The organism is Neotabrizicola sp. VNH66 (assembly GCF_049445895.1).
Taxonomy (GTDB): domain Bacteria; phylum Pseudomonadota; class Alphaproteobacteria; order Rhodobacterales; family Rhodobacteraceae; genus Pseudogemmobacter.
Map to the genome: position 1 here is coordinate 221,298 of NZ_JBMSDW010000001.1, position 55,765 is coordinate 277,062.

Here is a 55,765-nt window from a genome sequence, read left to right on the forward strand (position 1 = left end):
CGCGGCTGCCGCTAGGCTGCGGCCAAGCATATCCGGAGGACCCCATGGCCCGCACCATCCTGATCGGCGCCCCCATCGACAGCGGCCAGCGCCGCCCCGGCTGCCTGATGGGCCCGGCCGCCTATCGCGTGGCGGGTATCGCGCGCGAGATCGCCTCGGAACTGCATCAGGTCGAGGATTGGGGCGATCTGGCGCTGCAGGACCTGCCGCAGGTCACCTGCGCCAATCTCGCGGTGGACCAGCTGGCGGAGACGGTAGGCTGGACCCGCGTGCTGATGGGCCGGGTCGATGACGCTCTGTCCCAGGGCGGCTTTCCCATCGTGATGGGGGGCGATCATTCGCTGGCCCTCGGCTCTGCCGCCGGGGCCGCGGCCTATGCCGAACGGCAGGGGCGGCCGCTGTTCCTGTTGTGGCTGGACGCGCATTCCGATTTCCACACGCCCCTGACCACCACCAGCGGCAACCTGCACGGTACGCCCTTGGCCTATATCAACGGGCGCGACGGATTCGATGCCTTCCCGCCCTTCCCCGCCCCCGTCCCGGCCGAGCGGATCTGCATGTTCGGCATCCGCTCCGTCGATCCCGCGGAACAGGCGGCCATGCAGGAGCGCGATATCCAGATCAATGATATGCGGGTGATCGACGAACGCGGCATCGTGGCGCCCTTGCGCGAATTCCTGACCGCGGTCCGCGCGGCGGGCGGCATGCTGCATGTCTCGCTGGATGTGGATTTCCTCGACCCCTCGATCGCGCCCGCCGTGGGCACCACCGTCCCCGGCGGCACCACCTTCCGCGAGGCGCATCTGGTGATGGAGCTGCTTCACGAATCGGGCCTCGTCACCTCGCTGGATCTGGTGGAGCTGAACCCCTTCCTCGACGACCGCGGCATGACCGCCCGGCTGATGGTCGATCTGGTGGGCAGCCTGATGGGCAAGAAGGTCTTTGACCGTCCCACGCGCGCCAAGTGAACCCCGTCGCCGCGGGGGCGCTTCGCCCCCCGCACCCCCCGAGGATATTTATGAACAGATGAATGGGACAAAGGTCATTCATCTGTTCATAAATATCCCGGGGTCCGGGGCAGCGCCCCGGCGGGCAGGGATCAGAGATCGCGGTAGCTATGCCGGGCACCATTCGGGTCGGTGACGATCCAGCTGCCATCGCTCTGGCGCTCCAGATAGCCCGGGCCGACCGGCACCTTGCCGTGGCCGCCGGGGATGTCCAGCACATAGGTGGGCAGCGCGGTGCCCGAGAGGCGGCCCCGCAGCGCCGCCATGATCGCCTGACCCTCGGCCAACGGCAGGCGGAAATGGCCGGTGCCTTTCGCCAGATCGGGGTGGTGCAGGTAATAGGGCTTCACCCGGTTGCGGATCAGCGCACGGAACAAGGACTCCAGCGTATCCGGATCGGCATTCACGCCGCGCAGAAGCACGGTCTGCGACAGGAGCGGGATGCACGCGCGGGTCAGCCGGGCGAAGGCGGCTTCGGCGGCGGGGGTGATCTCATCGGCGTGGTTGGTGTGCACCACCACCCAGACCGCGGGCCGCTGGTCCAGTGCGGCCACCAGCGCCGGGGTGATCTTCTCCGGCGCGACCACGGGGATACGGGTGTGAAAGCGGATCACCTGCACCGAAGGGATGGCCGACAGCCGGTCCAGCATGTACTTAAGCCGCCGGGCGGAGAGGACCATCGGATCGCCGCCGGTCAGGATCACCTCCCAGATCTCGGGGTGGTCGCGCAGATAGGCCAGCACGCGGGCGAATTCCTCTTCGGCCAGCGTCCCCGCTTCGCCCACGGCTTCGCGGCGAAAGCAGAACCGGCAATAGACCTCGCAGGTCTGGGTCGCATGCAGGATCACCCGGTCGGGGTAACGGTGCGTCAGGCCCGGCACGGCCGCGCCGTCCGTCTCGGGCCGGTGCACGGCATCGCCGATCGGATCGGCCAGCTCTTCGGGCAGGATGGACAGCTCTGCCCCATCGGGCAGGAACTGCGCGCGCACGCCAGGCGCCGCATTCGCCGCCACCTCCGGCGACAGGCGCACCCGGAATTCCGCGGCCACACGGTCCAGCACGGCTCGCCCCTCAGCCGGGACCTGCCCGTCACGGATCAGGTCGTCAACGCCGGTCAGGGCACGGATCGGGGGGCGCAGGGCTTCGGTCATGACCCGCGCGCCCTACCCGTGACGGGCCCGCGCCGCAAGGGTCAGTGCAGACGGAACTCTCCCTTCACATGGCGCCATTCCGCCGGGCCGATCAGCTTCCGGTGGGTGAAACGCACGGAATGCAGCGGACCTTCGATCTTTTCCTGCCAGAATTCGATGAAGCGGAACAGCACCGGATAATCCGGCGCCAGATCGTAGTCCTGCCAGACATAGGTGTTCAGGACATGGCGGTAATCGGGCATCCGATAGGTGAATTCGGCGGTGGTCAGGCCATAGCCTTTCAGCATCAGTTCCGTCTCGGTTCCGGTCATGGGGATTGCCTCCTTTGTCCTCCCATGACGAAAGCATGACAAAGATGAAGATGAGTTCAATGAAAACAATGCGTTATCACTCATCCCCCAATGCTGCTGCCATGGCGGGCCGGGCAGCATTGCACCCCAAGGGCGGTATGGTGTAGTCTGCCGCCAACAAGATATGGCCCCTCTTTGGGCCATCGAAGAACAAAGAAGGCTGGCCGTGGCGGATACCCCAGAAGAGACTGAAAACAAAGGCGAAAACCCGGAACATCCGGTCGCCCCCGGCCCGCAGATCGACATCGCGCAGGAGATGCGCACGGCCTATCTGGATTACGCGATGAGCGTGATCGTCAGCCGCGCGATCCCGGATCTGCGCGACGGCCTGAAACCTGTGCACCGGCGCATTCTTTATGCGATGAGTGAAGTGGGCAACACCCACGACAAGCCCTATCGCAAGTCCAGCCGCCCCGTGGCCGATACGATGGGCAAATATCACCCGCATGGCGACAGCGCGATCTATGACGCGCTGGTGCGGATGACGCAGGATTTCTCCATGTCGCTGCCGCTTCTGGACGGTCAGGGCAACTTTGGCAGCATGGACGGCGACCCGCCCGCCGCCTTCCGCTATACCGAGGTGCGGCTGGAGAAGGCGGCGCTGTCGCTCTTGGATGACATCGACAAGGACACGGTCGATTTTCAGGACAACTACGATGGCAAGGACCGCGAACCGACGGTCCTGCCGGCGAAATACCCGAATATGCTGGTCAACGGGTCCGAAGGCATTGCCGTCGGCATGGCGACCCGCATTCCGCCGCACAATCTGGGCGAGGTGATCGACGCCACGCTGGCGATGATCGCAGAGCCCGACATCAGCATGGAACGGCTGATGGAAATCGTGCCCGCCCCCGATTTCCCGACGGGCGGCATGATCCTTGGCCGCTCCGGCGCGCGGAAGGCCTATCTGGAAGGCCGCGGATCCGTCCTCATCCGGTCGAAAACCCATGTGGAGGAAATCCGCAAGGACCGCTGGGCAATCATCGTCGATGAGATTCCCTATCAGGTGAACAAGGCCGCGATGATCGAAAAGATCGCCGAGGCGGTGCGTGACAAGAGGATCGAAGGCATCGCCTCTGTCGCGGACGAATCCGACCGCGTGGGCGTGCGCGTGGTGATCGAGCTGAAACGCGATGCCACGCCGGATGTGGTGCTGAACCAGCTGTGGCGCTTCTCGCCCATGCAGGTCTCGTTCGGCTGCAACATGCTGGCGCTGAACGGCGGCCGGCCCGAAACGCTGACCCTGCGGGATTTCCTGTATTACTTCCTGCAGTTCCGCGAAGAGGTGGTCGCCCGCCGCACCGCCTATGAACTGCGCAAGGCCCGCGAGCGCAGCCATATCCTGTGCGGTCTGGCCGTGGCCGTGTCCAACGTGGATGAGGTGGTGGCCACCATCCGCTCCTCCAACGATCCGGCCGAGGCGCGGGAACGGCTGATGACGCGGCGTTGGCCCGCCCATGACATTGCCGCCTATATCAGGTTGATCGACGACCCGACGCACAAGATGAACGAGGACGGGACCTATAACCTGTCCGAGACGCAGGCCCGCGCCATCCTTGACCTGCGGCTGCAACGCCTGACCGCCATGGGCGTCAAGGAAATCACCGACGAGCTGGAAGAACTGGCCGCGAAGATCAAGGATTACCTCGACATCCTCGGCTCGCGCGAGCGGATCATGGCGATCATCGCCGATGAGCTGACCGCCGTGAAGACCGCCTTTGCCGTCCCCCGCCGCACCCTGATTGCCGAATGGGAAGGCGACATGGAGGATGAGGACCTGATCGAGCGCGAGGATATGGTCGTCACCATCACCTCGGGCGGCTATATCAAGCGTACGCCTCTGGCCGAATTCCGCAGCCAGAACCGCGGCGGCAAGGGTCTGGCCTCGATGCAGACCAAAGAGGATGATGTGGTCACCACGCTGTTCGTGGCGAACACCCATACCTCGCTGCTGTTCTTTACTACCGACGGCATGGCCTATCAGATGAAATGCTGGCGCCTGCCGCTGGCGGGCCGCACCGCCAAGGGCAAGGCCATGGTCAACATCCTGCCCATCGGGCCGGGCGTGTCGATCGCAGCGCTGATGCCGGTGGATGTGCCGGAACTGGAATGGGACAACCTTCAGGTGTTCTTCGCCACCTCGGACGGCGATGTGCGGCGCAACGCCTTGTCGGATTTCACCAACATCAAGCGCAACGGCAAGATCGCCATGAACCTGCCCGAGGGCACCAGCCTGGTGAACGTGCGGATCTGCGACGAAAACGATGATGTGATGCTGGTCACCATGCAGGGCCGCGCCATCCGCTTCCCCACGACCGAGGTGCGCGTCTTCCGCGGCCGCGATTCCACCGGCGTGCGCGGCATCCGTCTGGCCGAAGGTGACCGCGTGGTGTCGATGTCGGTCATCCGGCATTACGAAGCTAACCCCGAGGAACGCGCCGCCTATCTGAAACAGCGCCGCCTGATGGCCGGCGTGACCGAGGATGAGGCGGCGGATGACGACGAAGAGGTCGTCGCCGCGGGCCAGCTGTCGCCCGAGCGCTATGCCGAATTGTCGGCGGCCGAGGATCTGATCCTGACCGTCACCACCGGCGGATCGGGCAAGCTGTCCTCCAGCCACGATTACCCGGTCCGCGGCCGCGGCGGCATGGGGGTCAAGGCCATCTCTCCGGGGCCGCGCGGCGGGCGCATCGTCGCCTCCTTCCCGGTAGATCTGGCCGATGAGATCATGCTCGCCACCTCGACCGGCCAGTCGATCCGCGTGCCGGTGGACCAGATCAGCTTCCGCTCCCGCTCCGCGGGCGGGGTCCGGGTGTTCAACACCGGCCCGGATGAGGATGTGGTTTCCGTCGCCCGCGTGGCGGAACAGGGCGATGAGGCTTGAAGACCGCCTCGCCGCGCTGGCCGCGGCGGGGGAGACCATCACCTATGGCGCACTGGCCCGCGATCTGGGCCTGCGCATGGCCGAACTGACCGCCGCGCTGGAACAGCTGATGGAAGAAGACGCCGCCGCCGGACGCCCCTTGCGCGCGGCGCTCTGCCGGGGGCGGCTGTCGGATGGCCTGCCCGCCCGCGGCTTCTTCGACAAGGCGGCGGAACTCGGCTACGACACCTCTGATCCCGCGACCTTCGCCCTGTCCCACCGGCGCGCTGTCTGACGCCGCGCGACCGGGCATCAGGACAGCGGTTTTCATGCCGCTCAGCGCGTTAGCCCGGGCTTTGGATGCAATAGGATTGAGGACGGAGGGCCGGGACAGAGCGGCCAATCTTCTCCCCCGTACTCTTTGCCGATCCCTTGTTCTCATTTCACATCAAAAAAGACCACCGCCGGGGCCTGAGATCGGTTCAACGCGGATCGGTGGTGGCATCGACATGCCCTCGGTTGCCGTTTGCACGCTGCCGAGCAAAGCGATGCGCGTCACCGGCCTGCCCAAGGCGGTATGCCTTCCAAGCCATGTCGAACCCGCGCCGCACTGCACCTGTCATCATGGCGTCCGGCGCCAGAAAGGAGCGGCTGGCACCGCTGGCTGCCTCGGTGCAGGTCTGGACGATGCTCCAGCCCGCCCGCGCCGCCACCGGCCTCAGGCGAGCGAGGCCGGATCCGGTGCCGAGCCGCCGGCGGCCACCCGAGCCGCGGCGGAGAGCGCGCCGTCGCCATGGGGAATGGACAGCGCCTTCAGCCCGGCGTCCATCACGGCAAGCGCGCCGAGCGTCATATGGGCATTCACATGGCCCATATGCGCGACCCGCAGGAAGCCGTCGGCATTCGGATCCTCGGCGCTGTTCATGCCAAGACCGATGCCCAGCGTGACGCCGGCCTGCGTCTCGCACCAGTTCCGCAGCCGGGTGCCGTCCTCGCCGCCGATCCGCGCCGCCGTGACCGAGCGGCCGCGCCATTCGGGCCGCGCCGCATTCAGCCGGATCGCCGGATTGCCCGCGCCCCAGGCGTCGAAGGCCGCCCAGACGGTGCGGGCCAGCGTGTCATGCCGGGTCCAGACCTGCGCAAGACCTTCCTCGAAGATCATGTCCAGCGCCTCGCGCAGACCATAAAGCGTGTGGGTCGGCGCTGTGCCGAACCAGTATTGCCAGAATTCCTCGGGGGCGGCGCGCGGTCCCCACCGCCAATAGGGGGTGGACAGGTCGCTTTGCCCGCATTGCACCCGCGCCTTTTCCGAGAACCAGACGAAGGCCATGCCCGGCGGCGTCATCAACCCCTTCTGGCTGGCCGCCACCGTGACATCGACACCCCATTGGTCCATCCGGTATTCATCGCAACCCATCGAGGCGATGCAATCCACCGCGAACAAAGCCGGATGCCCGGCCGCGTCGATGGCAGCGCGGATCGCCGGAACATCGGTCCGGATCGAGCTTGCCGTGTCCACATGCGTGGTCAGCACGGCCTTGATCCGGTGGCCGGTATCGGCGCGCAGGGCGGCCTCGACCCGGGCGGGATCGGCCGGCGACGCGGTGCCGAAATCCAGCAGCTCCACCTCGATGCCCATATCGCGGGCATGCGCGGCCCAGCCGTGGCCGAACCGGCCGCAGGACAGGACCAGCGCCTTGTCGCCGCGGTTGAACATATTGGTGTTCGCCGCCTCCCACGCGCCATGACCATTGCCGATATAGGCCGCCACATGATTCGCCGTGCCCGCCAGCCGCTTCAGATCCGGCCACAGGCTTTCCACCATCTCGACCAGCTGGCCTTCATAGATGTTGGGGCTGGTGCGGTGCATCGCCCGCTGCACCCGGTCCGGCGTGACCGAGGGCCCGGGGATCGCCAGATAGGGGTGGCCATGGGCAAGGCTCATCGCATGTCTCTCCTGATGTGGTCCGCCTTGGCTACGCCTGCCCCGGAGGAAGGTCAACGCCAGGCAGGACAAACCCGCCCGGCCCTACCCCGCCCCGGCCCGGCCCGGCTTGAGCCGACCCCGTTTCCCGGCTAGACCGCAAGGGGACCGCAACCGCAGGAGGCTCCGGCCCGTGACCCCCGCCGACGCCCCTCAGGATATCGCCCCACAGGATGCCGCCCTCTCCCGCCGTCCCGGTCTGATCCGGCGGTTCTGGAGCGATTTCCTGCGCCCGCGCGCCGGGCTCATGGGGGTTGCCCTGCTTCTCTCCGCCGTCGAGGGATCGACGCTTGGCGCGCTGTCCTGGATGCTGGAACCGCTGTTCGACGAGGTGTTCTCCTCTCGCTCCACCGCGGCACTGGTCTGGGTGGGCTTCGGCATCCTCGGGCTGTTCCTGCTGCGCGCCACGACCTCGGTGCTGAACCGCTGGCTGCTGACGCAGGTCAATCAGGGCACCGCCGCCGCGATGCAGAAAGAGCTTCTGGCCCATCTGCTGACGCTGGACGGCGCCTTCTTCCAGAAGAACCCACCCGGCACGCTGATCGAACGGGTGCAGGGCGACACCGCCGCCGCGCAGGGGGCGACCACCTTGGTCATCACCGGCTTTGGCCGGGACGCCGTATCGCTGGTGGGGCTGTTCGTGGTGGCAATGAACATCGACTGGCGCTGGACGCTGGCCGCGCTGGTCGGGGCGCCGCTTCTGCTGGTGCCCGCGGCCGTCCTGCAACGCTACATCCGCAAGAAATCCGTGCTCAGCCGGGTGCAGGCCGGGCTGCGGGCCACCCGTCTGGATGAAATCTTCCACGGCATCCAGCAGGTGAAGCTGACCCGGACCGAAGCCTATCAGCGCGACCATTTCGGCCAGATTGTGGACCGCATCGCCCGGGCCGAGGTAAAATCCGCCGTGGGCCGCGCGACCATGCCCGCACTGGTGGATGTGGTGACCGGCATCGGCTTTTTCGCCGTCCTCATGCTGGGCGGCCGCGAGGTGGTGGAGGGAGAACGCACGACTGGCGAATTCATGGCCTTCTTCACCGCCATGGCCCTGACGTTTCAGCCGATCCGCCGCCTGTCCGACCTCGCCGGATACCGGCAGATCGCGCTGGCCTCGCTTGAACGGATCTATGGCCTTCTGGACGCCGAACCCGCAGCCCAGCTCCGCCCGGCCGCCAGTGCCGCCCGCCCTGACCGCCTGCCCCCGGCCATCGCCTTCAATGATGTGCAATTCGGCTATGGCGACGGGCCGGTGCTGAACGGCCTGACTTTCACGGCTGAGGCGGGCCGCGTCACCGCACTGGTCGGTGCCTCGGGTGCAGGGAAATCCACGGTCTTCCATCTGCTGACCGGGCTGGCCGATCCTTCGGCGGGCGAAATCCTGATCGGGGGGGCGCCGGTCGGCGCCATGACACTGGACGACCAGCGCCGCCTCTTTGCCGCAGTCAGCCAGGACACATTGCTGTTTGACGAGACGCTGCGCGAGAATCTGGTGCTGGGCCGCACCGGCATTGCGCCCGAGGCGCTGGAGGCCGCGCTGCGTGATGCCAATGTGGCCGAGTTCCTCTCGCGCCTGCCACAAGGGCTGGAGACGCCCGCGGGGCCGCGCGGATCGTCCCTGTCGGGCGGGCAGCGGCAGCGGGTGGCCATTGCGCGCGCGCTTCTGGCGGATGCGCCGGTGCTGCTTCTGGACGAGGCAACCTCGGCGCTGGATGCCGCCTCGGAACAGGCGGTGACCGAGGCTTTGGCCCGCGCGCAGGAAGGCCGGACGACACTGGTCATCGCCCACCGGCTGGCCACCGTGCGCGACGCACACCGGATCATCGTGATGGACCAGGGCCGCGCTGTGGAACAGGGCACCCATGAGGCGCTGCTGGCGCAGGGCGGGCTTTATGCGAAACTGCACGCGCTGCAGTTCCGCGACGGCTGATCCCGCATTGCGCCGCCCCGCGCCAGGCCTATATCAAGGGCCGGACGGGAGATGCGCATGGCCGAGACAGCAGATAACCGGGTGATCTGGCGGGTGACGGGCCGCGATGCGGTACCGTTCCTGCAGGGTCTGGTGACGAATGATGTGGCTCCGCTGCAAAAGGCGCCGGGGATGGTCTGGACCGCGCTGCTGTCACCGCAGGGCAAATATCTGGCCGATTTCTTCGTGGCCCGCCGGTCGTCCGATCCCGCCGGCACATTGCTGATCGACATTCCCGCCGATCTGGCCCCCGCCACGCTGCGCCGCCTGACGCTGTACAAGCTGCGGGCCGATGTGCAGATCACCGAAACCGCCCTCTTCGCCTTGCGCGGCACCGGCCCCGCGCCCGCAGGCGCCCTGCTCGACCCGCGCCACCCGGCGCTTGGCTGGCGCCAATGGTCAGACAGCCCCGGTGAAGACGGCACAACGGATTGGGATGCGATCCGGGTCGAACATCTGATCCCCGAATATCCCGCCGACCTGCGGGTCGAGGACAGCTATATCCTCGAATCCGGGTTCGAACGGCTGCATGGCGTCGATTTCCGCAAGGGCTGCTACGTCGGGCAGGAGGTGACGGCCCGGATGAAGCACAAGACAGAGCTGCGCAAGGGCCTTGTCCGGCTGCGGATCGAAGGCGCCGCAGCGCCCGGAACCCCCATCACCCTGCCGGACGGGCGCGAGGCCGGAACACTGGGCACCGTCGCCGGAAACCGTGCGCTGGCGCATCTGCGGTTTGACCGGCTGGCCGGCCCGCTGATCGCGGGAGAGGCCCGGCTTTTCGCCGAAACCGCCTGACGCGGCGTTCACAAACCGCCCGTTCCTTGCGCAGCCCGCCGAGTCACGGAACCGCGAGGAACGCAAGAGCCGGGGCGCATTCTGCCCGACCACATTTGCAAGGATTTCGCGGCTGGTGGTTGAAACCTTAACAGCCAAACCCATATTTCGTCAGCATTCTGACGCTAACACGACTAGATACAGTGGACGCAGCCCCCAGCCATGCGCTACACGCATGACCGACATTCCAAACGGCGCAGCCCGAATCGTGATCAAATCGTTACAAGCGACGGGCGCAACAAAGATCAAAAAACGACCAAGGATTACGAGTGATGCTCGATACCATCGACAGCACGGCCTTCAACTTCGAACAGGGTCAGCGCGCGCGCAAGCTGTTCGCGGCCGTTGTTCTGGCGGCACTGGATGATGCCATCGCCGATGACAAGAAATACGGCAACGGCCCCGAACAGATCGCCCGCTGGGCGCGCTCGCGCGATGGACGCGAGGTTCTGTCCTGTGCCGGGATCGACCCGAACGAACGGGTCGTGAAGGGCCTGATGGAATTCGTCGCCAAGGGCGTGCGGACTTCTGTCGCGCTCAGCCGTGAAGAATCGGAACGCCGCGCGGCGCTGGATTCGGATCACGCCGAAGCGGCCTGATCCGGCCTGCCGGACAAGCGAAAGGCGCGCCTCTTGCCGGAGGCGCGCCTTTCGCTTTGTGCCGGCCCTGTCCGGCGCCGGGAGACGGCCTCAGCCGAATTCCCGTGCGGTCAGCGCGCGGTTGACCTCCATCCGCACCAGCTTGCGCACATTGCGGGTGATCCGTTCGCCCAAGGTCCCGGCCAGTTCCTCACGAATGATCTCGCGCACCAGATCGCGCAGCATCTCCTCATCGAAGACGGGCTCATCCTGATCGAAGATGCCAGATGCCGCGGCCGCTTCGGCCTCCAGCTCCTCCTCGATGGTGATCTCCGCGGTGTCAGAGACGGCATCCGGGCGGATGATCTTCGGGCCGCTTTCGCGCAGCGTGGCATGGACCTCGGCCTCGGCCCGTTCGGCCCATGCCCTGGCCAGCGGCTCTTCGGTCATCGCGGGGGGCACATCGGCCCGACGGGGATGGGCGGTGAAGGGCACCGGCTCCTCGTCGATCCATTCCGGTTCCGCCTGCAGCCAGTCGGTGCCGGGCAGGGTTTCCTCAAGGCTGTCGGCAGGCCAGTCCTGCGCCTCATCCACCGGGGCGCCGGGCGCGGCCCAGACCTCATCCCCGGCCGGATCCTGCATGGCGGCCACGCGCAACGCGCCAAGCCCGTTGTCACCCAGATCCAGCCCGTCATCGTCATAGACTTCTGCGGCAGGCGGGGCCGCGGCCTCCACCGCGCGCGGCGCCGGGGTGGCCATCGTCCGGCTTTCCCCCACGACCCGCAGCGACGGCGTCAGGAGAAGCTTGCTGTCATCCCTTGCAGCCACCGGTGCGGCCACGGGCACCACCTCCTCCGCCCGGGTGACGGGGCGAAGCTCCTCGGAGACGAGGCGGCGGATGGAGGAGAGCACATCCTCGATCTCATGCGAACTGAGCGGTTCCGACATTCTGCCCTGCCATCGGATTATACGGGTTTTCGAAACAGTCTAAAGCCAACCGGCCGCAGTGACAAGAAATTCACAGGGGCGCGTTAACTTTTGGTCAACGCGCCCCGTCCATTCTGTGCAAAACGGTGGCTATTCCGTCACTTTCTTCAGGATCCGGTCCAGCTTCTTGCCCTGGACCGAGGTCGGGGGCGCGGATTTCACCGCATTGTAATAGGCCTCGGGATCATAGGTCGGAATGCCCAGATTCAGATGCTCCACCGTCAGCAGCCCCATCGAGGACAGCACCTGATAGACCGCGACGTAGCGGCCAGCCTCGGCCTCCAGCCGGCTGGCTCGGGCATCCAGCAGGTCCTGTTCGGCGTCCAGCACATCCAGCGTGGTGCGTGCGCCCAGCGACGCCTCTTCGCGCACGCCATCGAACGCCGCCTGTGCCGCGGCGATCTGCTGGCGCGACGCCTCGATAGAGGCCGTATAGACGATCAGCGCGGACCAGGCATTGCCAACACCCTGCTCGACCAGAAGCACCGTCTGCTTCAGCGCCGCGCGCGCGCCTTCCTGCCCGGCCAGTGCCTTGCGGTACAGCGACGACAGCCGGCCGCCCGCATACAGCGTCTGCGACATGCTCAGCCCCAGCTGCGCGTTCAGGCTGGCCGTGTCATTCCCCGCGATGGAGCTGTCGGCGGTGGAATTGCCGATCTGCCCGCTCAGCCCGATCGACGGCTTCATGTTCGCGCTGGCCAGCGCAACCTGACGCTCCGCGATCACCACCTCATGCTGGGCACGCAGGATCGACGGATGACCGCGCACGGCCACCTTGCGCGCCTCGTCCAGCGATTTGCCGATGGCGGGCGCCGCCGGCAGGGCCGCCAGATTCGAAGGATAATGGCCGATGGCAGCCTTGTAGGCCTCGCGCGCGACCAGAAGCTCCCCCTCGGCGGCGGCCAGACCGGAACGCGCGGCGGCCAGTGCGGCTTCGGCGATGGACACATCGGTGCGGGTGATTTCACCCACATCGAAACGGTCGCGCGCCGCCCCCAGTTCCGAGGTGATCAGCCGCACGTTCGACTGCCGCAGCGCCACGATTTCCTGCTTCAGCTGCACATCGACATAGGCCGAGACCGCGGCCAGCAGCACCTGCTGCTCGACCGAGACCAGCGCCTGCCGGGTGGCCAGCACCGCCTCTTTCGCCATTTCCACGGCCAGACTGTTGCGGCCGAAGTCGAACAGCACGAAATCCACCGACAGCGCGATCGAGGTGCTGAGGCTGTCGAATTCCGTGGTGCTGAAATCCGTGGTGCGCTTGGTCCAGCTGGTCCCTGCACTCACCACATAGGATACCACAGGCCGCAGAGAAGAGACCGCGATGGCCACATCCTCATCCGCCGCCCGCAGCACCGCCTGATTCTGTTCCAGCAGGTTCGAATTGCGATAGGCCGAGATCAGCGCATCGGTCAGCGTCTCGGCCTGCGCGGGCAGGCTGGTCAGCGCCGCCGCCGCCCCGATCACAAAGGCCCTGAACCAGTTGCCCATTCCGCTCGTCCTCTCTCGTTACCGGACCGGGCCCATGACCCGGCCTGCTGTTTGTTGCCGTGCCGCGGCCGGATCACAGCGCGAAGGCGCGGACCCGTTCGAAGCCCGGAATAACCGGGGCTCCGGCATTGAACGCCGGACGCCAGTCGATCCGTCCCCCGGCCTTCAGGCCGATGCGGACCGTGCCAAGGCTGCCTTCCATGAACAGCGCCGCGATGCGGCCGCCATCCTTCAGCTGATTGGTGACGGCCTCGGGAACCTGTTCCACGCCGCCTTCGATGGTGATCACATCATAGGGACCATGCTTCGGCGCCCCGGCCGTCAGCGGCCCGGCGATCACGACGGCATTGTCCACGCCTTCCTCTGACAAGAGGCGCTGCGCCTCGGCGGCCATGGCCTCATCGGATTCGACGGCAACCACCGTATCCACCATCCGCGCCAGAACCGCGGCGGAATAACCAAGGCCGCAGCCCAGATCCAGAACCAGATCCCCGGGGCGAAGATCCAGCGCATCCAGCATCTTGGCCAGCGTCCGCGGCTCGGGCAGCACACGGCCCGGTCCGATGGCGATGGTATCGCCCACATAGGCCGCCTCACGCTTGTCGGCCGGAACATAAAGCTCTCGCGGCACCGAAAGCATCGCCTCGATGATCGGGTATTTCGTCACATCGGACGGGCGGATCTGGTTGTCCACCATCATCATGCGCCGGACAGCGAACTCGCTCATTCTGAACCCTTCGGTTTAGATCGTGGCTATTGAATGTATTGCACAGGCCTGCAGGGCAGGCAACGGGCAACACCACAGCCTTTCTGCCCGAGCGCGCAGGATTTTGCCAGAGCCTTGCGCCCCTGTTGCAGAAGCGTCGCAGAGGGGCCTGCCGCACCGCGGCACGGGTTTCGGCACTGCCGCAATTCCGGGCAGTCAGGCCAGCTTTTCGGGGAAGCCCCCGGCCCGCAGCGGGGTTTGCAGCGCATCCTCCAGCAGTTTGACGATCTGCGTCGATTGCGCGGCGCCGCCATAGACCGCCCGGCCCCGCAGGAAGGTCTGCGTCACGGCCGAGGCCAGATCCAGCGGCACGCCGAATTCCCGCCCGAAGCCAAGCGCAAAGCCAAGGTCCTTCAGCGCAAGATCCATGGTGAAGGCCACGTCATAGCTGCCGTTCAGGATCAGCTGGCCCTCGGTCTCATGCACGAAGCTGCTGCCGGAGGAAGCGGCAATCGCCTCCCACGCGGTCTTCAGGTCCAGCCCGCCGCGCGCCGCCAGCATCAGCGCCTCGCCATCGGCGACCAGATGGATGAAGGCCAGCATGTTGGTGATGACCTTGATCACCGCCGCGCTGCCCAAGGGCCCCATGTGGAAGATGCGGCTCCCGATCGCCTCCAGCGCGGGGCGGTGCATCTCATAAAGATCGGCGTCGCCCCCGGCCAGAACGGTGATTTCGCCCCGCGCGGCCAGATGGACGCCGCCGGTCACCGGCGCCTCCAGCATGCGCACGCCGCCCACCCGGGCCAGTCCCGCCAGCCGCAGCACATCGTCGCGGCCAAGGGTGGAATTCTCGATCCAGGTCGCGCCGGGCGGCAGGAAGGTCATCAGCTCGGCCAGCACCGCCTCGCTGGCGGCGGGCTTGGGCAGGCAGGTGAAGACATGGTCCACCCGCCCCTCCATCTCCATCACAGAATGGGCCACCCCTGCCCCCATGGCGGCCAGACGTTCGGCCTGCGCGGGGTCGCGGTCATAGACCGTCACCTGATGCCCGGCCCGGATCAGGCTGGCCGCCAGATGCCCGCCCAGATTGCCCAGCCCCACATAGCCGTATCTCATGCGCCCCACCCGACGATGCCCTTGACCTCGCAGAAGTCATGGATGCCCCAGCCCGCATATTCCCGGCCATTGCCGGATTGCTTGTAGCCGCCGAAGGGCGCGAAGGTGTCCCAGTCCGGGTAGTTCAGGTTCACCGTCCCCGCCCGCAGCCGCCGCGCCACCGGCCGCGCCTCTTCGACCGGGCCGGCGATATAGGCGGCCAGCCCGTAGGGCGTGTCATTGGCGATGGCCACCGCCTGATCCACATCGTCATAGGGCAGGATCGACAGCACTGGGCCGAAGATTTCCTCACGCGCGATGGTCATGTCATTGGTCACGTTGCCAAAGATCGTCGGCTGCACGAACCAGCCGCGGTTCAGCCCCGCAGGGCGCCCGGTGCCGCCGCAGACCAAGGTCGCGCCTTCGTCGATCCCGGCCTGGATCAGCCGCTGCACCTTGTCGAACTGGGTCTGAGAGATCAGCGGCCCCATGGTCGTGGCCGTATCGCGCGGATCGCCCACCACCACCTCAGCCGCGGCCGCCGCCGCAATCTCCAGCGCGCGGTCGTGCAGGGCACGGGGCACCAGCATGCGCGTGGGTGCATCGCAGCTTTGCCCGGTGTTGCCAAAGCAGCCCGCCACGCCGCCCGCCACCGCCGCCTGAAGATCGGCCGAGGGCAGGATGATATTCGCGGATTTTCCGCCCAGCTCCTGCGCCACCCGCTTGACCGTGGGGGCCGCCGCCGCGGCCACCGCCGTGCCCGCACGGGTCGATCCGGTGAAGGAGACCATGTCCACCTCGGGGTGCGAGGACATCCGCGCGCCCACCTCCGGCCCGGTGCCGTTGACCAGATTGAACACGCCCGGCGGCACCCCCGCCGCATGGCAGACCTCGGCGAACAAGACGCCGGACAGCGGCGCGATTTCCGAGGGTTTCAGCACCATGGTGCAACCCGCAATCAGCGCAGGCGCCACCTTGCAGGCGATCTGGTTCATCGGCCAGTTCCACGGCGTGATCAGCGCGCAGACACCGATCCCTTCATGCACGATCCGGGTCCCGCCCCGCATTTCTTCCCAGACCATCTGTTCTGCGGCAGTGATGGTGCTTTCGATATGCACCTGCCCCGCCCAGGCCTGCGCGCCGCGCGCCCATTCGATGGGGGCCCCCATCTCGGTGGACATCGCCTGCGCGAATTCCTCATAGCGGCTGTTGTAGACCTCAAGGATGCGCTTCACGAATGCGATGCGCTCGGCCACCGGCACCACGGTCCAGCCGTCAAAGGCCGCCCGTGCAGCGGCAATCGCCCGGTCGGCATCCGCCGCCGTGCCAAGCGCCACCTGCGCCACGATCTCTTCGGTCGCGGGGTTTTCCACCCCGGCCTGCGTCGCACCGGGCAAGGGATCGACCCATTGCCCGCCGATGTAGAACTGTCCCAGATGCGGCGAAACGGTCATGGGCTTTCCTCCTCAGGGGGGCCGGATCAGGGGCGCGAGATTTCGTCCAGATACCAGCTGATGTAGCGTAGTTCGTTCTGCTCCATCGGCGCAATCGGTCCGGGACAGTAATATTTCGACCGCACCCCGCGCGAGGTATGTTCAATGATCTTCTTGTCCTCTTCAGTGGTCACGGTCCAAAGCCAGGTCAGGCGCCGGAAGTCGTAATCCTGCCCTTCGACCGCCGCGCCGTTCACCAGCCAGATCAGCTCCATCTCGCAGCGTTCAACGCCGGTGGGGATGAAGCGGTAGATCATTCCATGATCGGCATAGCAGACAAGAAATGTCGTGCCGCCCAGATGGATCGAGGTCACGCCACCGTCGAACCCGGTGAAGCGCCCCATCAGCGGCGCAATCGGCTGGCCATCCTCGGATCCGGTCGAAACCCCGTCATAAAGCGCATAGCGGAAGGCATGGATCGCCTCGCGTCCTTCGCGGCTGGTCTGCCAGGCATCGCCCTGCCCGATGTCGATGCCAAGCGCGCAGGTCCGCGCCTCCATCGCGGCATTCAGCTCGGCAATCCGCTCCAGCGGCTGTTCCAGCGCATGGGTCTGGCTGTATTCCGGATGGGCTGGGCCGCAATGGTAGCATTCGACATAGTTCTCGACCGCCAGCTTCCAGTTCGCATCCAGCACATAGCTTTCCCGATGCGCCACCCGCGCCGCACCCCAGCCATACTGGCCACAGGTCGCGCGCAAAAGCCGCTCCACCTCGGTGAAATCCAGCGGATCGTCGGCGAAGGAGATGAAGACCAGCCCCGCCTCGACCCGGACATGCAGGCGGCGCAGACCATGATCCTCGCGCCGGAAATCCTTGGGCATCAGCCGCGCAGCCTTCAGCCGACCGTCATTGCCGTAGGTCCAGGCGTGATAGGGGCAGACGAAGGCCTTGGCATTGCCCTTCTGGCTGGTGCAGACCTCGGCGCCACGGTGACGGCAGATGTTCAGCAGCGCATGGATCCGCCCCTCGCCGTCGCGGGTCAGGATCACCTGCTCGCTGGCCATGCGGAACAACTCATAATCATTCGGGTTCGGGATCACGCTTTCATGGGCGATGCAGTGCCAATGGCGGCGGAACACCCGGTCCAGATCACGCTCATAAACCTCGGGATCGGTGTAGAAGGCGCGTTCCAGCGCCATGCCCGGCACATGCGCGGCGACCATCCGGTCGATCCGGTCGCCGCCTGCGGGCGGAAGGCTGGCGAAAGAACTGTCCGTCGCTTGCATCTCCAACGTCCTCCTGTGCCGGAATGCGCCGGCCCGCCCTGCCGCATTCATCTGTTCAGAAATATCCTCCGGGGGTCCGGGGGTGGAAAACCCCCGGTCCGCCCGCTGTCACTGGCGCACCCTTTCCGCCTTCGGATCATACATCGGCGCCAGCGACGCCACCGCCCGGTGCCGCACCCCCGCCACCTCGATCTCATAGGAGGAGGCCAACACCTCTGCCGCGCTTTCGCCCTTGCAGGGCACATAGCCCAAACCGATGGCCCCGCCGAGGAAATGGCCGTAATTGGCCGATGTCACCGGCCCGACAATCCGGCCGTCGCGCACGACCGCCTCGTTGTGGAACAGCATCACCTCGGGGTCCTCCAGCCGGAACTGCACCAGCCTGCGGGAAAGCCCCTCGTCCGCCTTCCGCAGCACCGCCTCGCGCCCGATGAAGCCGGGTTTGGTCTTCGACACCGTAAAGCCCAGACCCGCCTCCAGCACATGGTCTTCGTCGGTGATGTCATGGCCCCAGTGGCGGAAGCCCTTCTCGATCCGGCAGCTGTCCAGCGCATGGATGCCGCAAAGCGCCAGTCCCGGCTCCGCCTCCAGCAGCGTCTCGAACACATGGGCCGCCTGATCGGCGCTGACATACAGCTCCCAGCCCAGTTCGCCCACATAGGTCACCCGATGCGCCCGGGCGAGGCCAAGGCCGATCTCCACCTCGCGCGCGGTCCCGAACGGATGCGCGGCATTGGAGAAATCGGCGGGTGAGACCTTGGCCATCACCTCCCGCGCGCGCGGCCCCATCAGGCACAGCACCGCCTCCGCCGCCGTCACATCGGTGATCACGGCGAAATCATCCCCCAAATGCCGCCGCAGCCAGGCCAGATCGCGCTGCAAGGTTGCCCCCGGCACGACCAACAGGAAGGCCCGCTCGGACAGGCGGGTAACCGTCAGATCGCTTTCGATCCCGCCGCGGGCGTTCAGCATCTGGGTATAGGTGATGCGCCCCGGCGCCACGTCCATCTCCGCCGCGCAGACCCGGTTCAGAAAGGCGCAGGCATCGCGCCCCTCGACCCGGATCTTCCCGAAGGAGGACATGTCGAACAGGCCCACATCCTGCCGCACCGCCAGATGTTCCGCCCGCTGGTTGGCAAACCAGTTCGGGCGGCCCCAGCCATATTGGTATTCCGCCGCCTGCCCCGGCGTGGCGAACCAATTCGCCCGCTCCCACCCGGCCACCTCGCCAAAGACCGCACCCCGCACCTTCAGATGCGCATGCAACGGCGTCCGCCGCACCCCGCGGCTGGTGGCCATCTGGCGATAGGGGTAGTGGTCAGCATAGAGGAGGCCCAGGGTCTCGGTCACCCGCTCGCGCAGATAGCGCCGGTTCTTCTGGAACGGCTGCGCCCGGCGCAGGTCCACATCCCACAGATCGAAGGGCGCCTCTCCGGTCGTGATCCATTCCGCCAGCGCCATCCCCGCCCCGCCGGAGGAGACGATGCCGATGGAATTATACCCCGCCGCCACCCAATAGCCGCCGATCTCGGGCGCAGGCCCCAGATAATAACGGTCGTCCGGCGTGAAACTCTCCGGCCCATTAAAGAAGGTGTGGATGCCCGCGGTCTGGAACAAAGGCATCCGGTTCGCCGCATCCTCCAGAATGGGCGCGAAATGCTCCCAATCCTCGGGCAAAGTGTCGAATTCGAAATCCTCGCGGATGCCGCCCATGCCCCAGGGCTTGGCCACCGGCTCGAAGGCGCCGACCATCATCTTGCCCGCATCGGTCTTGTAATAGGCGCATTCGTCCGGCACCCGCAGCACGGGCATGTCCGTCAGCCCGGGCACGGGTTCCGTCAGCAGATAGAAATGCTCGCAGGCATGCAGCGGCAGCGTCACGCCCGAGCTTGCCGCCAGATCGCGCCCCCACATGCCGCCGCAGTTGATCACCACATCGGCGACAATATGGCCGGCCCCCTCCGGCCCCGCATAATCCACCCCGGTCACTCGCCGCGTGCCGCCGGGGCCCACGCCCTCGGTCACCCGCGTGACCTTCACCCCCTCGCAGATCGTGGCCCCCGCCATCCGCGCGCCCTTGGCCAAGGCCATGGCGATATTCGCGGGGTCGCATTGCCCGTCCCCCGGCAGCCGCACCCCGCCGACCAGCCCGTCGAGGTTCAGCAGCGGATACATCGCGCCAATCTCGGCAGGCGAAATCTCCGCCACCTCCACCCCGAAGATCCGCGCCACCGTGGCCTGCCGCCGCAGTTCCTCCATCCGGTCCGCGGTCTTGGCCACCGTCATCGACCCCACCCGCTTCAGCCCGGTCGCCACCCCGGTCTCCGCCTCCAGCCGGGCGTAAAGATCGGCAGAATATTTCGCCAGCCGCGTCATGTTCTGATTCGCACGCAACTGCCCGATCAGCCCTGCCGCATGCCATGTCGTGCCCGAGGTCAGGCGCTTGCGCTCCAACAGCACCACATCGCGCCATCCCGCTTTCGCCAGATGATAGGCGACCGAGCAGCCGGAAATCCCGCCCCCGATCACCACTGCCCGCGCCCGTTCCGGAACCATCACCACGGTCCGCCCTTTCATCTGTTCATAAATATCCCGGGGGTCCGGGGGCTGGCCCCCGGGCCGCGGCCCGTCACCCGCGCAGCCGTTCGTTCTTCGGATCCCACAAAGGCCCGTCCGCCTGCACCACGGCAGGCACCCGGCGGCCGAAGACCTCGACCTCCACCGCCTGCCCCGGATGGTTCAGATCGGCCCGCAACATGCCCAGCCCGATGCAGGCGCCGACCCGGTGGCCCCATCCGGCGCTCGTCACCTCGCCCACCACCTGATCGCCGGACCAGATGGTGGACATATAGGGCGGATCATACTCACCCGGCTCGATCACCAAAGTGCAGAAGCGTTTCGCCACCCCCCGCTGCCGCTCTGCCTCCAGCGCCGCACGCCCGCGGAACTCCGGTTTCGCCCAGTCGACGAACCGCTCCAGCCCGCCTTGCAGGACGGAGTAGTCGGTGGAGAGATCGCCCTTCCACGCGCGATAACCCTTCTCGATCCGCAGACTGTCCAGCGCGAACATCCCGAAGGGCCGCAGGCCATGCGGCGCCCCCGCCGCCATGACCGCATCCCAGACCGCGGGAGTATCCTCCGGCCGCGTATGAATCTCCCAGCCCAGCTCGCCCGCAAAGCTGACCCGCGCCAGCCAGACCGGCCGCCCGGCGATCCGCGCCGCCTGATGGCTCAGCCATGGGCGCGCCAGATCGGCCTCGGCGCCCGCCGCCTGCAACACCGCCCGCGCCAAGGGCCCGGTCAGAATCTGGCACGACCAGTCCGCGCTTTCGTCCGACAGCGACAACCCCGGCGCCAGATGCCGCTCCAGCCAGCCACGGTCATGCAGCTGCGCCGTGGCCGCGGTGATCAGCAGGAATTCCTCCGCCCCCATCCGCGCCACCGACATTTCGGTGACGATCCGCCCCTTGTCGTCGGCGAAATAGGCCAGCCCCAGCCGCCCTTCACCCGGCAACCGCCCGGTGATCTGCCGGGTCAGCCACTCCGCCGCGCCCTGCCCGCTCAGCCGGAACCGTGAAAACCCCGGCAGATCCAGAATCCCGCAGGCATCGCGCACCGCGGCGCATTCCTCGGCCACCGCCGCGGCCCAAGGCCCCTGCCGCGCCCATGTCCTTTGCGCGGCCTCGGATGTGTCATCCCCCGGCCGCGCATACCACAAAGCCCGCTCATAGCCGTTATACGGCCCGAACTGCGCGCCAAGCGCCGCGGTCCGGTCATGCACCGCCGAGGTCCGCTTCATCCGCCCCGCAGGCCAGGCGTGATGCGGGAAATGCACCGCATATTCATGGCCATAGACTTCCTTGCCCTTGGCCACGCAATAATCGTGATCCTCCCAGCCGGTGAAGCGCCGCGGGTCGCAGGACCACATGTCCCATTCCGTCGCGCCCTCGGTCACCCATTCGGCCAGCACCTTGCCTGCGCCGCCCGCCTGACAGATGCCGAAGGTGAAGACGCAGGCCTCGAACGCGTTCGGCACCCCCGGCATCGGCCCGATCAGCGGGTTTCCGTCCGGCGTGTAGGGAATGGGGCCGTTGATCACCTTCTGCAGGCTGGCCTTCTCCAGCAGAGGCACCCGGGCCATGGCATCGGCGATATGCCATTCCAGCCGCTCCAGATCATCGGGGAACAGCTGAAAGCTGAAATCTTCCGGAACCGGATCATCCGGCGTCGCCCAATGCGCCCGGCAGGGGTTTTCATAGGGCCCAAGGTTGAACCCCATCTTCTCCTGCCGCAAATAATAGCTGGAATCCACATCGCGCAGCAGCGGCAGCTTGTGCCCCACCTCGGCCGACCATTGCGCCAGTTCGGGGATGGTGTCGAACAGCAGATACTGATGGCTCATCACCATCATCGGCACCCGCCGCCCGAACAAGGCCCCCACCTGCGCGGCATAATAGCCGCCCGCATTCACCACATATTCGGCCCGCACCTCGCCCTTTGGCGTGGTCAGCACCCAATCCGCCCCGGTCCAGCGCGCCGCTGTCACCGGGCAGAACCGCTCGATCCGCGCGCCCATCTGGCGCGCGCCGGTGGCCAATGCCTGCGTCAGCTGCGCCGGGTCGATGTCGCCGTCATAGGGGTCATACAAGGCACCGGTCAGGTCGTGGGTCTCGACAAAAGGATAGCGCCCGCGCAGGTCCTCCGGCCCCAGAATATCAAGATCCATGCCCTGATACCGGCCCATCCCCGCCACACGCCGAAACTCCAGCAGCCGCTCGGCCGTATGGCCCAGCCGGACCGATCCGGTGACATGATAATTCATCGGATAGCCGACCGCGTCCCCGAGGCCGCGATAAAGCTGCGCCGAATAGCGCTGCATGTTCATGATCGACCAGCTGGAGGAAAACGTCGGCACATTCCCCGCCGCGTGCCATGTGCTGCCCGCCGTCAGCTCGTTCTTCTCCAGAAGGATGCAGTCGGTCCAGCCCGCCTTGGCCAGATGATACAGCGCCGACACCCCGACCGCGCCGCCGCCGATCACCGCCACCCGCGCGCTTGCAAATTCCGTCATCGGCCGCTCCCTCTTCCGCTCCGCCAGCATCGCGCGAAGCCCTGCCCCTTTCAATTCGGCCGTCCGGCGGCTATTGATCGGAAAACCCGATCAGCCCCTTCCTCTTGATCCAAATACTCTGGGGGTCCGGGGGTGAAACCCCCGGGCGCAGCCGATGCAGACCGACCTTCTCGATACGTTCCTCGACCTTGCCGAAACCCGCAGCTTCCACCGCACGGCGGAACGGATGGGGATCACCCAATCCACCGTCTCGGCCCGGCTTCTGGCGCTGGAGACCGCGCTTGGCGTGCGACTCTTCGACCGGTCCCGCGCGGGCACCGACCTCACGACCGAGGGGAAAAGGTTCGAACCGCATGCCCGCAGCCTGCGCCATGAATGGAACGAAGCGCGGCGGCGCATCCTTGTGCCCGCCGGCGCCGGACATCTGGCGCGGCTCGGCATCCAGAACGATCTCGCCGCGATCCATCTGGGCGACTGGGTTGCCGATTTCCGCCGCGAATATCCCGAAACCGCCTTTTATATCGAGCCGGATTATTCCAACCAGATGTGCGCGGATCTTCTGACCGGCACGCTGGATTTCGCGGTGATGTTCAGCCCCAAGCCGCACCCCGACCTGCATTTCGAGACGCTGGGCGATGTGGGCTACCGCATGGTCTCCACCCTCACCGACCGGCTCGCCGATGTGCGCCCCGAGAGTTTTGTTTTCGCGCATTTCTCCCCCGCATTCGAGGAGCTGCACCGCCAGACCACTCCACAGCTGACCACCTCGCCCGTCTCGGTCGGGCAATCCGGCTCGGTCGTGTCGCTGTTGCTGGCCATGGGGGGCACCGGCTATGTGCTGGATCAGACCGCGCAGGAACTGATCGCTGCAGGCCGCGTCCGCACGGTGGAAGAGGCGCCGGTGCTGCGCCAGCCGGTCTATGCCGCCATGCATATCCGCCACCGCATCACGCCGCTGCACCGGCGGCTGACGCGGATCGTCGGGCGGCATCTGGCGCGGCGGATCAAAGCTGCATCACCACCCGATAGCCCGGGACATGAGACTGACGCACCAGCGTGATCGGCCCGGCGGTGCCTACGGTCACCCGCTCGGTCACGAAGACCGGGGTGTCCGGGGCGATGGCCAAGGCTTGCGCCGCGGCCCCCGCGGGCCCCGCGGAAAAAACCAGATCGCCCGAGACGAAGGGCACCTCGGCCACCAGCCATTCATTCGCGGTGACCGTGGCGAAATCCGGCAGCGGCGGCAGCGCAGCAGGGTTCAGCCACCGCGTCTCGAACACCTGCGGGCGGCCGTCGGCAAGATGCAGCGTTTCGAGATAAAGGCCGGGCGTGCCGCCGGGCAGTCCCATCCGCATCGCGGCTTCGTCAGGGATCGGGGCCTCATGGCGCGCCAGCAGGCGGAAGGCATAGACGGCACCCGTCGCCTCCACCTCGCGCCGCAGGACGGGGATATCCAGCCGTGCCCGGCGGGTGGGCAGCGCCGCCACCCTTGTGCCCGCGCGTTTCTTCCGTTCGACAAATCCCTCATCGGCCAGCGCCTGCATCGCCCGGTTGACCGTGGCCCGCGCCACGCCATAATCCGCAGCGATCTGCTCCTCACCCGGGATCAGCGCGCCGGGCGGCCATTCCCGTGCGCGAATTCGGTCCAGAACCGCGGCGCGGATATCCTCCCACCCCATCACAGGGCCCCGCGCAGCCGCTGAAGCACCTTGCGGAATCGCGCCGCCACTGCGTCGCGCGCGATGTGCCGCCCGTCCTGCACGATATGCCGCCCGGCCGACCACAGATCGGTGACCAGCCCGTCGTCGCCCGCAAAGACGAAAGCGTCCAGTACCGCATCGCCCTGCAACCCCTCCAGCGCCAGCGACCGCGTGTCCAGCAGCGTCAGATCGGCCCAAGCCCCCGGTGCGATCCGCCCGGCATCGCGGCCCGCCGCCTGCGCCCCGCCGCGCGCGGACTCCTCGATCAGCACCCGCCCGGTGGAGCGGGCATCGGCCAGCACCGCCCGTGCGCGGTCACGCAGCCGCTGGCTGTACTCCAGAAGCTGCAGCTCTTCGCGCAGCGAGATGCGGACATTGCTGTCCGATCCCACGCCCCAGACGCCCCCCGCTGCGCGCCAGCCGGTGCCGTCAAAAATGCCGTCGCCCAGATTGGCCTCGGTGATCGGGCACAGACCCGCCACCGCGCCGGTGGCGGCCAGCGCGGCGGTCTCTCCCGCGGTCATCTGCGTCGCATGGATCATGCACCACCGCCCGTCCAAGGGCAGGTTGGCCAAGGCCCAGTCCACCGGGCGGGCACCATAGGCGGCCTGCACCTCGGTCACTTCGGCCATCTGCTCTGCAATGTGGAGGTGGACCGGCCCCGATGTCAGCCCGGCCACCTGTGCCAGCGACCCGCGCGACACCGCCCGCAGCGAATGCGGCGCGACACCGGTCCGGCCATCCGGCAGCACCTTCACATGCTCAGAAGATGCTTCAAGAATGTCATAGTAAGATTTGAAATCATTTCCAAATCTCAGTTGTCCGCCCGCCAGTTTCCGCCCGTCGCAGCCCCCCTGTTCATACAGAACCGGCAACAGCGTCAGACCCAGTCCGGTCTCCTTTGCGGCCTGCACGATCCGGGCTGCCATCTCGGCCGGGTCGTCATAGATTTGCCCGTCAACCCCATGATGCAGATAGTGAAACTCGGCCACCGCACCAAACCCGGCCTCGGCCATTTCGACCATGACCTGCGCGGCAATGGCCTGCACATCCTCGGGGGAAAGCTGCTCCAGAAAGCGGTACATCAGCGTCCGCCAGGTCCAGAAACTGTCCTGTCCAGCGGTCCGTGCCTCCGTCAACCCGGCCATCGCGCGCTGGAACATATGGCTGTGCAGGTTTACGGGCGCCGGGATCAGGCAGCCCCGCCCGCCCGGCACATCCCGCTGCACGGTGGCAATGCGCCCGCCCGCCACTGACACCACCACATCCCGCGCCCACCCCTCGGGCAGAAGCGCCTGTTCCGCATGGATCCGCATCGAGACCTCGCTTGACGGATGAATTATGTATAGACATATTAAACGCCGACTCGGGCGAAAGGCAAGTCCGCAATGCTTCTGACAAACGCGCTTCTGGCCACAGATGGCCCCGCCACTCCCGGCCATGTGCTGCTGGAGGGCGACCGTATCCTGTCCTGCGGCCCGGACTTGCCGGCCCCTTCCGGCCCGCGGCTGGACTGCGGCGGCCGCCTGCTGACCCCCGGCCTGATCGACAGCCACAGCCACGCGGTCTTTGCCGGATCGCGCGCGGCGGAATTCGAGGCCCGGCTGAACGGCGCCTCTTATGAGGAAATCGCACGTCAGGGCGGCGGCATCCTCTCTACCGTGCGCGCCACCCGCGCCGCGTCCGAGGCGGAGTTGCTGGCGCAAAGCCTGCCCCGCATCGACCAGATGATCGCCGCGGGCGCCACCACGATCGAGGTGAAATCCGGCTACGGCCTGACCGTCGCGGGCGAGTTGAAGATGCTGCGCGTGGCCCGCGCCATCGAAGGCGCGCGCCCGGTCCGGGTCGTGACGACCCATCTGGCCGCCCATGCCCTGCCGCCCGAATTCACCGACCGCGCCGCCTATATCGCCGAAGTGGCGATCCCCTCGCTGCGCGCAGCCCATGCCGAAGGTCTGGCGGATGCCGTCGATGCCTTCTGCGAGGGGATCGCCTTTTCGCCCGACGACCTGGAACCGCTGTTCACCGCCGCCCGCGCCCTTGGCCTGCCGGTCAAACTGCATGCCGAGCAGCTGTCGAACCTTGAAGGCGCCGCCTTCGCCGCCCGCCATGGCGCGCTGTCGGTGGATCACGTGGAATATCTCTCGCCTGCCGGGATCGCGGCGCTGCGGGCTGCGGGCACCGTCGCTGTGATCCTGCCTGGCGCGTTCTATACCCTGCGCGAGACGCAACAGCCCCCGGTCGCCGCCCTGCGCGCGGCGGGCGTGCCCATGGCGGTGGCCAGCGATCTGAATCCCGGCACCTCTCCGCTGGCCTCGCTGCCCTTGGCGATGAACATGGCCTGCACCCTCTTCCGCATGACCCCGGCCGAGGCTTTGGCGGGCGTCACGCATCACGCCGCCCGCGCGCTCGGACTGACCGACCGCGGCCGCATCGCCCCCGGACAGCGGGCCGATCTCATCCTCTGGGACACCGACCACCCGGCTGAACTCAGCTACCGGATCGGCGGCCCGGCCATCCACACCCGCATTTTCGGAGGCCAGATTGGCTGAAATCCTGATCCCCGGCGAAACCACCCTTGCACAGCTTGAACGGATCTGGCGCGACGGCGCGGCGGCACGGCTGGACGACAGCGCCCGCCCGGCCGTCGAGGCCGCCGCTGCCCGCATCGCACAGGCCGCCGCCGGCGATGTCCCGGTCTATGGGGTGAACACCGGCTTCGGCAAACTCGCCAGCCTGAAGATCGCACCGCAGGACACGGCAAAGCTTCAGGAAAACCTGATCCTCTCGCATTCCTGCGGCGTGGGGGAACCGATGCCCCGCGCCACCGCCCGGCTGATGATGGCGCTGAAGCTCCTTTCGCTCGGCCGCGGCGCCTCGGGCGTGCGCTGGCAGGTCATCGCACTGTTGCAGGACATGCTGGCCGCGGGCGTCACCCCGGTGATCCCGGCGCAGGGTTCGGTCGGCGCTTCGGGCGATCTGGCCCCCTTGGCCCATATGGCCGCGGTCATGCTGGGGCATGGTGAGGCAGAGTTAGCAGGACACATCCATTCCGGCGCCGAAGCCCTTCGTCTGGCAGGTCTTTCTCCGATCATCCTTGGCCCGAAAGAAGGGCTCGCACTGATCAATGGCACCCAGTTTTCCACGGCTTACGCGCTGGCAGGCCTCTTCGACGGCTGGCGCGCGGCGACCGAGGCGCTGACCGTCTCAGCGCTCTCCACCGATGCGATCATGGGATCGACCGCGCCGCTGGAGCCGGAAATCCATGCCCTGCGCGGCCAGCCCGGCCAGATCGCCGCCGCCGCCTTCCTGCGGGCGGCCCTGACCGGCAGCGCCATCCGCGACAGCCACCGTGAAGGCGACAGCCGCGTGCAGGACCCCTATTGCATCCGCTGCCAGCCGCAGGTGACCGGCGCCGCGATGGACGTCCTGCGCATGGCCGCCCGCACGCTGGAGACCGAGGCGAATGCCGCCACCGACAATCCCCTTGTCCTAAGCGATGGCCAGATCGTCTCCGGCGGGAATTTCCATGCGGAACCCGTGGGCTTTGCCGCCGATATGATCGCCATGGCCCTGGCCGAGATCGGCGCCATCGCGCAACGCCGGGTGGCCCTGATGGTGGACCCGACGCTCAGCTTCGACTTGCCCGCTTTCCTGACCCCGAAACCGGGCCTGAACTCCGGCCTGATGATCGCCGAGGTGACCACCGCCGCCCTGATGAGCGAGAACAAGCACCTCGCCCATCCGACGGTGATCGACTCGACCCCCACCTCCGCCAACCAAGAGGATCACGTCTCCATGGCCGCCCATGGCGCCCGCCGTCTGGGCCGGATGGTGGCGAACCTCCAGCACATTCTGGGGGTCGAGGCGATGTGCGCCGCGCAAGGCGTGGAATTCCGCGCGCCGCTGCTGACCTCCGCTCCCCTCCAGCGCAGCCTCGCCGCCCTCCGCGCCGAAGTCCCCGCCCTGACCGATGACCGCTACATGGCCCCGGATCTTGCCGCCGCCGCCCGGCTGATTGCCGAAGGCGCCCTTGGCACCGCCACCGGCCTGCCGCTTCCGACGCTCTGATTTCATCTGTTCACAAATATCCCGCGGGGGTCCGGGGGCTGCGCAAGCCCCCGCTCCGCGGCCAGCCAGGGAAACCGACCATGACCAATCCGCGCCACAACGCCCGCGACATCTTCCCCCCGACCGGCCCCGAGATCACCGCCCGTTCCTGGCAGACCGAGGCGGCGATGCGGATGCTGATGAACAACCTCCACCCCGATGTGGCGGAAAACCCGCATGAGCTGGTGGTCTATGGCGGCATCGGCCGCGCCGCCCGCACCTGGGCCGATTTCGACCGCATCGTCGCCGCGCTGAAAGACCTCGGCCCCGAAGAAACGCTGCTCGTCCAGTCGGGCAAGCCGGTCGGCGTCTTCCGCACCCATGCCGATGCGCCGCGGGTGCTGATCGCCAATTCGAACCTCGTCCCGCATTGGGCCAACTGGCAGCATTTCAACGAATTGGACCGCAAGGGCCTGATGATGTACGGCCAGATGACCGCCGGGTCGTGGATCTACATCGGCACGCAGGGCATCGTGCAGGGCACCTATGAAACCTTTGCCGAAGCCGGGCGCCAGCATTACGGCGGCAACCTCAAAGGCCGCTGGATCCTGACCGGCGGCCTTGGCGGCATGGGCGGCGCACAGCCCCTCGCCGCCGTCATGGCCGGCGCCTGCTGCCTCGCGGTCGAAGTGGACGAGACCCGGATCGACTTCCGCCTGCGCACCCGCTACCTCGACGCCAAGGCCCGCACGCTGGACGAGGCTCTGGCGCTGATCGCCGACTGGACCGCGAAGGGAGAGGCGAAATCCGTGGGCCTTCTGGGCAATGCGGCCGAGGTCTTCCCCGAGCTTCTGCGCCGGATGAAAGACGGCGGCCCCCGCCCGGATATCGTCACCGACCAGACCAGCGCCCATGACCCGCTGCACGGCTATTGCCCCGCGGGGTGGAGCCCGGCCGACTGGCGCGCGAAACAGGAAACCGCCCCCGCCGAGGTGGAACAGGCCGCCCGCGCCAGCATGCGCGCCCATGTCGAGGCGATGGTCGGCTTCTGGAATGCGGGCGTGCCGACGCTGGATTACGGCAACAACATCCGTCAGGTCGCGCAGGACGAAGGGCTGGAGAATGCCTTCGCCTTCCCCGGCTTCGTCCCCGCCTATATCCGTCCGCTGTTCTGCAAGGGCATCGGCCCGTTCCGTTGGTGCGCCCTCTCCGGCGACCCCGAGGATATCCGCAAGACGGATGCCGCGATGAAGCGCCTGTTCCCCGACAATGCCCACCTGCACCGCTGGCTGGACATGGCGGGGGAGCGGATCGCCTTTCAGGGCCTGCCCGCCCGCATCTGCTGGATCGGCCTCGGCGACCGCCACCGCGCCGGGCTGATGTTCAACGAAATGGTGGCCAGCGGAGAGCTGAAGGCCCCCATCGTCATCGGCCGCGACCATCTGGACTCCGGCTCCGTCGCCTCGCCCAACCGCGAGACCGAGGCGATGATGGACGGCTCGGATGCCGTATCGGACTGGCCGCTCCTGAACGCACTCCTGAACACCGCCTCGGGCGCGACCTGGGTCAGCCTGCACCATGGCGGCGGGGTGGGCATGGGCTTCAGCCAGCATTCCGGCATGGTCATCGTCGCCGATGGCACCGATGAAGCGGCCCGGCGGCTGGAGCGGGTGCTGTGGAACGATCCCGCCACCGGGGTGATGCGCCATGCCGATGCCGGCTATGACATCGCAAAAGACCATGCCCGTGCCATGGGGCTGACCCTGCCCGGCATCCTGGGCTGACACGGCGGGCACTTCGGACGCGGGCGCAAAGACGGGGGGCCAGCCCCCCGGCCTTCGGCTCCCCCCGGGATATTTGGACAAAGTGGAATTGCAGTTCCAGTTTGCACAAATATCCCCGCCGGAGGCCTTCCCGAGCCGGTTGGCGCTTGCGCCAGAGGCGAGGCAAAAGGCGTGCGGCCGCGCGCGGATGCGCGGCCGCTCCATTCTGCGACGGGTCAGTCGCGCCAGACCGGGTTGGTCCAGGCCCGCCGTCCCGCCGCGTCGACCACAACGGCCCGGATCCACGGGCTTTCGCCGCGCCAGCGCAGCGGCACCTCGGCCCGGGTCATCGAAGCCCCATGCACCGCATTGGCCGACACCCCCGACCCGAGCGCGATGACCGATACCGCGGCCGAGCATTCCACCACGATCCGGTCGCCCTCCACCCGGAAATCCCGGATCTCTGGGCCTTGCGTCGCGTAGAAATCGCCGCGTTTCAGCGCGGCCAGCAGTGCCTCGGGCGTGTTCTCGGTGGATTTCACCATGGTCCAGCCGCCGAAATGGTCCGGCTCGTGGAAATGCGCATCATCGGTGGCGATGAGCGAGAGCCTGCGCCCCTCGGTCAGCAACAGATCCGCAATCGCCGCGCCATCTGCCCGGTCGGCCCCGGTCGCGCAGCCGTGGTTGTAGATTTCCACCGCATGGGCGGCGGTGATGCCGCGGGCATCCTCCAGCGTCAGGCCGGACCATTGCGGATGGGCGATGGCGACGAAAGCCCCCGCCGCCACCGCACGGGCGGCAATCTCGGCCCCGGTTTCCTGCCCGGGCTTCGGGCTGAAATCCGGGCTGTCGGAGGGGGCGAAATCCGCGGGCAGCCCCACGGCCAGGATATGCCACAGCTCTCCGTTCGCCATGGCACCGGAATGCAACTCAGCCCCCAGGATGGTGGTAAAGCTATCGGTGCGGAACGGCACGGTATCCACCAAAGGATAGTCGTACGCGCCGACGAAATGGTCGGTCAGGGCAAGGAAATCATAGCCTTCGTCGCGGTAGCGGCGGCAGACCTCCTCGGGCTTCAGCACCCCGTCCGACCGGCTGGAATGGGTATGAAGGTTGCCGCGCCAGAAGCGGCCCGGGGCGGTGAAGGCGGAATGGCGGATCATCGGTCTCTCCTATCGGGGGCGGCCCGTGCCCGGCGATCCTTGCCGGGCGCGGCGCCTTCCGCAAGCGGTGTTGCACAGCGCATCGGGCCTGCCCATGGCCGCAGGGTTGCGGACATGCTATGGCATACATAACTTCACATTCAGAGATGTGACGATGATGACGGACAGCCCCCTTTCCCTGCACGACACCGATCCGTCCGCCCCTGCGGCACGGGGCGGTTGCGACAGCCTGCCGCCCGAGGAGATGCTGCGGCAGGCCACGGCGGCGGCGGGCTTTCTCAAGGCGCTGAGCCATGAGGGGCGGCTGATGATCCTGTGCCATCTGGCCGCGGGCGAGAAATCGGTGACCGAGCTGGAGCAGCTTCTTTCCAGCCGGCAGGCCGCCATCAGCCAGCAGCTGGCCCGGCTGCGGCTGGAGGGGCTGGTGGCCACGCGGCGCGACGGCAAGGCGATCTTCTACTCGATCCAGGACCCCAAGGTGCGCCGCACAATTGAACTGGTCTATGACATGTTCTGCCGGCCCGCGGCGGGCTAAGGCCGATCAGCCCCGTCCGTAAAGCGGCATGTCGCGGGCCATCACCGTCAGGAACGGGATGTTCACGTCCAGAGGCAGCCCGGCCATATGCAGCACCGCATCCGCCACATGGGCCACATCCATCACCGGCTCGGCCCGGATGGTACCATCCGCCTGCGGCACGCCCTTGGGGAAGGCCGCGGCCATCTCGGTCAGGGCATTGCCGATGTCGATCTGGCCGCATGCGATATCGAAATTCCGCCCGTCCAGCACAAGCGTCTTGGTCAGCCCGGTCACCGCATGTTTCGACATGGTATAGGGCGCCGATCCCGGCCGCGGCCGGTCCGCGCTGATCGAGCCGTTGTTGATGATCCGCCCGCCCTGCGGGGCCTGCCGCCGCATCAGGCCAAAGGCCGCCCGGGCACACAGGAACATGCCGGTGATATTGGTCTGGCACAGGCGCAGCCAGTCCTCCACCGCGATCTCGTCAATCGGGCGGCCGGGGAGAGAGGTGCCCGCATTGTTGAACAGCACGTCCAGACGGCCCCATTCGGACTCGAGTGTCGCAAAGGCGGCCTCGACCGCGGCCGGATCGCCCACATCGGCGGGCAGGATCAGGGCGGGGGCGGCCCCGGCTGTCTCCTCCAGCGCAGCCACCCGGCGGCCCATCAGCGCGACCTGCCAGCCCTCGTCCAGAAAGCGGCGGGCGACGGCGCGGCCGATGCCCGCCCCCGCCCCGGTGATCAGGATGGTCTTCATTCCGCCTCCCCGGCATAGCCATATTTCATCAGCCACAAAAGCGCCCGCGCCACGGCGCGCTGGCCCAGACCGCCCGCCTTTGCCGCCCCGGCCACCGTCAGGCCGGCCCGCCCGGCACTGGCCAGGGCGTCCAGCGTGCGCTGCACCGTTTCGGCACTGTCGAACTGGCGCCGGGTGGCCGCATAGTCGCGCAGGAGGAGCATCTGGGCCACGGCGGGCAGATCGGCCCCGGTCGCGCGGTAGCGCCGGGCCGGATCGGGGCCGGTGCGGCTGGGATAATCGGCAAAGAACAGCCCCGGCGCCGGGCCGGGTGGCAAGGCACCCGGCCGGTAGGCCGGCGGGGCGGAGTCCGCGGCCAGCGCCGCCGCCGCCATCGCCGCCTGTTCGGCCCAAAGCGCCTGATACTGCGGGATCACCACCGACCAGTCATAGAATGCCCGCACCCGGGCCCGGCCGGCCGCGCCCATCTGCCGCCGCAAGACAGGATCGCGGGCCAGCGCCACCACAGCCGCCGTCAGCGGCCCCAGTTCGATCCGGGTCATTGCCGACAACTGGCCCAGATATTGCGCGTAATTGTCGGTCCCGCCAAAATAGCGGCTGCCCAGATGCGCCGTCAGATCGGCCCGCGCCGCCTCGGTCGGGATACGGATGCCGCAATCGGGTGTCACCGTATCCTTCATCCCGTCCCAGTCCGACACGATGACCGGCAGGCCCGCGGCCATGGCCTCGATCGGGGCAAGACCAAAGGTTTCCTGCACATTGTCGATGGGAAAGAGGAAGATGTCAGCCCCGGAAAGGGTGGCACGCCGCTCTGCCGCATCGCCGCCATCCAGAAGATGGAAGCCCACCTCCGGCATCAGCGCCGCCGCACCGTTTGCAAAAACCGCATGCGCAGCCTTGTCGCGGAACTGGCCGCACAGGAACAGATGCAGGCGCCCTGTCCCCACAAGTTGCCGCTGCGCCTCGGCCAGGGCCAGATAGACCGGCAGCGGGTCGAATTTCTCATGCGGGGTCAGCCGGGCGATGATGGCGCAGGCCACATCCTCGGGCCCCAGCCCGAGCCGCTTGCGCAGGGCCTGGCCCGCCGCGGGATCGGGAGTGAAATCGCCGGAATTCACCCCCAGCGGAATGACCGGTAGCAGGGGCCGCGGCGGCACAGCACCGAAACGCGCGGACAGATGGGCATCCGTCAGTTCCATCTGCCCCGAGACCGAGGCATGGACCGCGCGCGAGGTGCAGATCACCGCATCCCATGGCATCTGGGGCGCGGCGCGCAGGTCGAACAGGCCCTGCATCACCGCGCTGGTGGCGGTCGTATGGGTGATGCCGCAGATCGCCCAGGCTGCCCCGCCGGACATGGCCCGGCGCCAGCATTCGATGGCGAAATTCGGGCTGGGAAAGCTGACGACCGACAAGGGCGCAATGTCCACGGGCCGTTCCAGCCGGGCGCCGCGCACGGGCCGGGTCACGCCTGCCCGGGCGGCAAATTCCCGGAAATGCGCCTCATCGCCCGAGCCATGGGTCAGGCAGACGAATTCCTCTGCCTCGGCATGGGCAAAGAACCCGCGCAGAAAGCTTTCGCCCGCGACACGGCGGCCGTTGATCCCCTTGGATTTCGGATCGTATCCGTCAGGGGCATACCAGATCGCCGCATTGGCCGTCCGCCCGTGCCCCTGATCCTGCATTCTGACCTCCGCTGCCCCTGCGCCCATGGTTAGGGGGACGGGGCAACGGGGGCAAGCGTGGTGTGGCGACGACGGGCCCGTGGCTGTCAGGGGGCGACTGCCCGTCTACGACCGTCCGTCAGTCCGCTGCGCGCGACAGGCGCCGCGCATTGGCGCGGGTGCGCCGCCGCACCGGCTTCAGCGCGGCCTCGGCCACGGCGGCCGCCGATCCGCCGCGCGCCATGGTGTTCAGCGCGGCCATCTGCGCCTCGTGCAGGGCCTCCAGCTTTTCGGTCACCATCCGCATCCCCTCGCCCGAGGAGACCGGCCAGAACCCGGCAAAGCCCATCAGGCGCAGGGAAATGACCATCTGCGCTTCGGACAGCATGGCGGTGGACCGCAGCCCAAGGCTGAGCATCTCGGCAGGCGAGGGGAAAAAGGGGCTGGCGAACATGGCGGGCGGGGTCCTTTTGGGTCGTAATGCGGGCGCAGATTGCAGCGTGCAGAAGGGGCCGCCGGTCAGGGCGGGTGCCCCTGCGGACGGCGCACCACCGGAGGGGACCCCGCCGCCATGGTCAGACCAGCGCCAGAACGCGCGCCGGGCCGCCGGTGCCGCCCGCATGTTTCGGTGCCCCGATGAAGACGGTGGCCCCCTTCGCGGGCACCTGATCCAGCCCGGCCAGACATTCGATGCCAAAGCGCCCGCCGGGCAGCCAGCTGGTGTGCACCGCGAAATCGGCCGAATTGCCGGGGTCCAGCGACAGGCTGTCCACCCCGATGCAGGCCACATCCATCGTGGCCAGAAGATCCGTCGCCGCCTTGGAGAACCCCGGGAAGGCAAAGGCCCCTTCCGGCGTGTTGCGGAAAGCGGGCGTCGCCACCTTGTCGGCCCAGCCAGAATTCATCGCCACGCAGGCGCCCGCGGGAATTTCGCCATTGGCTGAAATCCAGGCCTCGATATCCGCGGGCTCGACCATGGCATTCGCATCTTCGGCGGCCTTGGCCTTCAGGTCGATCACGCAAAGCGGGCAGACCAGCCGCTCCACCGGCAGATCGGCGACCGAGGTGCCGTCGGCGGTGAAATGCAGCGGCGCGTCGATATGGGTGCCGGTGTGTTCGTAGATGGTCAGCTTCCACAGCTGATAGCCCGAATCCTCGAACTTGACGGCGGGTTCGTAGATGATGCCGGGCACGCCGTCGAAGGTGGGAAAGCTGCTGTCATATTTGTGGGTCAGGTCCACGACCTTGCCCGCGGCCTGCGCCAGCGCCGGGCGGGCGGTGACCAGCGCCGAAGCCATGACCGCAGCGGTCGTGGCCGCAGCCCCGCTGAACAGAGCCCTCCGCGACAGCATCGAGGATTTCACGGAATCGATCACGCAGGCGTTGCACATGAACCTTGTCCCCTTTGTCCCCATTGCGGCCCTTTGACACCGCCGGATGGATTGCGTTGCACCCCGGTCACATCAGCGTGCCGGTTTTGTAACGTTCCATCCCGATGCGGGCGAGGTCAAGCCGTCAAAGACGCACCACAGATGTCGCAAATGTGCGACGATCCGCACCGGAATTCAGTTGACGGGGCGGGCCGGACCGCGACCTACCACTGAATGACGTCGGCCAGCGCCTCGCGGTGCTTCATTGCATGGGCGCGGACAAACGGGCACAGCGGCACGATCCGCTGTCCCTTGGCGCGGGCGTCGGCGATCAGCCGTTCGGCCAAAGCCTTGGCCACGCCCATGCCGCGCATGCTGTCGGGCACATAGGTGTGGTCCGCGATGATCAGCTTGTCCGTCACCTTGGAAAGCGTCAGCTCCCCCTCGCCCGCGGCCCCCGGGGCGGTGGCGGCATATCGGCCCTTGGTCTCGGTCTCGGTGAACGTGATGGTCAGGTCGGCCATTGCAGTCTCCTTCAGCAGGGTCAGAGTTTCGAGACCAGAACCTTGTCGATCCTGAGCCCGTCCATGTCGATCACCTCGAACGAATGGCCCTCCACCCGGACCAGATCGCCAAGCGCGGGCATATGGCCCAGCTGGTGCAGCACCAGCCCCGCCACCGTATCGTAATCCCCGGCCAGACCGCGCGGCAGGCCCATCCGGTCACAGAATTCATCGGCCGGCATCCAGCCCGCCACCAGAAGGCTGCCATCGCCGCGTTCCACCAGCGCGGGCTCGTCGCCCTCATTCGCGGCCTCGGCCCCGGTGATCGCCTCCAGAAGGTCGGCCGTGGTGATGATGCCTTCGAAATGGCCGTACTCATCATAGACCAGCGCCAGCCCGTGATCGGACTTTTGCAGCACCTCGACCACGTCCAGCGCCTCCATCCGGTCATGCACCACCGGAACCTCGCGCACCAGCGCCTTCAGATCCACGGTTTCGCGGCGCGAAACGGCCTGGAACACATCGGCCAGCAGGACGATGCCGACGATATCGCCCGCTTCATCCGCCACCGGCATGCGGGCCCGGGCAATCTTGCGGATCGCGGCCACCGCTTCGGTCGAGGTGGCGTTCAGCGGCAGCGCCTCCACCTCTTGCCGCGGCGTCATCAGGCTGCGCGCCATCCGGTCCGACAGGCGCATGACCCCGGTCATCATCGCGCGCTCTTCATCCTCCAGGACGCCACCTTCCTGTGCCTCGGCCAGAAGGACATGGACCTCTTCCTCGGTCACACGGCTGTCGCTGGCGCCCCGCTGGCCCAGCAGCCAGAGCACCGTCTTACCCGAGATATCGAGGAAGAAGACGATGGGCGCCGCCACGATCGAGATCACATGCATCAGCGGCGCCACGCGGATCGCCACCGCCTCGGGGTTGCGCAGCGCCAGCTGCTTGGGCACCAGTTCACCCACGATCAGGCTGACATAGGTGATCGCCACCACGACGCCGCCCACGCCCAGACGACTGGCCCAGACCGGGTCCATACCCTGCAGCGCCAGCCAGTCCTCCAGCCGCTCACCCAAGGTATCGCCGGCCAGCGCACCCGACAGGATGCCCACGGCGGTAATGCCGATCTGGACCGAGGACAGGAACCGCCCCGGATTCTCGGCCAGACGCAGGGCGATTCGCGCGCCGCGGCTTTTGCCCTCCTGCGACTTCAGCCGCGCGGGGCGTGCGGAGACGATGGCCAGTTCAGACATGGCCAGAACGCCATTCAGCACGATCAGCGCCAGAATGACGAGGATATCGGTGATCATCGGGGTCCTTCCCTGCGGGAAGTGCCCCGCCTTCGACTTCGGGTGGTCATGTGGCGACCCTCACGCCTTCGCGGGCGGCAAGGTCACAGAAGAATTGCCAGGCGACACGGCCCGAACGCGCGCCGCGCGTGGCCTGCCATTCGATGGCTTCGGCGCGCAGGCGGTCTTCGGGCACGGTCACGCCATGGGCGGCGCAATAGCCGCGTATCATCTCAAGGTAATCGTCCTGCGAACAGGGGTGGAAGCCCAGCCACAGGCCGAACCGGTCCGACAGCGAGACCTTTTCCTCCACCGCCTCACCGGGGTTGATCGCGGTCGAACGTTCGTTGTCAATCATGTCCCGCGGCATCAGATGGCGGCGGTTCGAGGTGGCGTAGAACAGCACATTCTCCGGCCGGCCTTCGATCCCGCCATCCAGCACCGCCTTCAGAGATTTATAATGCTGGTCGTCATGGCTGAACGACAGGTCATCGCAGAACAAGAGGAAACGGTGTTGCGGCGCCGTGCGCAGATGCGCCAGCAGGCGCGTGACCGAGGGCAGATCCTCACGGCTGAGTTCGACGATCTTCAGCGGCAGCCCCTCATGCCGGATCTGCGCATGGACCGCCTTCACGAGGCTGGATTTCCCCATGCCCCGCGCGCCCCACAAAAGCGCGTTGTTCGCGGTCAGCCCGCGGGCAAAGTGGCGGGTGTTCTCCAAGAGCGTATCGCGCGACCGGTCCACGCCGACCAGAAGGCCGATGTCCACCCGCGACACGCGCGGAACCGGGACCAGCCGGTCCGGCGCGGTCTGCCAGTGAAAGGCATCCGCCGCCCCGAAATCCGGGGCGGCCTGAGGTGCAGGAGCCAGCCGCTCCAGGGCGGCGGCAATGCGACTAAGGGGGTCCTCGGCGCGACTTTGCGTCCCGGTCTCGGTCATGCGGCAGGCTCGTCCTCGTCCCATTCCCCGTTGGCGCGCAGTTCCGCCTCTTTCTTCTTCTCGAAGCGGCGCACCAGAAAGATTGAGATTTCATACAGCGGATAAACCGCCGCGAAAAGGATGATCTGCGACATGAAGTCGGGCGGTGTGACGACGGCGGCCACGATCAGGATGATCACGATGGCATAGCGGCGCACACCGGCCAGACCGGCCGAGGTCACAAGACCCGCCCGCCCCATCAGCGTCAGCAGAACCGGCAGCTGGAAGCACAGGCCGAAGGCAAGGACAAAGCTGGTGGTCAGCGCCAGATAGCTTTCCATGCTGCCCTGGAAGACCACACCCACAGCCTTGTGCGCCTCTTCCGCGACCTTGGCAACGCCATCGGCAGCCGGCGCGGCACCGGGCGTTGCCATGCCGGTGAGGCTGTCGATCACCGGTTCCACCCCGGCGCCCGCCCCCTGCTGGAAGGACAGGAAGAAGTTGAAGGCAATGGGCAGCACTGCATAATAGGCAAAAGCTGCGCCCAGAAGGAACATGATCGGGCTGGCGATCAGGAACGGAAGAAAGGCTTTGCGCTCGTTGCGGTAAAGCCCGGGCGCCACAAAGCGCCACATCTGATAGCCGATGATCGGGAAGGACAGCGCGATGCCGCCGATGACCGAGATGCGGATGGCGACGAAAAAGCCTTCCTGCAGCTTGATCAGCACCAGCCCGCAATCCTGCTGGCGCGTCGAAAGCGCATCGCAGATCGGCGCAGTCAGAAAGTTGAAGATCGGGTTCCAGACCGTGAAGCACAGGATCATGGCCACCAGAAACGCGGCCAGAGACCACAGGATGCGGTTCCGCAGCTCGATCAGATGCTCGATCAGCGGGGCCGAGCTGTCGTCGATCTCGTCAGTTTTCATTGCGGGTCCTTCGCCGCGGTCTTGCGGGTCGCGGGTTTGCGGGCAGGCTTGGCAGCAGCAGGCGCAGGCGCAGCAGCGGGCGGCGCGGCTTCCGCCTTGGGCGCCGTGCTGCGGGTGCGGCCACGCTTGGCGGGCGCGGGTTCGGCCGCGGCGGCAGGCTCTGCCGTGCGGGTGGCGCGGAGCTTCTCGGCCGCCTCGGCGGCAATGCCTTTGCGCAGATTGGTCTTTTCCGCCAGCGCGGCGGTCGCAGGCCCCATCGGCGCGGCGGGTGCAGCAGCCGGGGCCACGGGAGGTGCCAGATCCGAGGCGCTGACCGGCGCGGGCGCGGCGGTTTGCGCAACAGGCGCGGCGGCGGCGGCCGGCACGGCAGAGGCCGCAGCCACAGGCGCGACCGTCGCAGATGGGGCCGTCGCACCCGGACGGGTGCCCTTCAGCGGGTCCCATTTCTCGAACTTGTCGGCGGCCGATTTCACCGCCTCAAGGCCCATGGATTTGGGGCTGGCCACCTTGCGCAGGTCGTCGGCCACATCCTTGACGCCGGTCTCACGCGCCGCATCCTCCATCGCCCGCGAAAATTCGCGTGCCATGGACCGCAGCTTGGCAGTGAACCGGCCAAGGGTGCGGAACATCTCGGGCAGATCCTTCGGCCCGATGACGACAAGCGCCACCACACCGATGACCAAAAGCTCGGACCAGCCGATCTCCATGCGGGAAACTCCCTCTTCGTCCGGTCTCAGACCTTGTCTTTTTCAGCCACCGGAGTGACCACGGGCGAGGCCGGCGTGATGTCGCGCGCGGCATCGGCCTTTTCCTTCTCGATCTCGGCCGTGCCATCCGACACGCCCTTCTTGAAGGCGGTGATGCCCTTGCCCACTTCGCCCATCAGGGACGAGACTTTGCCCTTGCCGAACAGCACAAGGACGACAACAGCGATGAGGAGAAGGCCGGGAAGGCCGATATTCTGGAACATGGAAACCTCCATTCTGTGGGCCGCAGCGGCAGCCCGTGATCTGATTTCCTGAAACCTAGGGCCAGCGAAGGGGCAAGGAAAAGGGCCATTCCGCTTGCCCCGCCCCCGCAACTGACAGTATTTTGTCAGTTGCCCAGACCCGCCCCAGCCCCGATCCGGCCCGATGAAACGTGACTCCCGCCTTTATGACCTCGTGCAGATCCTGCGCGACGGCAAGCTTCACACGGCCGAGGAACTGGCCGGACGACTGGGCGTTTCAACCCGGACGGTCTGGCGCGACATGGCGATGATGGCCGCGACCGGCCTGCCCGTCACCGGAGAGCGGGGGCTGGGATATATCCTGCGCGCCCCCTTGATGCTGCCGCCCACCGTGCTGACCCCGGACGAGTTGGACGCGCTGGCCACCGGATTGCGCCATCTGGAGGCGAACGATCCCGCCCGCGCCCGGGCGGCGAAGTCGCTGCTCTATAAGATTTCCACCTTGCTGCCGCAGGCCAACCTCCCGCGGGAGGAGGAGTAACCCGCTTGACCTTGGCAGCCCCGCATGATCGCGTGCGCGCGACATCCGACGAAAGGCCTGCCGATGCAGCTTCTGTTCCCCGCCCCCGCCCCGGTCACCCTTCCAGTTCAGGGCAGCGATGCCCGTTTTCCCGTGCGGCGGGTCTATTGCGTGGGCCGCAACTATGCCGAACACGCCCGCGAATTCGGCCATGATCCCGACCGGGAGCCGCCGTTCTTCTTCATGAAGCCCGCAGATACCCTGCGCAGCGACGGGATTTTCCCCTATCCGCCGCAGTCGCAGGATGTTCACTACGAAATCGAGCTGGCGCTGATGATCGGCACCGGCGGCCACGACATTCCCGAGGCGCAGGCCTCAGCTCATATCTTCGGCTATGCCACCGCGCTGGACATGACGCGGCGCGATCTGCAGGCCGTGGCCAAGAAGGCTGGCCGCCCGTGGGAGGCCGCCAAAAGCTTTGACCATTCCGCCCCGGTCACCGCCATCGTTCCGGCGGATCAGGCCGGCGATCTGACCGGATCGGCCATCACCCTTTCGGTCAACGGCGCCCTGCGGCAGCAGGCCCGGATCGGCGACATGATCTGGTCGGCGCCCGGCATCGTGGCGCAGCTTTCCACCCTGTTCGAGCTTTTCCCCGGCGATGTGATCCTGACCGGAACCCCGGCCGGGGTGGGCGCCGTCGTCCCGGGCGATGTGATGGAAGGCCGGATCGACGGCCTGCCGGTGCTGACCGTCACCGTGGCCTGATCCGGCAGGGTCACGGCTGCGTGATCATCGGGCGGCGCCGGTAACGCCGCCCGCTTTCCCCGCGAATGGACATCTGAGGGCCGCAGGACGCGCCCTCTGGTCCGACACACGAGGAGAGAGCGACATGACCGACACCACCGCGAATCTGGGCTTCGGCGCCCTGCTGATCTGCGCGCTTGGCGCCATGGCGGCGACCGAGGCCGCGGCCGAAGACATGGAAAAATGCTACGGCGTGGCGATGGCAGGGCAGAACGACTGCGCCGCCGGACCGGGCACCACCTGCGCGGGCACGGCGAAGGTGGATTATCAGGGCAATGCGTGGAAGCTGGTGCCGGCGGGCACCTGCCTGACGATGGAACTGCCCGCGGGCACCGACGGCATGGCCCGGATGGGCGCGCTGGAGCCGCTGATGCGCGACATTCCGGCCTGACATCCGGGGGCGCGTGCCCGGCACCGGGCCGCGCCCTGCTGTTCCCGAAAGGTCCCGCCATGCCGTCTTTTGACCTGAGCGCCGCCCCCCGGCCCATTCCCGCAGCGCCTTCGGCCGCCCGGCCATCGCCTACCCCCTTCGGGGGCATCGACGGCGGGCTTCCCGCCGCCCCCGGTGCCGGGTTCAAGCCTGAGCATTTCGCCGCTTTGCGCACCGAACCCGGCCCGCTGGGGTTTCTGGAGATCCACGCCGAGAATTACATGGGCGCGGGCGGTGCCCCGCATGCGATGCTGCGCGCGCTGCGGCGCGACTGGCCGCTGTCGGTGCATGGTGTGGGCCTGTCGATCGGCGGAACCCGCGGGTTGGACCCGGCGCATCTGGCCCGGCTGAAAACTCTCTGCGACCGGTATCAGCCCGAAAGCGTGTCGGAACATCTGGCCTGGTCCAGCCACGGCGCCGCCCATCTGGCCGATCTTCTGCCGCTGCCCTACACCGAAGAGACGCTGGCCCTTGTCTCTGCCCATGTGGACCAGCTGCAGGACAGGCTGGGCCGCCGCATCCTGCTGGAAAATCCGGCCAGCTATCTGGCCTTCGCGCAATCCACCCTGACAGAGCCGGAATTCCTGCATCAGGTCGCCCGGCAAACCGGCTGCGGGCTTCTGCTGGATGTGAACAATGTCTTCGTCAGCTGCACCAACCTGCGCACTGCGCCCGCGGATTATCTTGCCGCCTTCCCGCTGCATCTGGTGGGCGAAATCCATCTGGGCGGTCATGCGGCCGAGGATCTGCCCTCCGGCCCGCTGCTGATCGACACCCATGGCGCGCCGGTGGCCGATCCGGTCTGGGCCCTGCTGGCCACGGTGATCGCGCGGACAGGACCGCTGCCGGTTCTGGTGGAATGGGACAATGACGTGCCGGACTGGCCGGTTCTGCGGGCCGAACTTGCACGGGCGGCGGCGCTTCTTGGTCAGGGAGGGCAGGCCCGTGCCGCCGCCCGCTGAGCATCCGGCCTTCTTGCAGGGATTTGCCCGGGCGCTGGCAGGCGGGGCGTTGCCCCAAGGCCTGACCGCGCCGGGGGATGAGGCCGCGCGCCGCTTTGCCGTCTACCGCAACAATGTGGCGGTGGCCCGGGCCGAGGCTTTGGCCGCGCGCTTTCCGGTGATCCGGCAGCTGACAGGGGCGGAGTTCTTTGCCGCTCTGGCGCGTGTCTTCATCGCCGCCCATCCGCCGCAAGGCCCGGTGCTGCAGGAATGGGGCGCGGCCTTTCCCGGCTTCGTCAAAGACTTTCCGCCGCTGGCCGGTCATCCCTATATGGCCGACGTGGCCCGCATCGAATGGGCGCGGGGCGAGGCCTTTAACGCCGCCGATGCGACGCCCCTGCCGCCCGCCGCCCTGACCGGGGCGGACCCCGCGGCATTGCACCTGCGCCTGCACCCCTCGCTGCGGCTTTTGTATCTGGACCACCCGGCCGTCAGCCTCTGGGCCGCGCATCAGCCGGGTGCACAACCCGCGGCCCTGCCCCAAGGTCCCGAAGTGGCGCTGGTGCTGCGCGATGCGGGCTTTGCGGTGCCGGTCTGGCGGCTGTGCCCCGGCGATGCCGCACTGATGGCTGCCCTGATGCGGGACGAGACGCTGGCCACCGCCGCAGAGGCCGCACAGATGGCCGAGGCGGGGCATGATCCTGCCCCCTTTCTTGTCCGCCTGATGCGGGCGGGCGCCTTTGTAACCGGAGCGACGCCATGACCGTCCCCCTGCCCCTGCGGCCCACCCTTGGCCGCGTGAACAATCTTCTGCACCGCATCCCGCCCGATCCGGTCCGTCTGATGCTGCGGGTGTTTCCGGCGCTGGTCTTCCTGCAATCGGGCCGCACCAAGGTGGAGGGGCTGTTCACGATCCGCGAAGCGACCTTCTATCTGTTCGAGCATGAATATGCCCTGCCGCTGATCCCGCCGCAGGCCGCCGCGGTGCTGGCTGCTACGGCCGAGCATCTGCTGCCCGCGCTGATGATCGCGGGGCTGCTGACCCGGCTGTCGGCGCTTGGCTTTCTGGGTATGACCGCCGTCATCCAGATCTTCGTCTATCCCGACGCCTGGATGACGCACGGGCTTTGGGCGGCGGCGCTGCTGGCGGTGGTCGCGCAGGGGCCGGGCCGCTGGTCGCTGGACCATATGCTGCGGCTGGAGCAATGATCGCGCTGGCGGCACAGGACTGCTATGCTGTCCCCGGCGCGGGCAGCGGACCGGACAAGCGGCACAGGACGATGGAACGCAGGGACGATCTGGAAAGCCTTCTCAGGGCCGCCAATGCGGGCGACGGGCGGGCCTTTGCCCGTTTCCTGATGGCCGTGACCCCGGCGATCCGGCGCATCGTCACGGCCCGCGGACAGGGCCTGCCGCCTGACCAGCACGAGGATATCGTGCAGGATGTGCTTCTGGCGCTGCATCTGAAACGCGGCACATGGGACCCGGCGCAGCCCGTCCGCCCGTGGCTTTATGCCGTGGCGCGGCACAAGGTGGTGGATGCCTTCCGCCGCCGCGGCCGCCGTCTGGACCTGCCGATCGAGGATTTCGCCGAGATCCTGCCCGCCGAGGACGGCCCCGACCCGCTGGCCGCGCATGAGGCGGCGGCGATGCTGGCGCGGATCGACGCCCGCTCGGCCAGGATCGTGCGCGAGATCGAACTGGAAGAGCGCAGCACCGGCGAGGTGGGCGCGCGGCTTGGCCTGACCGAAGGCGCTGTGCGGGTGGCGCTGCACCGCGCGCTGAAACGGCTCGGCGAGATCGGACAGGGAATGATGCGATGACAGGCGCACCGGACAGGACGGCACAGGACAGAACTGAGGCGCTGATCGCGCGGCTGGCGGCGGCCCCGGTGCCCCCCGGTCCCGGACGGCTGCGCCCGGCGCTGCTGATGGCGGCGGCGCTGGTTCTGGCCGCGGTGCCGGTGCTGGCGGTGATCGGGCCGCGGGCCGATCTGGCCACCGCTGTTGCCACGCCCGAGGTTGCGGCAAAATGGCTGCTGGCCGCGCTGGCCCTTGCCGCCGCGCTGCCCGCGGCACTGGCGCTGGCCCGGCCCGCCGCGCCGCTGCGGCTTTGGCCCCTGTGGATCGCGCCCGCGGCGGGGCTGGCGCTGATTCTTTGGCGGATGGGGGAAATCCCGTCCGGAACGCTGGCGGCCGAGGTCGAAGGCACGTCGCTCTGGCGCTGTCTGGGGGCGATCCTCATGTTGTCGGCGCTGCCGCTGGCCGCAGGTCTGGCCGCATTGCGCCGCGGGGCGCCCACCCGGCCCGCGCTGACCGGCGCGGTTCTGGGGCTGGCCGCAGGCGCGGGCGCGGCTTTTGCCTATGCCTTCCACTGCACCGAGGATTCGCCGCTGTTCTATGTCACCTGGTATGGGCTGGGCATTGCGCTGGCCGGGGGCGCAGGTGCCGTGCTGGGCGCGCGTATCCTTCGGTGGTAAGGGCTCACATCGGCTCGGGCAGGTCGCAGGCCGGGTTCGCGCCGGTTTCCCGCGCGCAGCACAGGGCCGCCGCCCGCGGCCCCCAACCGCCCGGATAGCAGGCCACCCCCGCCACCCCGTCGCCCGTGGGCGGGCTGAAAACCGCCGCGCCCGCGCCGATCTGTTCGGCCGACAGCCGGTTCAGATGGTCGATGGTGCGCGCCGCGCGGCCCGTCTCGGGCGGGGCGGGCGCAAGATGGACCGAGCGGAACGGCACCGCCTCCATCGCGGAAATCCTCCAGCCCCCGCTGGCCGCCCGCTGGAAATAGGCCCGGCCCAGAAGCCCGTAATCCTGTCCCAAGGGGGCGCTGTCCTTCTCGGCCCCGCCGATGAACAGCAGGTTGCCCATCGAATAGAAGATCGCCTGCCCCGCAGCCGGGTCCGCCTCGACCGCGCGGACGACATGGGGGTGATGGCCGATCACCAGATTGACCCCCGCCTCCTCCAGCGCGCGGCGGAACAGCGCCCGCTGGCCGGGGTTCAGCGCGATCATGTTCTCGGTCCCGTAATGCAGTGACAGGATGCGCAGATCGGCATCTGCCTGCGCCAGCCCCCGCAGCACGGCGGCGTAATGCGAGGGGACCGAGAGATAGGCCATGCCGACATCGCCATATTCCGGCCCGAAGCTGCCCGATCCGAAAGAGGCCGCGGCAAAGGCGATCCGCACGCCGCGGATGGTGACGACCGAAGGCGCAAAGGCCGCCTCCCCCGCCCCGATCCCGGCAAAGACCATGGGTGTTCCGCGGGCGGCGGCCTCTTGGGTGAAGAACTGAAGCGTGTCCTCCATCCCCTGGAACCCATGGTCATAGGCGTGGTTGTTGGCCAGCGCAAAGCCGTTGACGCCCATATCCATCAGGTGGCGAAAGCTGGCGGGATGGCTGCGGAAGACGAAGGTCTTGCCGGAATCCGGGCCGTCCCGCTCACTGACCACGGTTTCGACGTTCACGATGTTCAGGTCGGCATCCCACCACGGCGCCAGCGCGGCGGTGGCATCCTCGATGGCCATGGCGCCGAATTTGTGGATCGTGTCGGGCTGCGGCGCGGTGCGCGAACGGGCGAAGTTCACGTCGCCGGCGAAGGAAATGACAATCTCCTGCGCAGGGGCCGCGCTTGCGGCCAGCACCAGCCCCAGCAGGAGGCTACTGAAGCACCGCATCCAGCGCCCCCCCGGCCCAAAGATCGCCCGGCACCGCGGTATCCTCGCCGATGGCGTAGAAATATCCGTTGCGGTTGCCCAGATAGATGACGCCGTCCCAGACGGCGGGGGTGCTTTCCCAGCAGCCTGCGCCGGGCGGGCGGAACCGCCACAACTCTCGCGGGCGGGCGGGATCGGTCAGCGCATAGGCGATCAGGTCGCCGTCACAGGTGCCGACCAGCAGTTCCTCTCCCACCACAACGGGCGAAGACCAGCCATGGCCGGGCAAGGGCAGCTCTTGCGTGACGGTGCCAGTCAGGGCGTCCACCGTGAACAGCCCGCCCGCATGGGTGGGCACATGCAGATATCCGCGGTGCAGCGCGGGCGTGGCCCAGACCCCGCCATCACCCTGATAGGTGCCGGGAAAGGTCAGCGACCAATCCAGCGGATCATCGGGCCGCGCGGGGTCCAGCCGGGCCAGATGGCCGGTGGCGGTCTTGTCGGGGCTCGGCCGCCGCTCATCCTCGACCGCGACATAGATGGCGCCGTCCGGGCCGCCCACCAGCGTGGCGTCCACATCGTCGCCGGTGCGCCATTCCATCACCAGCGCCTCGTCGCGGCTTTTGCCGTCCAGCAGCGCGGCAATGTCATAGCCCTGCACCAGACCGGCGGAATTGGCGAACCAGACCGCGCCGCCGGTGGCCATGGTCGAGTTTTCGATCGAGGCCATGCGGTCGCCCACGGCGGCGAACAGCTCAGGCGTAAATCCCGCGATGCGGTTCACCATCTCGGGCGCGACCGTCACCGTGCCGTCCGGTCCTGTGACCCGGTTCAGCCGGACCACATGGAACCAGCCGTTCTCGCCGCCCTGAAACATCACATCGCCCAGAATCAGCGGGCTGGCGTCCCAGTCGTTGTTCCAGATGCCGTCGGGCGCGTTGCCGTCCAGCCGCCACAGCTCCACCGCCTCGGTCGCGTCAAGCCGCAGTACGCGAACGAAATCGTCGCGCGATCCGGTGTAAAGGAGCGGCAGGCCCGAAGGGTCCAGCGAGACCGATCCCTTGATGATATCGCCGGTGCGGAAGGGCGCGCGGATATCCTCGCCCGTGCGGCTGTCCAGAAAATGCACCCGGTGGTCATAGGCCCCGAAAATCACCTCCGCCCGCCCCGGTCCCAAAGGCCGGATGGCGGGCTGGCCGGTCCAGCCGGTGCCGCACCATTGCCTTGTGCCGTGCTGATCGGTCGAGGGGCCGCAATAGGTGCCGGTCCGCCACAGCACCGCCGGGCGGCGCGGCAGGCTGCCGGTGGCATGGCCGGACCGCGCGGGTGTGCCGCGGAAGGTCAGGATGCCGGGCACCCAGTCTTCGCTGACCAAAGGCACCGGACGTGCGGCCGAAGCAAGGTCCAGCCCAAGGTCCTGCGCCCCCGCGGCGGAGCCAAGGCCAAGGACCAGCGCAAGGGCCGCCGCAGGTTTCACAGATCGTCCCGGAAGAAGACAAAGACCATCCGATAGCCCTCGCGCGTCAGCAGGCTGCCGTCTTCGGCATAAAGCAGGCTGCCATCGCGGACATAGCCCGACCGCGCCGACATATCCTCGGTCACGGCAGAGGTAAAATAGCGCGGGATTTCGCCCCACAGGGGCGAGGCAGCCCCTTTGGCCTTTTTCTCGGGATGGACCATGGCCCAGACCTTGTCGGCATTCTCCACCCGCATCCGCACGCAGCCGTGGCTGTCCGGACGGCCAAGCTTGCGATATTGCCCCGAGGTCGTGCCATGGATCGCCACGCCCGAGGCGCGGCCGCCGGAATAATGCAGGTCGATATAAAGGGCGTTATACATGCCGGGCGAACCCCAGCCCGGGCGGAACCGGCGGTCGTCCACGTTGAAGATGCCCACCGGCGTGGGGCCGGACCGGCTGTCGCCCGGATATTTCCGCCCGGTAGACACGGGCCAGGAATAGGCGGGCGCTTCCCCCTCGGCCAGCTTCTTCTGCCAGTATTTTTCGTCATGATGTGCCAGCTGCCATGCGCCGTCCGTGTCGCGGGACAGCACCCACATCTTCTGCATCCCGTCACCCGAAAGCGCGGTGTTCACATAGACCGCAGCGTCATAGGACGGATGCAGGGCCGAAGGCGGCAGGTAAGGCTGCCCCTCAGCCGGGACATGCGCCTCCAGATAGGCCAGGTCAGGGCGTGGCGCCTCGGTCGCGCGGGCGGGCGCGGTCTTCAGCAGCACGGCGGCGGCCAGCCCGGTGCCAAGGAAACTGCGGCGGGGAAGCGTCATCCTTCGGTCCTTCGCGGTTCAGCGGGCGCCAAGCCCGGTCACATCATGCAATGTGGCGCGCAAGGCGCCGAACGGATCGCCCAGACCCAGCGAGGCGCGCCAGCCATCGGCCCGGTCCAGAAACGACAGTATCATGTCATCGACGGGACCAAGGTCGGGCATTCCATAGGCCCAGTCCACCACCCGGCTGCCCGACAGCACGAAGGCCACCGGCAGAAGCAGCCAGAGCGTCAGGGTAAAAACCGTCATCTGCCGCCGCATCCCCGCCCCCCCGTCAGAACTGGAAATAGATGAAGGGCGCCGTGCCCTCTTGCGACAGCGCGAAGAGGAGCATCGTCCCCGCGCCCAGGATCAGCGCCTGCCCCGCAGCGGGCACGCGCGACAAGGTCAGGATCGCGCCGTTCCGCGCCGACAGTGGCAGCAGGTTCATCGCCAGCCCGAGCGCGATCAGCACATAGACCACCGGCGCCACATCATAGCTGCCGCTGCCGCCCGCCATGGCGGCGATCATCGCCATGGCGCCCGCGCTGTCATGTGCACGGAACGGCAGCCACAGCGCGGCGACGAAGGCGAAGGTCGCCAGCACGGCCAGCGCATGGGGCAGCCGCACACCGGCCGCGCGCCCCGCCCGCTCCACCGCCAGCCCGGCGCCATGCAGCGCGCCCCAGAGGATGAAGGTCCATGCCGCGCCGTGCCAAAGACCCGCCAGCACCATGGTCACGAACAGCACGAAGGACTGTCGCGCCGCGCCGCCCCGGTTGCCGCCCAAGGGAATATACAGGTAATCGCGGATGAAACTGGACAGCGAGATATGCCAGCGCCGCCAGAAGTCCTGCAGGCTGCGGGCGCGATAGGGCTGGTTGAAGTTCGCCTTGAACCGGTAGCCCAGCAGCAGCGCCACCCCGATGGCAATGTCGGAATAGCCCGAGAAATCGCAATAGATCTGCACCGCATAGCCCAAGAGCGCCAGCCAGGCCATGGCGGCCGAATGCCCCTCCGGATAGGCGAAGACCGGGTCCACCAGCATGACTGCCAGATAATTGGCGACGACCATCTTCTTGAAAAGGCCGGTCAGGATCAGCGTCACCGCCTCGGCCCGAAGGCCCGCGTCGGGCGGGCGGGGATGGTCGATCTGCGGCAGGAAATCAGCGGCGCGGACGATGGGACCGGCCACCAGATGCGGGAAAAAGCTGATGTAGAAGGCCACATCCGCCGGGTTCGCCCGCGGCTCCACCTTGCCGCGCGCGGTATCCACCACATAGCTGATGCCGTGGAAGATGTAGAAGCTGATCCCCACCGGCAGGACCACGCCGGCCCAGGACATATCCCGCTCCAGCCCCAGACTGGCCAGAAGCTGGCCGAAGGACAGGACGAAGAAATTCGCGTATTTGAAATACCCAAGCGTGCCCAGAAAGCCCGCGATGGCGACAACCAGCACCGGCTTTGTCCAGCCGGGCCGCCGCACCAGGAGGCCCGCGCCCCAGGCCAGCGCAGTCATCGCCGCCATCAGCAGGCACATCCGCGGGTCCCATGCGGCGTAGAACAGATACGAGGCCGCAACCAGCATCCCCTTGCGCCAGCCCGGATGCCCGTCCACGGCCAGGTTCAGCGCCAGAACCACCGCGAAGAACAGCACGAATTCCAGCGTCGGGAAGACCATTTACTGCAGGGCCGCCAGCAGGTCCGGCCCGGGTTCCAGATCGGGGAAGCGGCGCAGCAGGTCATCCAGAATGCGGTCGGCCACCAGACGATAGCCGGTGCCGTTGAAATGCGACCCGTCGCCGGTGCGGATCGTCACATCCTTGCCCCCGATCGGGACCGAGGTGACATATTCCCCCGCGGGACCGGAGGTGAAATCGGCCAGCGGCAGGAAGATCGCATTATGCGCCTTCGCCTCTTCGGCAAAGAGCGGGGCGATCATGGTCATGTGCTTGCCCAGATTGGTGTTGCCGTCCGGCGCCGGGCCCAGCCACATCAACACGATCTTGTTTTCCGCCGCGGTGGCAAGGATACGGTCCACCTCGGCCCGGTAGGCGGCATCCCAACCCTCGCTGCCATAGCCGGCCTTGTTTTCCGGGCGCACCACGCCCTGCATGTCATTGGCGCCGAAATGGGCCACCACGATATCGGGCTTTTCCGCAGGGGCCAGTTCGGCAAAGGCCGCGGGCCAGTCATAGAAATCCGACCGCGACAGGCCGGTGGAGACGCGCCCCCGGTTCGTGACCACCGCCGCGATCCCGCGTTCCGCCGCGCGCGCCTTCAGCGCATCGGCAAAGCCCTGCGACAGGCTGTCGCCGATCACCATGATCCGCGCCGGATCCGCCGCGGTAAACACGCGCCCGGGGCGGGAGGGCAGCTGCGGACCGGCCGCGACAGCGGGCGCCGCATCGCCCCCGATCAGTGAGGCGCCCAGATCCTGCGCCGATCCATTGGCGCAGGCCGACAAGAGCACCGCGCAAAGGACGGTTCCAAGGGTGCGGCGCATCTTATTGCAGTGCCAAGGCGTTCAGGGCCGCATCGGCATCGCGGGCCTTCAGCCGCGCCTCCAGATCGGGGGTGAAGGTGGCGGCCACCATGTCATAGCCTTTTTCGGTGAAATGGATCAGGTCGCCCGCGCGGAGCTGCGTCATATGGCCGTCGATCTCAAGGCTTTGGACAAAGCCTTCGGTGCCGAACATCGTGGCCGCGTGCAGATCGACAAAGGTCGTGGGCATCGGCGCGGCCGCATCGCCCGCCACCGCCGCCTGAATGGCCGAGACATCGACATAGGACGGCTCCAGATCGGTGTCGCCCACCACGGGAAGACCCAGCCAGAAGGCCGCGCCCGCCTGCGCATGCAGAAGCGACAAAAGCTCGGTCACGCGGGCGCCATAGGCCGCCTGCCATTCCGGCGTGCCAAAGACCGCGCGGCCTTCGGTGGTGCGGACCGGGCGGATGTCATTCGCGCCGAACTGGATGACGACGAAATCTGCGGGCGTGTTGGCACCGAGGCTGTCCGCCAGCCGCTCAGACCATTTTTCCGGCGAGGTTACCGTCAGCCCGTCCGACACATGCGTGACCCGGTAAAGGCTGACCGTGTCGCATTTCTGCCAGCTGCGGAACAGCGAGGCCCAGACCCCGTCCGCGAGAGAATCGCCCAGCACCGCCACGCGCGCCGGCGTCTCGGGGCAATAAAGCGGAGCCGCCGACAGCGGAAATGCAGCCAGGCACAGCGGCAGGACCAGTCCAAGGGCGCGGCCCGCGGGGCAGATGCGGGAAAGGAACGTCACTTTGCAATCATCCTTGCTGGTTCAGGCTGTCCACATAGGCGCGCACGGCGCGCACCGTCCCCGGCCCGGCGATCCCGTCGGCCCGGCCGGTGAAGATCCCCAGATCACGCAGGTTCTGCTGCACGACGACCACCACCTCGGCCGGGCGTTCCGACATCTGGTCGGTCAGGCGGGTGATCGCCACGCTGTCGCGCTCCTGCAAGGCGGACCACAGAAGCATGGCCGCACGTTCGTAATCCGGCGCCACGGCGCGACCCTGTTCATACATCTGCGCAAGGAAGGGCTGGGCGCGGACATAACCGTCATCGGTGGCCTGCGCCAGCCAGTTGAAGGCGGCCACGTCATCCACCTCGGTGCCGATGCCGTTCTGCAGGAAGTAGCCCAGGAAGAACTTGGCCACCACATTGCCCTCGGCCGCGGCACCCGCGGCCAGTTCCACCGCCTCGGCGGCGGTATGACCGGGCACCAGTTCGCGCGAATAGAGGAGGATCAGGATTTCCTTCGACAGCCAGTCGTCCAGCGCCGCCCCTGCCTGCGCCAGCTTGGCGGCGGTTTCCACATCCGGCGCGCTACCGTCGGCCGGGCTGAAACGCAGATAGGCGGCAAGGCCATGGGCCTGCGGCAGACCGGCGGCCACGCCCGCGTCATAGACGGGACCGGCCAGATCGGCGCGGCCTTCGGCCTGATCAATGCGGGCATTGGCCACCAGAAGAACCATATTCTGCGGCAGCTGGGCCAGCGCGGCAGCACAGGCGGCGCGCGCCGTGCCCACGTCGATTTCATCCAGCTGGCGCGGCCCGCCCTGTTGCGGCAGCCCCGCGGCGGCAAGGCAGGGCCCGATCAGCGTCTCGGCCTGCGTCAGTTCGGTCACCAGCGCCTCAACCCCGGCCCGGCCTTCGCAGCTGGCGCAGGACGCCAGCCAGCCTTCCAGCGCGGCACGGTCACGCGCGGCAATGGTGGCATCGCGGGCGGCGATCTCGGCCTGATAGGCGGCATCGGCCTCGATCGCGGCCAGAATGGTTTCCGCCTCGGTCTTGTGGTCGCAGGCGATGCAGGTGGTCACATAGGACCGCAGCGCCCCCGGGTCGCGCGCGGCCTGGGCCACGGCGAAACTGGTCGCCTCGGCCTCGCGCGCGGCGATCTTGGCCTCCAGCTCGGTGATTTTGCGCTCGGCCTCGGGGCGGAAGGCGCAGATGGTGCAGTTTTCGGTGTAGATGCGCAGCCGGTCGGGGGTTTCATCGGACCGGATGTCCTCCCAGATCGACTGTTCCAGCCCGCGGGTGATCTCTTCCTGCCGCAGCACGGTCAGTTTGTCGGACAGCTCCCGCTCGTTCGGGCAATAGACGCAATCCTCAAGGAAACCGCCGATCCGGGCCGGGTCCAGCGAGCCGAGGAGGAATTTCGCCTCGAAAGTCTCGCGGTAAAGCTGGCTTTCCAGCTCGGTCGACAGGGCGGCACCCGTGGGGTCCACCACGGCGACCGACGGGTCCTGTTCCGCCCGCACGACCAGCGCATAGGTGGTGTTGCAGGCGGCCGACCTCTTGCCCGGTCGCGCCATGGCGGCGGAAATCCACGCCTCGGCCTCAGCCACCGAAGTGCGGCCGTCACCGTCACCGAAGGGCGCCCGGTCCCCCAGGCCCGCGATCAGCGCCACATCAGGCGCGATGGCCAGCTGGCATTCCGCCGGACGTTCACCGATCTCGGCCATGATCAGCGCGAAACCGCTGCCCGCCACTGCCTGCTGGAAGGACGACACCTGCGCCGCGAACAGCCCCTCGGGGTCTTTCAGGTGAAAGAAGGTCATCTGCCGCTTTTCCGGCGCGACGGCTCCCACCAGCGCGGTCATCCGGTCACCGAATTCCTTCAGCGACATCGCCTCGCCGCCCAGAGAGATGCCGATCCCCTCGCCCGCCGCGGGATCAGCGCCGCGCGTCACCTGGGCCGTCACCCGCAGGAAGGCCTGTCCGGTGTTGCCGCCCAGATCCTGCGGACCGGCCACGAAGGTGGAAACCGTGTTCGATTTCAGCACTGCCGACAGAAACGCGGATTTCGCATCCGCCACCGCGGGCAGCCTGTCCAAAGCGATCTGCGACACGCCGGACAGGCCGGTGGCCGTTTCCTGCGGGGCGGAACCGATGAGAAGAAGCCGCGTCACCGCCTCGGGCGTCGGGGTCTGCGCAAATGCCGCAGGAGCGAAAGGGCCGGGAAGAAAAAGGCCACAGGTCCCAATTGCCGCAGCAAAGGCGGCCGTCCGGAAGAAGTTCGGCATGAGCATCTCTTGGTCGATATGTGCGAAAAGTTTAATTGGGCGGCGCCATTCCGCGCAACCGCCCTTTTTTCAAAGGTTTCGACTGCGACCTTCTTGCTGTTTCGCGACCCGACCCGGACAGATCGAACAATTTGTTGTGGACGGATGCAGAAGGGACACATGCCGTTGAGCAGCCCGTGAACCAGCCCCGACACAGCCCGCTCAGGAAAAGTTCAGTAAATTCCGGGGCACAGGATCGGCGGGGTCAGACAGCTGCCCCGATTCGCCGTGCCCGGCCGGACCGCGGGGCGCCCGATGCCCCCGGCATTTCCCGCATGACCGCGCCCTGACGATGCTGCGGCGCGGAACGGGGCCCAACTGTCACGTTTCCGTGTGAATAGACGGATAACCCCGTCACATGACGTGAGACGGCAAACGGCCCCTGCCACGGAACAGGCGGCCCGGGACGGGGATCAGCATGATGCGCGCAGGCCATTGCGGCGACGGGGGCACCACGGGCACGGATTTGCCGCGCAGACGGCTGCGCAGCCTGTTCGTCTCAGATCTGCATCTGGGCACCGGCGCCGCCCGGGCGCGGGAGTTTCTGGAATTCCTGCGCGCGACCGAGGCCGAGACGATCTATCTGGTGGGCGACATTTTCGACATCTGGCATCCGGCCCTTCTGACCTGGTCCCCGGCGCATGATGCGATCCTGACCGAGCTGGCGCAGCGCGCGGCGGCGGGCACAAGGGTTGTCTATCTGCCGGGCAATCACGATGCGGCGCTGCGCAATTTCGTGGGGATCGGGGCGCAGGCGCTGATCGGCGGCCGGTTCGAACTGCATGACAGCGTGACCCATGTCGCGGCGGACGGGCGGCGCTATCTGGTGCTGCATGGCGACCAATGCGATGCCCGCATCCTGCGCTGGCATGTCATGACACGGATCGGCAGCCGGATCGATGCAGGGCTCCGGCGGTTCGACCGCTGGCTTCTGCGGCTGCTCCGCCGTCCCGCGGAACAGGGCGCAGTCGAATTCCTTCGCCGCGGGCTGGAGGCGCTGCTGCTGGTCGGCAACAGGTTCGAGACGCGGCTGGTCGCGCTGGCCCGGAGCTCCGGGCATGAGGGGGTGATCTGCGGCCATTTCCACCGCGCGGCGCTGCGCGATCATGACGGGGCGACCTATGCCAATTGCGGAGACTGGGTGGACAGCCTGACCGCGCTGGCCGAACTGCCGGACGGCAGCCTG

The 55,765-nt window shown here is 67.5% G+C and carries 52 protein-coding genes (1 of these 52 running past the window's edge); 20 read left to right on the forward strand and 32 right to left on the reverse strand.

The features are described 5' to 3' along the window. Positions 1 to 44: 44 nt before the first annotated feature. Positions 45 to 968 (forward strand): arginase, encoded by a 924-nt coding sequence (gene rocF / locus ACO2Q5_RS01120; protein ID WP_423287594.1) that lies wholly within the window; start codon positions 45 to 47, stop codon positions 966 to 968. A gap of 131 nt (positions 969 to 1,099) precedes the next feature. Here rocF and ACO2Q5_RS01125 read toward each other — a convergent pair whose 3' ends face one another. Then, positions 1,100 to 2,158, reverse strand: coding sequence for a lysine-2,3-aminomutase-like protein (locus tag ACO2Q5_RS01125; protein WP_423287596.1), 1,059 nt, complete (start codon positions 2,156 to 2,158; stop codon positions 1,100 to 1,102). A gap of 41 nt (positions 2,159 to 2,199) precedes the next feature. Next, entirely contained in the window at positions 2,200 to 2,469 is a 270-nt protein-coding gene (locus ACO2Q5_RS01130; RefSeq protein ID WP_423287598.1) for an usg protein, read from the reverse strand. Between the two features lie 205 nt (positions 2,470 to 2,674). Between ACO2Q5_RS01130 and gyrA the strand changes: the two genes are divergently transcribed. Both gyrA and ACO2Q5_RS01140 read left to right on the forward strand, forming a co-directional pair. Continuing rightward, positions 2,675 to 5,392, forward strand: coding sequence for a DNA gyrase subunit A (gene gyrA, locus ACO2Q5_RS01135; protein ID WP_423287600.1), 2,718 nt, complete (start codon positions 2,675 to 2,677; stop codon positions 5,390 to 5,392). After that, on the forward strand, positions 5,382 to 5,666 hold the full coding sequence (locus ACO2Q5_RS01140) for a hypothetical protein (RefSeq protein WP_423287602.1): 285 nt from the start codon (positions 5,382 to 5,384) through the stop codon (positions 5,664 to 5,666). The genes gyrA and ACO2Q5_RS01140 overlap by 11 nt, the downstream gene beginning before the upstream one ends. A 423-nt stretch (positions 5,667 to 6,089) precedes the next feature. On the opposite strand, the gene ACO2Q5_RS01145 is transcribed toward ACO2Q5_RS01140, so the two are convergent. Continuing rightward, positions 6,090 to 7,316 (reverse strand): pyridoxal-phosphate-dependent aminotransferase family protein, encoded by a 1,227-nt coding sequence (locus ACO2Q5_RS01145; protein WP_423287604.1) that lies wholly within the window; start codon positions 7,314 to 7,316, stop codon positions 6,090 to 6,092. A 286-nt stretch (positions 7,317 to 7,602) separates the two neighbouring features. Between ACO2Q5_RS01145 and ACO2Q5_RS01150 the strand changes: the two genes are divergently transcribed. The 3 genes from ACO2Q5_RS01150 to ACO2Q5_RS01160 all read left to right on the forward strand — a co-directional run bounded on the left by ACO2Q5_RS01150 (position 7,603) and on the right by ACO2Q5_RS01160 (position 10,751). Continuing rightward, entirely contained in the window at positions 7,603 to 9,279 is a 1,677-nt protein-coding gene (locus ACO2Q5_RS01150) for an ABC transporter ATP-binding protein (RefSeq protein WP_423287997.1), read from the forward strand. A 57-nt stretch (positions 9,280 to 9,336) separates the two neighbouring features. Next, entirely contained in the window at positions 9,337 to 10,113 is a 777-nt protein-coding gene (locus tag ACO2Q5_RS01155; RefSeq protein ID WP_423287606.1) for a YgfZ/GcvT domain-containing protein, read from the forward strand. 311 nt (positions 10,114 to 10,424) lie between these two features. Further along, positions 10,425 to 10,751 (forward strand): DUF6280 family protein, encoded by a 327-nt coding sequence (locus tag ACO2Q5_RS01160; RefSeq protein ID WP_423287608.1) that lies wholly within the window; start codon positions 10,425 to 10,427, stop codon positions 10,749 to 10,751. A 90-nt stretch (positions 10,752 to 10,841) separates the two neighbouring features. Here ACO2Q5_RS01160 and ACO2Q5_RS01165 read toward each other — a convergent pair whose 3' ends face one another. The 8 genes from ACO2Q5_RS01165 to ACO2Q5_RS01200 form a co-directional block, all read right to left on the reverse strand. After that, positions 10,842 to 11,678, reverse strand: a complete 837-nt coding sequence (locus ACO2Q5_RS01165) for a hypothetical protein (protein WP_423287610.1) — start codon at positions 11,676 to 11,678, stop codon at positions 10,842 to 10,844. A gap of 129 nt (positions 11,679 to 11,807) precedes the next feature. Next, positions 11,808 to 13,208, reverse strand: coding sequence for a TolC family outer membrane protein (locus ACO2Q5_RS01170; protein WP_423287612.1), 1,401 nt, complete (start codon positions 13,206 to 13,208; stop codon positions 11,808 to 11,810). 73 nt (positions 13,209 to 13,281) lie between these two features. After that, positions 13,282 to 13,935, reverse strand: coding sequence for a protein-L-isoaspartate O-methyltransferase family protein (locus tag ACO2Q5_RS01175; protein ID WP_423287614.1), 654 nt, complete (start codon positions 13,933 to 13,935; stop codon positions 13,282 to 13,284). Positions 13,936 to 14,130: 195 nt separating this feature from the next. Further along, a complete protein-coding gene (locus ACO2Q5_RS01180) occupies positions 14,131 to 15,030 on the reverse strand; it encodes an NAD(P)-dependent oxidoreductase (protein WP_423287616.1) in 900 nt (299 codons plus the stop codon). Continuing rightward, positions 15,027 to 16,463: an aldehyde dehydrogenase family protein gene (locus tag ACO2Q5_RS01185; RefSeq protein ID WP_423287618.1), complete on the reverse strand. Its 1,437-nt coding sequence runs from the start codon at positions 16,461 to 16,463 to the stop codon at positions 15,027 to 15,029. Before ACO2Q5_RS01185 ends, ACO2Q5_RS01180 begins: the two co-directional genes overlap by 4 nt. Before the next feature lie 26 nt (positions 16,464 to 16,489). After that, complete coding sequence (locus tag ACO2Q5_RS01190) at positions 16,490 to 17,728, reverse strand: aromatic ring-hydroxylating oxygenase subunit alpha (RefSeq protein ID WP_423287620.1); 1,239 nt, start codon at positions 17,726 to 17,728, stop codon at positions 16,490 to 16,492. Between the two features lie 108 nt (positions 17,729 to 17,836). Continuing rightward, on the reverse strand, positions 17,837 to 20,305 hold the full coding sequence (locus ACO2Q5_RS01195) for a GcvT family protein (protein ID WP_423287622.1): 2,469 nt from the start codon (positions 20,303 to 20,305) through the stop codon (positions 17,837 to 17,839). Between the two features lie 52 nt (positions 20,306 to 20,357). Then, entirely contained in the window at positions 20,358 to 22,799 is a 2,442-nt protein-coding gene (locus ACO2Q5_RS01200; protein WP_423287624.1) for a GcvT family protein, read from the reverse strand. A gap of 154 nt (positions 22,800 to 22,953) precedes the next feature. Between ACO2Q5_RS01200 and ACO2Q5_RS01205 the strand changes: the two genes are divergently transcribed. Next, a complete protein-coding gene (locus ACO2Q5_RS01205) occupies positions 22,954 to 23,859 on the forward strand; it encodes a LysR family transcriptional regulator (protein ID WP_423287626.1) in 906 nt (301 codons plus the stop codon). Here the strand turns inward: ACO2Q5_RS01205 and ACO2Q5_RS01210 are convergent. Further along, positions 23,804 to 24,478 carry a GntR family transcriptional regulator gene (locus ACO2Q5_RS01210; RefSeq protein ID WP_423287628.1) on the reverse strand — a complete coding sequence of 225 codons (675 nt, stop codon included), beginning with the start codon at positions 24,476 to 24,478 and terminating at the stop codon, positions 23,804 to 23,806. The genes ACO2Q5_RS01205 and ACO2Q5_RS01210 overlap by 56 nt on opposite strands. Beyond that, a complete protein-coding gene (locus ACO2Q5_RS01215) occupies positions 24,478 to 25,815 on the reverse strand; it encodes a formimidoylglutamate deiminase (RefSeq protein ID WP_423287630.1) in 1,338 nt (445 codons plus the stop codon). Before ACO2Q5_RS01215 ends, ACO2Q5_RS01210 begins: the two co-directional genes overlap by 1 nt. A gap of 72 nt (positions 25,816 to 25,887) precedes the next feature. Between ACO2Q5_RS01215 and hutI the strand changes: the two genes are divergently transcribed. From hutI to hutU, 3 genes are all read left to right on the forward strand, one after another. Beyond that, positions 25,888 to 27,051 carry an imidazolonepropionase gene (hutI, locus tag ACO2Q5_RS01220; protein ID WP_423287632.1) on the forward strand — a complete coding sequence of 388 codons (1,164 nt, stop codon included), beginning with the start codon at positions 25,888 to 25,890 and terminating at the stop codon, positions 27,049 to 27,051. Then, positions 27,044 to 28,570 carry a histidine ammonia-lyase gene (gene hutH, locus ACO2Q5_RS01225; RefSeq protein WP_423287634.1) on the forward strand — a complete coding sequence of 509 codons (1,527 nt, stop codon included), beginning with the start codon at positions 27,044 to 27,046 and terminating at the stop codon, positions 28,568 to 28,570. Before hutI ends, hutH begins: the two co-directional genes overlap by 8 nt. An 80-nt stretch (positions 28,571 to 28,650) precedes the next feature. Further along, on the forward strand, positions 28,651 to 30,333 hold the full coding sequence (gene hutU / locus ACO2Q5_RS01230) for a urocanate hydratase (RefSeq protein ID WP_423287636.1): 1,683 nt from the start codon (positions 28,651 to 28,653) through the stop codon (positions 30,331 to 30,333). Between the two features lie 215 nt (positions 30,334 to 30,548). On the opposite strand, the gene ACO2Q5_RS01235 is transcribed toward hutU, so the two are convergent. Further along, complete coding sequence (locus tag ACO2Q5_RS01235; RefSeq protein ID WP_423287638.1) at positions 30,549 to 31,475, reverse strand: CehA/McbA family metallohydrolase; 927 nt, start codon at positions 31,473 to 31,475, stop codon at positions 30,549 to 30,551. 244 nt (positions 31,476 to 31,719) lie between these two features. On the opposite strand from ACO2Q5_RS01235, the gene ACO2Q5_RS01240 reads away from it, so the two are divergent. Next, on the forward strand, positions 31,720 to 32,010 hold the full coding sequence (locus ACO2Q5_RS01240) for a metalloregulator ArsR/SmtB family transcription factor (RefSeq protein ID WP_423287998.1): 291 nt from the start codon (positions 31,720 to 31,722) through the stop codon (positions 32,008 to 32,010). Between the two features lie 6 nt (positions 32,011 to 32,016). Here the strand turns inward: ACO2Q5_RS01240 and ACO2Q5_RS01245 are convergent, their stop codons facing one another. The 10 genes from ACO2Q5_RS01245 to ACO2Q5_RS01290 all read right to left on the reverse strand — a co-directional run bounded on the left by ACO2Q5_RS01245 (position 32,017) and on the right by ACO2Q5_RS01290 (position 40,389). Continuing rightward, entirely contained in the window at positions 32,017 to 32,748 is a 732-nt protein-coding gene (locus tag ACO2Q5_RS01245; RefSeq protein ID WP_423287640.1) for an SDR family oxidoreductase, read from the reverse strand. Further along, complete coding sequence (locus tag ACO2Q5_RS01250; protein WP_423287642.1) at positions 32,745 to 34,433, reverse strand: glycosyltransferase family 4 protein; 1,689 nt, start codon at positions 34,431 to 34,433, stop codon at positions 32,745 to 32,747. Before ACO2Q5_RS01250 ends, ACO2Q5_RS01245 begins: the two co-directional genes overlap by 4 nt. A gap of 118 nt (positions 34,434 to 34,551) precedes the next feature. After that, on the reverse strand, positions 34,552 to 34,866 hold the full coding sequence (locus ACO2Q5_RS01255) for an antibiotic ABC transporter (RefSeq protein WP_423287644.1): 315 nt from the start codon (positions 34,864 to 34,866) through the stop codon (positions 34,552 to 34,554). A 121-nt stretch (positions 34,867 to 34,987) separates the two neighbouring features. After that, positions 34,988 to 35,803: a cyclase family protein gene (locus ACO2Q5_RS01260; protein ID WP_423287646.1), complete on the reverse strand. Its 816-nt coding sequence runs from the start codon at positions 35,801 to 35,803 to the stop codon at positions 34,988 to 34,990. A 203-nt stretch (positions 35,804 to 36,006) separates the two neighbouring features. Beyond that, positions 36,007 to 36,306: a GNAT family N-acetyltransferase gene (locus ACO2Q5_RS01265; RefSeq protein ID WP_423287648.1), complete on the reverse strand. Its 300-nt coding sequence runs from the start codon at positions 36,304 to 36,306 to the stop codon at positions 36,007 to 36,009. A 20-nt stretch (positions 36,307 to 36,326) separates the two neighbouring features. After that, the gene (locus ACO2Q5_RS01270; protein ID WP_423287650.1) at positions 36,327 to 37,595 is read right to left on the reverse strand and encodes a hemolysin family protein; all 1,269 of its coding nucleotides are present in this window, start codon (positions 37,593 to 37,595) and stop codon (positions 36,327 to 36,329) included. 46 nt (positions 37,596 to 37,641) lie between these two features. After that, entirely contained in the window at positions 37,642 to 38,514 is an 873-nt protein-coding gene (locus ACO2Q5_RS01275) for an ATP-binding protein (protein WP_423287652.1), read from the reverse strand. Then, complete coding sequence (gene tatC / locus ACO2Q5_RS01280; RefSeq protein ID WP_423287654.1) at positions 38,511 to 39,419, reverse strand: twin-arginine translocase subunit TatC; 909 nt, start codon at positions 39,417 to 39,419, stop codon at positions 38,511 to 38,513. Before tatC ends, ACO2Q5_RS01275 begins: the two co-directional genes overlap by 4 nt. Next, complete coding sequence (gene tatB, locus ACO2Q5_RS01285) at positions 39,416 to 40,126, reverse strand: Sec-independent protein translocase protein TatB (RefSeq protein ID WP_423287656.1); 711 nt, start codon at positions 40,124 to 40,126, stop codon at positions 39,416 to 39,418. The genes tatC and tatB overlap by 4 nt, the downstream gene beginning before the upstream one ends. A gap of 26 nt (positions 40,127 to 40,152) precedes the next feature. Beyond that, a complete protein-coding gene (locus tag ACO2Q5_RS01290) occupies positions 40,153 to 40,389 on the reverse strand; it encodes a twin-arginine translocase TatA/TatE family subunit (RefSeq protein ID WP_423287658.1) in 237 nt (78 codons plus the stop codon). A 163-nt stretch (positions 40,390 to 40,552) separates the two neighbouring features. Between ACO2Q5_RS01290 and ACO2Q5_RS01295 the strand changes: the two genes are divergently transcribed. The 8 genes from ACO2Q5_RS01295 to ACO2Q5_RS01330 all read left to right on the forward strand — a co-directional run bounded on the left by ACO2Q5_RS01295 (position 40,553) and on the right by ACO2Q5_RS01330 (position 45,545). Further along, on the forward strand, positions 40,553 to 40,909 hold the full coding sequence (locus tag ACO2Q5_RS01295) for a helix-turn-helix transcriptional regulator (RefSeq protein WP_423287660.1): 357 nt from the start codon (positions 40,553 to 40,555) through the stop codon (positions 40,907 to 40,909). Between the two features lie 63 nt (positions 40,910 to 40,972). Beyond that, positions 40,973 to 41,656, forward strand: coding sequence for a fumarylacetoacetate hydrolase family protein (locus ACO2Q5_RS01300; RefSeq protein ID WP_423287662.1), 684 nt, complete (start codon positions 40,973 to 40,975; stop codon positions 41,654 to 41,656). A gap of 124 nt (positions 41,657 to 41,780) precedes the next feature. Further along, the gene (locus tag ACO2Q5_RS01305; protein ID WP_423287664.1) at positions 41,781 to 42,086 is read left to right on the forward strand and encodes a DUF2282 domain-containing protein; all 306 of its coding nucleotides are present in this window, start codon (positions 41,781 to 41,783) and stop codon (positions 42,084 to 42,086) included. Between the two features lie 59 nt (positions 42,087 to 42,145). Beyond that, complete coding sequence (locus tag ACO2Q5_RS01310) at positions 42,146 to 43,087, forward strand: DUF692 domain-containing protein (RefSeq protein WP_423287666.1); 942 nt, start codon at positions 42,146 to 42,148, stop codon at positions 43,085 to 43,087. Beyond that, a complete protein-coding gene (locus tag ACO2Q5_RS01315; RefSeq protein WP_423287668.1) occupies positions 43,071 to 43,829 on the forward strand; it encodes a DNA-binding domain-containing protein in 759 nt (252 codons plus the stop codon). Before ACO2Q5_RS01310 ends, ACO2Q5_RS01315 begins: the two co-directional genes overlap by 17 nt. After that, a complete protein-coding gene (locus ACO2Q5_RS01320; protein WP_423287670.1) occupies positions 43,826 to 44,275 on the forward strand; it encodes a DoxX family protein in 450 nt (149 codons plus the stop codon). Before ACO2Q5_RS01315 ends, ACO2Q5_RS01320 begins: the two co-directional genes overlap by 4 nt. Then, complete coding sequence (locus ACO2Q5_RS01325) at positions 44,272 to 44,889, forward strand: sigma-70 family RNA polymerase sigma factor (RefSeq protein WP_423287672.1); 618 nt, start codon at positions 44,272 to 44,274, stop codon at positions 44,887 to 44,889. Before ACO2Q5_RS01320 ends, ACO2Q5_RS01325 begins: the two co-directional genes overlap by 4 nt. Beyond that, positions 44,886 to 45,545, forward strand: a complete 660-nt coding sequence (locus ACO2Q5_RS01330) for an NrsF family protein (RefSeq protein WP_423287674.1) — start codon at positions 44,886 to 44,888, stop codon at positions 45,543 to 45,545. Before ACO2Q5_RS01325 ends, ACO2Q5_RS01330 begins: the two co-directional genes overlap by 4 nt. Before the next feature lie 4 nt (positions 45,546 to 45,549). Here the strand turns inward: ACO2Q5_RS01330 and ACO2Q5_RS01335 are convergent, their stop codons facing one another. Genes ACO2Q5_RS01335 through ACO2Q5_RS01370 form a run of 8 tightly spaced genes read right to left on the reverse strand, consistent with a single transcriptional unit; the run spans position 45,550 to position 54,426 of the window. Next, positions 45,550 to 46,740: a CapA family protein gene (locus ACO2Q5_RS01335; protein WP_423287676.1), complete on the reverse strand. Its 1,191-nt coding sequence runs from the start codon at positions 46,738 to 46,740 to the stop codon at positions 45,550 to 45,552. Continuing rightward, on the reverse strand, positions 46,724 to 48,196 hold the full coding sequence (locus ACO2Q5_RS01340; protein WP_423287678.1) for a PQQ-binding-like beta-propeller repeat protein: 1,473 nt from the start codon (positions 48,194 to 48,196) through the stop codon (positions 46,724 to 46,726). Before ACO2Q5_RS01340 ends, ACO2Q5_RS01335 begins: the two co-directional genes overlap by 17 nt. Further along, positions 48,193 to 49,002 (reverse strand): L,D-transpeptidase family protein, encoded by an 810-nt coding sequence (locus ACO2Q5_RS01345; protein ID WP_423287680.1) that lies wholly within the window; start codon positions 49,000 to 49,002, stop codon positions 48,193 to 48,195. The genes ACO2Q5_RS01340 and ACO2Q5_RS01345 overlap by 4 nt, the downstream gene beginning before the upstream one ends. 18 nt (positions 49,003 to 49,020) lie before the next feature. Beyond that, positions 49,021 to 49,251 (reverse strand): hypothetical protein, encoded by a 231-nt coding sequence (locus tag ACO2Q5_RS01350; RefSeq protein WP_423287682.1) that lies wholly within the window; start codon positions 49,249 to 49,251, stop codon positions 49,021 to 49,023. A 25-nt stretch (positions 49,252 to 49,276) separates the two neighbouring features. Beyond that, on the reverse strand, positions 49,277 to 50,662 hold the full coding sequence (locus ACO2Q5_RS01355) for an MBOAT family O-acyltransferase (protein ID WP_423287684.1): 1,386 nt from the start codon (positions 50,660 to 50,662) through the stop codon (positions 49,277 to 49,279). Next, positions 50,663 to 51,487 (reverse strand): GDSL-type esterase/lipase family protein, encoded by an 825-nt coding sequence (locus tag ACO2Q5_RS01360; protein WP_423287686.1) that lies wholly within the window; start codon positions 51,485 to 51,487, stop codon positions 50,663 to 50,665. It abuts the gene before it with no gap. A 1-nt stretch (position 51,488) separates the two neighbouring features. Beyond that, on the reverse strand, positions 51,489 to 52,271 hold the full coding sequence (locus ACO2Q5_RS01365) for a DUF459 domain-containing protein (protein ID WP_423287688.1): 783 nt from the start codon (positions 52,269 to 52,271) through the stop codon (positions 51,489 to 51,491). A gap of 7 nt (positions 52,272 to 52,278) precedes the next feature. Further along, positions 52,279 to 54,426, reverse strand: coding sequence for a hypothetical protein (locus ACO2Q5_RS01370; protein ID WP_423287690.1), 2,148 nt, complete (start codon positions 54,424 to 54,426; stop codon positions 52,279 to 52,281). Positions 54,427 to 54,997: 571 nt separating this feature from the next. Between ACO2Q5_RS01370 and ACO2Q5_RS01375 the strand changes: the two genes are divergently transcribed. After that, positions 54,998 to 55,765 carry the 5' portion of a UDP-2,3-diacylglucosamine diphosphatase gene (locus ACO2Q5_RS01375; protein ID WP_423287692.1) on the forward strand. It continues 84 nt past the right edge of the window, so 768 of the gene's 852 nt are visible here — the first part of the coding sequence; its start codon is at positions 54,998 to 55,000; the stop codon falls past the right edge of the window.

Bases quoted from the DNA above. Each gene is read 5' to 3' on its own strand.
- ACO2Q5_RS01330 (WP_423287674.1), top strand. From the start codon at position 44,886: ATGACAGGCGCACCGGACAGGACGGCACAGGACAGAACTGAGGCGCTG.
- ACO2Q5_RS01185 (WP_423287618.1), bottom strand. From the start codon at position 16,463: ATGACCGTTTCGCCGCATCTGGGACAGTTCTACATCGGCGGGCAATGG.
- ACO2Q5_RS01335 (WP_423287676.1), bottom strand. From the start codon at position 46,740: ATGCGGTGCTTCAGTAGCCTCCTGCTGGGGCTGGTGCTGGCCGCAAGC.
- tatB (WP_423287656.1), bottom strand. From the start codon at position 40,126: ATGGAGATCGGCTGGTCCGAGCTTTTGGTCATCGGTGTGGTGGCGCTT.
- ACO2Q5_RS01345 (WP_423287680.1), bottom strand. From the start codon at position 49,002: ATGACGCTTCCCCGCCGCAGTTTCCTTGGCACCGGGCTGGCCGCCGCC.
- ACO2Q5_RS01215 (WP_423287630.1), bottom strand. From the start codon at position 25,815: ATGCGGATCCATGCGGAACAGGCGCTTCTGCCCGAGGGGTGGGCGCGG.
- ACO2Q5_RS01260 (WP_423287646.1), bottom strand. From the start codon at position 35,803: ATGTGCAACGCCTGCGTGATCGATTCCGTGAAATCCTCGATGCTGTCG.
- hutU (WP_423287636.1), top strand. From the start codon at position 28,651: ATGACCAATCCGCGCCACAACGCCCGCGACATCTTCCCCCCGACCGGC.
- hutI (WP_423287632.1), top strand. From the start codon at position 25,888: ATGCTTCTGACAAACGCGCTTCTGGCCACAGATGGCCCCGCCACTCCC.
- ACO2Q5_RS01270 (WP_423287650.1), bottom strand. From the start codon at position 37,595: ATGATCACCGATATCCTCGTCATTCTGGCGCTGATCGTGCTGAATGGC.
- ACO2Q5_RS01320 (WP_423287670.1), top strand. From the start codon at position 43,826: ATGACCGTCCCCCTGCCCCTGCGGCCCACCCTTGGCCGCGTGAACAAT.
- ACO2Q5_RS01130 (WP_423287598.1), bottom strand. From the start codon at position 2,469: ATGACCGGAACCGAGACGGAACTGATGCTGAAAGGCTATGGCCTGACC.
- ACO2Q5_RS01325 (WP_423287672.1), top strand. From the start codon at position 44,272: ATGATCGCGCTGGCGGCACAGGACTGCTATGCTGTCCCCGGCGCGGGC.
- tatC (WP_423287654.1), bottom strand. From the start codon at position 39,419: ATGAAAACTGACGAGATCGACGACAGCTCGGCCCCGCTGATCGAGCAT.
- ACO2Q5_RS01155 (WP_423287606.1), top strand. From the start codon at position 9,337: ATGGCCGAGACAGCAGATAACCGGGTGATCTGGCGGGTGACGGGCCGC.
- ACO2Q5_RS01250 (WP_423287642.1), bottom strand. From the start codon at position 34,433: ATGCAGGATCAGGGGCACGGGCGGACGGCCAATGCGGCGATCTGGTAT.
- ACO2Q5_RS01265 (WP_423287648.1), bottom strand. From the start codon at position 36,306: ATGGCCGACCTGACCATCACGTTCACCGAGACCGAGACCAAGGGCCGA.
- ACO2Q5_RS01180 (WP_423287616.1), bottom strand. From the start codon at position 15,030: ATGAGATACGGCTATGTGGGGCTGGGCAATCTGGGCGGGCATCTGGCG.
- ACO2Q5_RS01350 (WP_423287682.1), bottom strand. From the start codon at position 49,251: ATGACGGTTTTTACCCTGACGCTCTGGCTGCTTCTGCCGGTGGCCTTC.
- ACO2Q5_RS01195 (WP_423287622.1), bottom strand. From the start codon at position 20,305: ATGAAAGGGCGGACCGTGGTGATGGTTCCGGAACGGGCGCGGGCAGTG.
- ACO2Q5_RS01150 (WP_423287997.1), top strand. From the start codon at position 7,603: ATGGGGGTTGCCCTGCTTCTCTCCGCCGTCGAGGGATCGACGCTTGGC.
- ACO2Q5_RS01205 (WP_423287626.1), top strand. From the start codon at position 22,954: ATGCAGACCGACCTTCTCGATACGTTCCTCGACCTTGCCGAAACCCGC.
- ACO2Q5_RS01360 (WP_423287686.1), bottom strand. From the start codon at position 51,487: ATGCGCCGCACCCTTGGAACCGTCCTTTGCGCGGTGCTCTTGTCGGCC.
- rocF (WP_423287594.1), top strand. From the start codon at position 45: ATGGCCCGCACCATCCTGATCGGCGCCCCCATCGACAGCGGCCAGCGC.
- ACO2Q5_RS01355 (WP_423287684.1), bottom strand. From the start codon at position 50,662: ATGGTCTTCCCGACGCTGGAATTCGTGCTGTTCTTCGCGGTGGTTCTG.
- ACO2Q5_RS01310 (WP_423287666.1), top strand. From the start codon at position 42,146: ATGCCGTCTTTTGACCTGAGCGCCGCCCCCCGGCCCATTCCCGCAGCG.
- ACO2Q5_RS01140 (WP_423287602.1), top strand. From the start codon at position 5,382: ATGAGGCTTGAAGACCGCCTCGCCGCGCTGGCCGCGGCGGGGGAGACC.
- ACO2Q5_RS01210 (WP_423287628.1), bottom strand. From the start codon at position 24,478: ATGGGGTGGGAGGATATCCGCGCCGCGGTTCTGGACCGAATTCGCGCA.
- ACO2Q5_RS01245 (WP_423287640.1), bottom strand. From the start codon at position 32,748: ATGAAGACCATCCTGATCACCGGGGCGGGGGCGGGCATCGGCCGCGCC.
- ACO2Q5_RS01200 (WP_423287624.1), bottom strand. From the start codon at position 22,799: ATGACGGAATTTGCAAGCGCGCGGGTGGCGGTGATCGGCGGCGGCGCG.
- ACO2Q5_RS01235 (WP_423287638.1), bottom strand. From the start codon at position 31,475: ATGATCCGCCATTCCGCCTTCACCGCCCCGGGCCGCTTCTGGCGCGGC.
- ACO2Q5_RS01290 (WP_423287658.1), bottom strand. From the start codon at position 40,389: ATGTTCCAGAATATCGGCCTTCCCGGCCTTCTCCTCATCGCTGTTGTC.
- ACO2Q5_RS01145 (WP_423287604.1), bottom strand. From the start codon at position 7,316: ATGAGCCTTGCCCATGGCCACCCCTATCTGGCGATCCCCGGGCCCTCG.
- ACO2Q5_RS01275 (WP_423287652.1), bottom strand. From the start codon at position 38,514: ATGACCGAGACCGGGACGCAAAGTCGCGCCGAGGACCCCCTTAGTCGC.
- ACO2Q5_RS01170 (WP_423287612.1), bottom strand. From the start codon at position 13,208: ATGGGCAACTGGTTCAGGGCCTTTGTGATCGGGGCGGCGGCGGCGCTG.
- ACO2Q5_RS01255 (WP_423287644.1), bottom strand. From the start codon at position 34,866: ATGTTCGCCAGCCCCTTTTTCCCCTCGCCTGCCGAGATGCTCAGCCTT.
- ACO2Q5_RS01305 (WP_423287664.1), top strand. From the start codon at position 41,781: ATGACCGACACCACCGCGAATCTGGGCTTCGGCGCCCTGCTGATCTGC.
- ACO2Q5_RS01125 (WP_423287596.1), bottom strand. From the start codon at position 2,158: ATGACCGAAGCCCTGCGCCCCCCGATCCGTGCCCTGACCGGCGTTGAC.
- ACO2Q5_RS01175 (WP_423287614.1), bottom strand. From the start codon at position 13,935: ATGAGCGAGTTCGCTGTCCGGCGCATGATGATGGTGGACAACCAGATC.
- ACO2Q5_RS01160 (WP_423287608.1), top strand. From the start codon at position 10,425: ATGCTCGATACCATCGACAGCACGGCCTTCAACTTCGAACAGGGTCAG.
- ACO2Q5_RS01190 (WP_423287620.1), bottom strand. From the start codon at position 17,728: ATGCAAGCGACGGACAGTTCTTTCGCCAGCCTTCCGCCCGCAGGCGGC.
- ACO2Q5_RS01165 (WP_423287610.1), bottom strand. From the start codon at position 11,678: ATGTCGGAACCGCTCAGTTCGCATGAGATCGAGGATGTGCTCTCCTCC.
- ACO2Q5_RS01240 (WP_423287998.1), top strand. From the start codon at position 31,720: ATGCTGCGGCAGGCCACGGCGGCGGCGGGCTTTCTCAAGGCGCTGAGC.
- ACO2Q5_RS01300 (WP_423287662.1), top strand. From the start codon at position 40,973: ATGCAGCTTCTGTTCCCCGCCCCCGCCCCGGTCACCCTTCCAGTTCAG.
- ACO2Q5_RS01295 (WP_423287660.1), top strand. From the start codon at position 40,553: ATGAAACGTGACTCCCGCCTTTATGACCTCGTGCAGATCCTGCGCGAC.